The sequence below is a fragment of the Rhodococcus sp. BP-261 genome (assembly GCF_019835205.1).
Classification (GTDB): domain Bacteria; phylum Actinomycetota; class Actinomycetes; order Mycobacteriales; family Mycobacteriaceae; genus Rhodococcoides; species Rhodococcoides kyotonensis_B.
The window spans coordinates 1-57,671 of sequence record NZ_JABUCO010000025.1 but is presented as its reverse complement, the minus strand read 5'-3'; the positions used below and the strand labels follow the sequence as shown (position 1 = coordinate 57,671).

General features: G+C 63.3%; 49 protein-coding genes (1 of these 49 running past the window's edge). 33 read left to right on the top strand and 16 right to left on the bottom strand.

The annotated features are described in order from the left end of the window. Nucleotides 1-2,297, bottom strand: the 5' portion of a protein-coding gene (locus tag HQ354_RS21495; RefSeq protein ID WP_222635540.1) for an ATP-dependent Clp protease ATP-binding subunit. It extends 103 nt beyond the left edge of the window; 2,297 of the gene's 2,400 nt are visible here — the first part of the coding sequence; its start codon is at nucleotides 2,295-2,297; the stop codon falls past the left edge of the window. Nucleotides 2,298-2,445: 148 nt separating this feature from the next. Here HQ354_RS21495 and lhgO point away from each other — a divergent pair, with 148 nt between their 5' ends. Then, nucleotides 2,446-3,645, top strand: a complete 1,200-nt coding sequence (gene lhgO / locus HQ354_RS21490; protein WP_222635539.1) for an L-2-hydroxyglutarate oxidase — start codon at nucleotides 2,446-2,448, stop codon at nucleotides 3,643-3,645. Nucleotides 3,646-3,735: 90 nt separating this feature from the next. Here the strand turns inward: lhgO and HQ354_RS21485 are convergent, their stop codons facing one another. The 5 genes from HQ354_RS21485 to HQ354_RS21465 all read right to left on the bottom strand — a co-directional run bounded on the left by HQ354_RS21485 (nucleotide 3,736) and on the right by HQ354_RS21465 (nucleotide 10,119). After that, nucleotides 3,736-4,599, bottom strand: a complete 864-nt coding sequence (locus HQ354_RS21485) for a hypothetical protein (protein ID WP_222635538.1) — start codon at nucleotides 4,597-4,599, stop codon at nucleotides 3,736-3,738. Nucleotides 4,600-4,625: 26 nt separating this feature from the next. Continuing rightward, on the bottom strand, nucleotides 4,626-6,893 hold the full coding sequence (locus tag HQ354_RS21480; protein ID WP_222635537.1) for an excinuclease ABC subunit UvrA: 2,268 nt from the start codon (nucleotides 6,891-6,893) through the stop codon (nucleotides 4,626-4,628). A gap of 111 nt (nucleotides 6,894-7,004) precedes the next feature. Continuing rightward, nucleotides 7,005-7,841, bottom strand: a complete 837-nt coding sequence (locus HQ354_RS21475; protein WP_222635536.1) for an SDR family oxidoreductase — start codon at nucleotides 7,839-7,841, stop codon at nucleotides 7,005-7,007. 96 nt (nucleotides 7,842-7,937) lie between these two features. Beyond that, a complete protein-coding gene (locus HQ354_RS21470) occupies nucleotides 7,938-8,657 on the bottom strand; it encodes a maleylpyruvate isomerase N-terminal domain-containing protein (RefSeq protein ID WP_261768995.1) in 720 nt (239 codons plus the stop codon). 13 nt (nucleotides 8,658-8,670) lie between these two features. Next, nucleotides 8,671-10,119: an aldehyde dehydrogenase gene (locus tag HQ354_RS21465; RefSeq protein ID WP_222635535.1), complete on the bottom strand. Its 1,449-nt coding sequence runs from the start codon at nucleotides 10,117-10,119 to the stop codon at nucleotides 8,671-8,673. A 109-nt stretch (nucleotides 10,120-10,228) separates the two neighbouring features. Between HQ354_RS21465 and HQ354_RS21460 the strand changes: the two genes are divergently transcribed. Further along, nucleotides 10,229-11,230 (top strand): AraC family transcriptional regulator, encoded by a 1,002-nt coding sequence (locus HQ354_RS21460; RefSeq protein WP_222635534.1) that lies wholly within the window; start codon nucleotides 10,229-10,231, stop codon nucleotides 11,228-11,230. Between the two features lie 85 nt (nucleotides 11,231-11,315). Further along, a complete protein-coding gene (locus HQ354_RS21455) occupies nucleotides 11,316-11,966 on the top strand; it encodes a VWA domain-containing protein (protein ID WP_261768994.1) in 651 nt (216 codons plus the stop codon). A gap of 105 nt (nucleotides 11,967-12,071) precedes the next feature. On the opposite strand, the gene HQ354_RS21450 is transcribed toward HQ354_RS21455, so the two are convergent. Beyond that, nucleotides 12,072-13,661: an HD domain-containing protein gene (locus HQ354_RS21450; RefSeq protein WP_222635533.1), complete on the bottom strand. Its 1,590-nt coding sequence runs from the start codon at nucleotides 13,659-13,661 to the stop codon at nucleotides 12,072-12,074. A 565-nt stretch (nucleotides 13,662-14,226) separates the two neighbouring features. Between HQ354_RS21450 and HQ354_RS21445 the strand changes: the two genes are divergently transcribed. Further along, a complete protein-coding gene (locus HQ354_RS21445; RefSeq protein ID WP_167675326.1) occupies nucleotides 14,227-16,464 on the top strand; it encodes an NADP-dependent isocitrate dehydrogenase in 2,238 nt (745 codons plus the stop codon). Between the two features lie 107 nt (nucleotides 16,465-16,571). On the opposite strand, the gene HQ354_RS21440 is transcribed toward HQ354_RS21445, so the two are convergent. Further along, nucleotides 16,572-17,771, bottom strand: coding sequence for an MFS transporter (locus HQ354_RS21440; protein ID WP_374107352.1), 1,200 nt, complete (start codon nucleotides 17,769-17,771; stop codon nucleotides 16,572-16,574). 102 nt (nucleotides 17,772-17,873) lie between these two features. Between HQ354_RS21440 and HQ354_RS21435 the strand changes: the two genes are divergently transcribed. Continuing rightward, complete coding sequence (locus HQ354_RS21435; RefSeq protein WP_308115263.1) at nucleotides 17,874-19,244, top strand: amidase; 1,371 nt, start codon at nucleotides 17,874-17,876, stop codon at nucleotides 19,242-19,244. Between the two features lie 9 nt (nucleotides 19,245-19,253). Here the strand turns inward: HQ354_RS21435 and HQ354_RS21430 are convergent, their stop codons facing one another. Continuing rightward, nucleotides 19,254-20,441: a CaiB/BaiF CoA-transferase family protein gene (locus HQ354_RS21430; protein WP_222635530.1), complete on the bottom strand. Its 1,188-nt coding sequence runs from the start codon at nucleotides 20,439-20,441 to the stop codon at nucleotides 19,254-19,256. 184 nt (nucleotides 20,442-20,625) lie between these two features. On the opposite strand from HQ354_RS21430, the gene HQ354_RS21425 reads away from it, so the two are divergent. From HQ354_RS21425 to HQ354_RS21375, 11 genes are all read left to right on the top strand, one after another. Next, a complete protein-coding gene (locus tag HQ354_RS21425; protein WP_222635529.1) occupies nucleotides 20,626-21,705 on the top strand; it encodes an XdhC family protein in 1,080 nt (359 codons plus the stop codon). Between the two features lie 95 nt (nucleotides 21,706-21,800). Then, entirely contained in the window at nucleotides 21,801-23,450 is a 1,650-nt protein-coding gene (locus HQ354_RS21420; RefSeq protein ID WP_308115262.1) for a helix-turn-helix domain-containing protein, read from the top strand. Between the two features lie 144 nt (nucleotides 23,451-23,594). Further along, nucleotides 23,595-25,013 (top strand): uracil-xanthine permease family protein, encoded by a 1,419-nt coding sequence (locus tag HQ354_RS21415; protein WP_222635528.1) that lies wholly within the window; start codon nucleotides 23,595-23,597, stop codon nucleotides 25,011-25,013. Nucleotides 25,014-25,093: 80 nt separating this feature from the next. Further along, nucleotides 25,094-25,993, top strand: coding sequence for a xanthine dehydrogenase family protein subunit M (locus tag HQ354_RS21410; RefSeq protein ID WP_222635527.1), 900 nt, complete (start codon nucleotides 25,094-25,096; stop codon nucleotides 25,991-25,993). Next, on the top strand, nucleotides 25,993-26,628 hold the full coding sequence (locus HQ354_RS21405) for a (2Fe-2S)-binding protein (RefSeq protein WP_222635526.1): 636 nt from the start codon (nucleotides 25,993-25,995) through the stop codon (nucleotides 26,626-26,628). The genes HQ354_RS21410 and HQ354_RS21405 overlap by 1 nt, the downstream gene beginning before the upstream one ends. Continuing rightward, complete coding sequence (gene cutA, locus HQ354_RS21400; protein ID WP_222635525.1) at nucleotides 26,625-29,093, top strand: aerobic carbon-monoxide dehydrogenase large subunit; 2,469 nt, start codon at nucleotides 26,625-26,627, stop codon at nucleotides 29,091-29,093. Before HQ354_RS21405 ends, cutA begins: the two co-directional genes overlap by 4 nt. Further along, nucleotides 29,090-29,728, top strand: a complete 639-nt coding sequence (locus HQ354_RS21395) for a carbon monoxide dehydrogenase subunit G (protein ID WP_222635524.1) — start codon at nucleotides 29,090-29,092, stop codon at nucleotides 29,726-29,728. Before cutA ends, HQ354_RS21395 begins: the two co-directional genes overlap by 4 nt. A gap of 198 nt (nucleotides 29,729-29,926) precedes the next feature. Then, nucleotides 29,927-32,026, top strand: coding sequence for a hydantoinase/oxoprolinase family protein (locus HQ354_RS21390; protein ID WP_222635523.1), 2,100 nt, complete (start codon nucleotides 29,927-29,929; stop codon nucleotides 32,024-32,026). Continuing rightward, complete coding sequence (locus tag HQ354_RS21385) at nucleotides 32,026-33,972, top strand: hydantoinase B/oxoprolinase family protein (RefSeq protein WP_068430290.1); 1,947 nt, start codon at nucleotides 32,026-32,028, stop codon at nucleotides 33,970-33,972. The genes HQ354_RS21390 and HQ354_RS21385 overlap by 1 nt, the downstream gene beginning before the upstream one ends. 2 nt (nucleotides 33,973-33,974) lie before the next feature. Further along, nucleotides 33,975-34,784, top strand: coding sequence for an NmrA family NAD(P)-binding protein (locus tag HQ354_RS21380; RefSeq protein ID WP_068430293.1), 810 nt, complete (start codon nucleotides 33,975-33,977; stop codon nucleotides 34,782-34,784). Then, nucleotides 34,781-34,969 (top strand): hypothetical protein, encoded by a 189-nt coding sequence (locus HQ354_RS21375; protein ID WP_068430296.1) that lies wholly within the window; start codon nucleotides 34,781-34,783, stop codon nucleotides 34,967-34,969. The genes HQ354_RS21380 and HQ354_RS21375 overlap by 4 nt, the downstream gene beginning before the upstream one ends. A gap of 81 nt (nucleotides 34,970-35,050) precedes the next feature. Here the strand turns inward: HQ354_RS21375 and HQ354_RS21370 are convergent, their stop codons facing one another. From HQ354_RS21370 to HQ354_RS21360, 3 genes are all read right to left on the bottom strand, one after another. Then, nucleotides 35,051-35,416, bottom strand: coding sequence for a hypothetical protein (locus tag HQ354_RS21370; protein ID WP_254303616.1), 366 nt, complete (start codon nucleotides 35,414-35,416; stop codon nucleotides 35,051-35,053). Between the two features lie 65 nt (nucleotides 35,417-35,481). Then, on the bottom strand, nucleotides 35,482-36,321 hold the full coding sequence (locus HQ354_RS21365; RefSeq protein ID WP_174551488.1) for an adenylate/guanylate cyclase domain-containing protein: 840 nt from the start codon (nucleotides 36,319-36,321) through the stop codon (nucleotides 35,482-35,484). Between the two features lie 90 nt (nucleotides 36,322-36,411). Next, on the bottom strand, nucleotides 36,412-37,449 hold the full coding sequence (locus HQ354_RS21360; RefSeq protein WP_222635522.1) for a hypothetical protein: 1,038 nt from the start codon (nucleotides 37,447-37,449) through the stop codon (nucleotides 36,412-36,414). Nucleotides 37,450-37,801: 352 nt separating this feature from the next. Between HQ354_RS21360 and HQ354_RS21355 the strand changes: the two genes are divergently transcribed. The 12 genes from HQ354_RS21355 (at nucleotide 37,802) to HQ354_RS21300 (ending at nucleotide 49,917) form a co-directional block, all read left to right on the top strand. Next, nucleotides 37,802-38,497, top strand: a complete 696-nt coding sequence (locus HQ354_RS21355; RefSeq protein ID WP_068430303.1) for a GntR family transcriptional regulator — start codon at nucleotides 37,802-37,804, stop codon at nucleotides 38,495-38,497. Further along, nucleotides 38,494-39,276 (top strand): LamB/YcsF family protein, encoded by a 783-nt coding sequence (locus HQ354_RS21350; protein WP_222635521.1) that lies wholly within the window; start codon nucleotides 38,494-38,496, stop codon nucleotides 39,274-39,276. The genes HQ354_RS21355 and HQ354_RS21350 overlap by 4 nt, the downstream gene beginning before the upstream one ends. Beyond that, nucleotides 39,273-39,911: an allophanate hydrolase subunit 1 gene (locus tag HQ354_RS21345; RefSeq protein WP_068430306.1), complete on the top strand. Its 639-nt coding sequence runs from the start codon at nucleotides 39,273-39,275 to the stop codon at nucleotides 39,909-39,911. The genes HQ354_RS21350 and HQ354_RS21345 overlap by 4 nt, the downstream gene beginning before the upstream one ends. Beyond that, the gene (locus HQ354_RS21340) at nucleotides 39,908-40,795 is read left to right on the top strand and encodes a biotin-dependent carboxyltransferase family protein (protein ID WP_222635520.1); all 888 of its coding nucleotides are present in this window, start codon (nucleotides 39,908-39,910) and stop codon (nucleotides 40,793-40,795) included. Before HQ354_RS21345 ends, HQ354_RS21340 begins: the two co-directional genes overlap by 4 nt. 141 nt (nucleotides 40,796-40,936) lie before the next feature. Next, nucleotides 40,937-42,247, top strand: coding sequence for an MFS transporter (locus HQ354_RS21335; RefSeq protein WP_222635519.1), 1,311 nt, complete (start codon nucleotides 40,937-40,939; stop codon nucleotides 42,245-42,247). Next, a complete protein-coding gene (locus tag HQ354_RS21330; RefSeq protein WP_068430311.1) occupies nucleotides 42,244-43,011 on the top strand; it encodes a D-glutamate cyclase family protein in 768 nt (255 codons plus the stop codon). Before HQ354_RS21335 ends, HQ354_RS21330 begins: the two co-directional genes overlap by 4 nt. Further along, nucleotides 43,008-44,405 (top strand): aspartate ammonia-lyase, encoded by a 1,398-nt coding sequence (locus HQ354_RS21325; RefSeq protein ID WP_068430314.1) that lies wholly within the window; start codon nucleotides 43,008-43,010, stop codon nucleotides 44,403-44,405. Before HQ354_RS21330 ends, HQ354_RS21325 begins: the two co-directional genes overlap by 4 nt. A gap of 59 nt (nucleotides 44,406-44,464) precedes the next feature. Continuing rightward, nucleotides 44,465-44,896, top strand: a complete 432-nt coding sequence (locus tag HQ354_RS21320) for a VOC family protein (protein ID WP_222635518.1) — start codon at nucleotides 44,465-44,467, stop codon at nucleotides 44,894-44,896. Between the two features lie 10 nt (nucleotides 44,897-44,906). Further along, complete coding sequence (locus HQ354_RS21315; protein WP_165839573.1) at nucleotides 44,907-45,515, top strand: helix-turn-helix domain-containing protein; 609 nt, start codon at nucleotides 44,907-44,909, stop codon at nucleotides 45,513-45,515. A gap of 429 nt (nucleotides 45,516-45,944) precedes the next feature. Then, a complete protein-coding gene (locus tag HQ354_RS21310) occupies nucleotides 45,945-46,919 on the top strand; it encodes a hypothetical protein (RefSeq protein ID WP_222635517.1) in 975 nt (324 codons plus the stop codon). A 4-nt stretch (nucleotides 46,920-46,923) separates the two neighbouring features. Beyond that, entirely contained in the window at nucleotides 46,924-47,838 is a 915-nt protein-coding gene (locus HQ354_RS21305) for a hypothetical protein (RefSeq protein WP_222635516.1), read from the top strand. Nucleotides 47,839-47,958: 120 nt separating this feature from the next. Next, nucleotides 47,959-49,917, top strand: coding sequence for an acyl-CoA dehydrogenase family protein (locus HQ354_RS21300; RefSeq protein WP_222635515.1), 1,959 nt, complete (start codon nucleotides 47,959-47,961; stop codon nucleotides 49,915-49,917). 9 nt (nucleotides 49,918-49,926) lie between these two features. Here the strand turns inward: HQ354_RS21300 and HQ354_RS21295 are convergent, their stop codons facing one another. Beyond that, nucleotides 49,927-50,700, bottom strand: coding sequence for a hypothetical protein (locus HQ354_RS21295; protein ID WP_222635514.1), 774 nt, complete (start codon nucleotides 50,698-50,700; stop codon nucleotides 49,927-49,929). 152 nt (nucleotides 50,701-50,852) lie between these two features. On the opposite strand from HQ354_RS21295, the gene HQ354_RS21290 reads away from it, so the two are divergent. The 3 genes from HQ354_RS21290 to HQ354_RS25755 all read left to right on the top strand — a co-directional run bounded on the left by HQ354_RS21290 (nucleotide 50,853) and on the right by HQ354_RS25755 (nucleotide 52,590). Next, a complete protein-coding gene (locus HQ354_RS21290; RefSeq protein ID WP_222635513.1) occupies nucleotides 50,853-51,182 on the top strand; it encodes a hypothetical protein in 330 nt (109 codons plus the stop codon). A gap of 308 nt (nucleotides 51,183-51,490) precedes the next feature. After that, entirely contained in the window at nucleotides 51,491-52,144 is a 654-nt protein-coding gene (locus HQ354_RS21285; RefSeq protein ID WP_222635512.1) for a hypothetical protein, read from the top strand. A 227-nt stretch (nucleotides 52,145-52,371) separates the two neighbouring features. Further along, nucleotides 52,372-52,590: a hypothetical protein gene (locus HQ354_RS25755; RefSeq protein ID WP_261768991.1), complete on the top strand. Its 219-nt coding sequence runs from the start codon at nucleotides 52,372-52,374 to the stop codon at nucleotides 52,588-52,590. 300 nt (nucleotides 52,591-52,890) lie between these two features. Here HQ354_RS25755 and HQ354_RS21275 read toward each other — a convergent pair whose 3' ends face one another. Next, a complete protein-coding gene (locus HQ354_RS21275) occupies nucleotides 52,891-53,283 on the bottom strand; it encodes a hypothetical protein (RefSeq protein WP_261768990.1) in 393 nt (130 codons plus the stop codon). Nucleotides 53,284-53,341: 58 nt separating this feature from the next. Then, nucleotides 53,342-53,989, bottom strand: coding sequence for a hypothetical protein (locus HQ354_RS21270; RefSeq protein ID WP_261768989.1), 648 nt, complete (start codon nucleotides 53,987-53,989; stop codon nucleotides 53,342-53,344). Nucleotides 53,990-54,369: 380 nt separating this feature from the next. On the opposite strand from HQ354_RS21270, the gene HQ354_RS21265 reads away from it, so the two are divergent. After that, the gene (locus HQ354_RS21265) at nucleotides 54,370-54,747 is read left to right on the top strand and encodes a PH domain-containing protein (protein WP_114330748.1); all 378 of its coding nucleotides are present in this window, start codon (nucleotides 54,370-54,372) and stop codon (nucleotides 54,745-54,747) included. A gap of 13 nt (nucleotides 54,748-54,760) precedes the next feature. Next, the gene (locus tag HQ354_RS21260; protein ID WP_222635510.1) at nucleotides 54,761-56,902 is read left to right on the top strand and encodes a DEAD/DEAH box helicase; all 2,142 of its coding nucleotides are present in this window, start codon (nucleotides 54,761-54,763) and stop codon (nucleotides 56,900-56,902) included. Nucleotides 56,903-57,267: 365 nt separating this feature from the next. Here the strand turns inward: HQ354_RS21260 and HQ354_RS21255 are convergent, their stop codons facing one another. After that, nucleotides 57,268-57,519 carry a hypothetical protein gene (locus HQ354_RS21255; RefSeq protein ID WP_222635509.1) on the bottom strand — a complete coding sequence of 84 codons (252 nt, stop codon included), beginning with the start codon at nucleotides 57,517-57,519 and terminating at the stop codon, nucleotides 57,268-57,270. Between the last annotated feature and the right edge of the window lie 152 nt (nucleotides 57,520-57,671).

Below are 57,671 nucleotides of genomic sequence, written 5' to 3'. Positions count from 1 at the left end.
AGCGCCCGCTGGATCGAGCGACGCAACGGCCGCGCACCGAACTCGGGCTGGTGCCCGTTCCGTGCCAACCAGTCGACCGCCGAGTCGCTGAACGTGATCTCGAAACCCCTGGCCGACAACCGTTCCCGGCTCTCCTCCAGCATGAGGTCGGTGATCCGGTGCAGTTGCTCGGTGTCGAGCTTGCGGAAGACCACGATCTCGTCGATGCGGTTGAGGAATTCCGGCCGCATCGATTCACGCAGCCGACCCATCACCCGGTCGCGCAGAGGCTTCTCGTCCTGCTCGCCCGTCGTGAACCCCAGACCACCGGACTTGCTGGAGATGATGTCCGAGCCGAGGTTGCTCGTCATGATCACCACGGTGTTGCGGAAGTTGACCGTGCGGCCTTGCCCGTCGGTGAGCCTGCCGTCGTCGAGCACCTGTAGCAGCGTGTCGAAGACGTCGGGGTGTGCCTTCTCGATCTCGTCGAGCAGCACAACCGAGTACGGGTTGCGTCGAACCTGCTCGGTCAGCTGACCCGCCTCGCCGTAACCGACGTATCCGGGAGGCGCACCGACGAGACGGCTCACGGTGTGCCGTTCGCCGAACTCGCTCATGTCGAGGCGCAGCATTTTCTTCTCGTCACCGAACAACGACGCAGCCAGCGCCTTCGCCAGCTCGGTCTTGCCGACACCGGTCGGACCGAGGAACAGGAAGCTGCCGACGGGACGATCCGGATCACTCATACCGGTCCGGCTACGACGCACCGCACGGGCGATGGCCTTCACTGCTTCGTCCTGTCCGACGACGCGTTCGTGCAGTTCCGCTTCCAGGCGGCGCAGACGTTCCTTCTCCTCCTGCGTCATCTGGCTGGCGGGGATGCCGGTTGCGCGTGAAACGACGTCGGCGATGTCCTCGGCGGTCACGTCGGGAGCCTCGGCAACCGTTCCGTTCAGGCGCCCCTGCAGCGTCGATACCTCGTCCCTGATCTGCGACGCACGCTCGTAGTCCTCGCGAGCGATGACCTGTTCCTTCTCGACTTCCAGTGCGGCGAGCTGCTTTTCGATCGCGGCACTGTCGACGACCGGACGGGTCAGCTGCTTACGGGCGCCGGCCTGGTCGATCAGGTCGATCGCCTTGTCGGGCAGGAACCGGTCGCCGATGTAGCGATCGGACAGGTCGACGGCAGCGGCAATCGCGTCGTCGGTGTATCGAACACCGTGGTGCTCCTCGTACCGGCTACGCAGCCCGGTGAGAATGGCCTTGGCGTCGTCGACGCTCGGTTCGGGCACCGTCACGGGCTGGAACCGACGCTCGAGAGCGGGGTCTTTCTCGATGTTGGTGCGGTACTCGTCGAGTGTGGTGGCACCGACGATGTGCAGTTCCCCGCGAGCGAGCTTGGGCTTGAGGATGTTTCCGGCATCCATGGCGCCGTCGGCGCCGCCGCCTGCACCCGCAATGGTGTGCACTTCGTCGATGAAGACGACGAGTTCGTCCTTGTGTGCCGAGATCTCGTCGATCACCTTGGTCAGTCGCTCTTCGAAGTCGCCGCGGTAGCGCGTACCGGCGACCATGGACGACAGGTCGAGCTGAACGATGCGCTTGCCCTGCAGGCGCTCGGGCACGTCGCCGTCGACGATGCGTTGCGCGAGGCCCTCGACGACGGCGGTCTTGCCGACGCCTGCCTCACCGACGAGCACCGGGTTGTTCTTGGTGCGACGCGACAGGATCTCGATGGTCTGTTGGATTTCGTCGGTACGGCCGATGACCGGGTCGACACCGCCCTGTCGGGCACGTTCGGTCAGGTCGACGCCGAACTTGTCGAGCGTGGGCGTCTCGGAATTCGACGCGGGTTCGACCGTTCCGCCCTTGAGCGCGGTCTGCAGCCCCTCGGGGGTGATTCCCTCCGACGCCAGCAGGCGGCCGGCGATGTGATCCTGATCGGCAGCGAACGCCAGGAACAGGTGTTCGGGGTCGATGTACGTCGATCCGAGCGACTGCGCGATGTGGTGCGCCTCGAGGATCGCGGTCTTCAACGTGCTGCTCAGGGCAGTGGCATTCACCGAGCCGCCGCCTTGCGGCAGCCGCAACTCCACCGCGTCCACGACGGCGGGGGATTGGACACCTGCGCGCTGCATGAGGCTGCGGGTGGGATCGTTCTGTGCCATGACGTGCAGCACGTGCAACGCATCGAGTTCGGCGTCGCCGCGTCCGGCAGCGAACGTGGCCGCGTCGCCGATGAGCGACTGGGTGGACCTGCTCATCAGACGGCTGATATCGATGCGACGAGGGCCTTCGGGCCCCAGGTATGCCGGCATTCGTGTTCCTCCTACGGAAGCTTGAGCGTCTTCGACTCAACTAACGTGCTCGACAAGGTATCAATTCCCGCCGACAGAAAAAACTTCTACACGCCGCGGCCCGTGTGAGAATGGCCCGGTCATCGGAGCATCGACGCGAGGTGGGGACGTGGCGCGAAGCAAGGTCGCGGTTGTCGGGGGTGGGATCATCGGGCTCGCGGTTGCTCGGGAGCTGATGAGGTCGAGGGGCGTCGAGGTGACCGTCTTCGAGAAAGAGGCCTCCGTCGGAGCGCACCAGACCGGTCACAACAGCGGTGTCGTGCACGCGGGCCTCTACTACGAGCCGGGCAGCCTCAAGGCAAGGCTGTGCCGCCGCGGCGTTGCACTACTCGAAGAATTCGTCGCGGAGAAAGGCGTGGCGTTCGACAAGTGCGGCAAGATCGTCGTCGCGCACACCGAGGACGAATGCCGGCGCCTCGACGCCATCCACGAGCGAGCGCTGGCCAACGGTGTTCCCGGCGTCAAGCTGATCGAAGCGGAGGACATACGCGCGATCGAACCGCACGCCCGCGGTCGTAAGGCGCTGCATTCCCCGGAAACGGCGATCGTCGACTATCCGGGCATGACGCGTGCGCTCGCCGAGGACATCACGGCGCTCGGCGGGCAGATCCGGTTGCGTACCGCAGTGACGGATCTGGCCGAGCGGCCCGGTGGCGTCGACGTTCAGACCCGCTCTGGTGCAGACCGATTCGACCGGGTCATCGCATGCGCTGGTCTGCAGTCGGACCGCCTCGCCGTGACAGCAGGGGAGTCGTCGTTTCCGAAGATCGTGCCGTTCTACGGCGATTACTTCCTGCTGTCATCGGAGAAGTCGGCGTTGGTGAACGGGTTGATCTATCCGGTGCCGGACCCGAAGTACCCGTTCCTCGGCGTGCATGTCAGCAAGACGATTCAGGGCGATGTGACGTTGGGGCCCAACGCTTTTCTGTCGCTCGGTCGCGAATCCTACGACCGTCGGACGCTGTCGCCGAAGGACGTGGCCGACGCCATCGGCTTCCCCGGGTTCTGGAGATTCGCCGCGCGCAACATCCCAGCCGCAGTACGCGAGACCCGAACCGCGCTCAGCACACGGGTTTTCGTCGAACAAGCGCGTCGATACGTCCCCGCCATCTCCGTCGAGGATGTCCGACGCGGCCCTCGGGGCATTCGTGCGCAGGCGATGAACCGCGACGGCAGCCTCGAGGACGACTTCGTCATCACCGGTAGCGCGCGGATCCTCCACGTACGCAACGCGCCGTCGCCGGGCGCTACCTCGTCGCTCGCAATCGCCGAGCATGTCGTGCACGAGGCTTACCGCCGGGGCGAGTGACCACGGTGGGCATGGTGTACCACTTTTGCCACTCGACGGACGGGATCACCCGCACCCGACCGACCGTAACTGGTACACCATGCCCACCCGTCAGCGCTTCTTCGTTCCCGGCAGGATGCCCGCGTCGATCACGGCCTTGACGTAGGGCCGCACACGGACGATCAGGTCCTCGGCATCGGGCACGTCGCGCCAGATGCTCGACGCCAGTGCATCGGTCCTGGCCTCGATGTGCGCATCGAGTGCGACGCCGTCGTCGGTCAATGCTTCGCCTGCGTCGGTGCGCGTCAGCAGGTTTCGCGTGGCGAGGCGATCGAATGCTGCGTCCCATTCCTCGTCCGACCACTGGCGAGTCAACTGGGTGATTTGCTTTCCGAGGACGCGTCGGGCCTTCGGTTCCGGGTGGAAGGCTTCGTGGAAGACGACGGCCTCCGTCGGGTCCAGCTGCGCATCGACCAATGCTGCGATGTGGCCGTCGCCGCGCCACTCCCGGATGACGGTGATCGCGTGCCACAACGCAAGGTGCGGCGCGTCCGGTGCGGTCGCCGAATGCCAGGCGGCGGCGAGTGGACGGCCGGCGAACACCGCGGTGTCGCCGATGTGCCTCAGCCGCTTCGCAACCTCGACCAGTTCGGCGTCGCCAGTACGAGAACCCAGTGCATCACCGAGGACCGAGTCGAGCATCGCCCACCGTCGATCCGACACCCTGTCCAACCCGGCGCCGACGGCAGCAGGCCAGGCTTTCTCGATCATGGCGGGGTTGAAGTTGTAGAACGCCGCCGCGACGACACTGGCGGCGGTCTCACCCATCGGTGCTGCTCGGGCACCGACGTACCAGGCGTGCCCGTCGAGTCCCAGTTCGTCACCCGCCTCCCTCACCTGGGGGTTGAAGTAAGCCGACACGTGAAAGGGTTCGAGCGTCGTGTAGGCGGCACGTGCGATCTCAGTCAGGCTCATGCTGCTCGAACTTACCTGTAGGTAAGCTAGCGGCCCAGACTCTTCGCCAAATAGACGCCGGTGTGAGTATCGGACTTCACCAGCGCGTCGACCGTACCGGTGAACACGATCTCACCTCCGTTGTGTCCGCCGTCGGGCCCGAGGTCGATCACCCAGTCCGCAGCCGCGACGACGTCGAGGTTGTGTTCGATCACGATGACGGTGCGACCCTCGTCGACCATCCCGGACAGCAATGCGATCAACTTCGACACGTCCGACGGGTGCAGTCCGGTCGTGGGTTCGTCGAGAACGAGGATCGGCGACGACCCCACCAACTCCGTCGCGAGCTTGAGTCGCTGACGCTCGCCACCCGACAGGGACGAAAGGTTCTGTCCGAGAGACAGATACCCGAGTCCGACGTCGGAGCAGCGATGCAGAATGTCGCGTATCTTCTTGACCTCGAAGAAGTCCTGCGCATCCTCGACGGACATCTCGAAGATGTCTGCGATGCTCACGCCGTCGACGGTGTGCTTGATCGCGCCCGATCGAAATCGCCTGCCCTGACACGTTTCACACATGCTCGTCACGGGATCGGTGAACCCGAGATCGGTGAAGATGATGCCGCTGCCCTGGCAATCCGGGCACGCGCCGTCGGAGTTGGGGGAGAACAACGACGCGGGCTGGCCGGTCTTCTTCGCGAAGTACGCGCGGATCGGATCGAGCAGGCCGGTGTAGGTGGCGGGTGAGGATCGACGGGAGCCGCGGATGGGCGCTTGGTCGATGATGACGGCGTCCTCCGCGACCGAACGTAGGTGTCCGTGAATCAGACTCGACTTACCCGATCCGGCCACGCCGGTGACTGCAGTCAGGACCCCGAGTGGAATGTCGACGCTGACGTCGCGAAGGTTGTGTGTCGTCGCGTTCGCGATGGACACGAAACTCGTTGCGGTGCGCGGAGGCTGCGTCGTCGCGCCTTCTCGTCGCAGGGCGATTCCGGTCCGGGTGTCGGCGGACCGCAGCTCGTCGTACGTTCCCTCGAAGACGACGGTTCCGCCTGCTTTGCCTGCGCCCGGGCCGATTTCGACGATTCGGTCGGCGATGGCCATCACCTCGGGATCGTGTTCGACGACCAGGACCGTGTTTCCCTTGTCCCGCAACGCGAGCAGCATGTCGTTCAGGCGGTGGACGTCGCGCGGGTGAAGGCCGGTGGTGGGTTCGTCGAACACGTACAGCATGTCGTTGAGCGTCGAGCCGAGGTGACGCACCATCTTGATGCGCTGCGATTCACCACCGGACAGCGACGACGTCGCGCGGTCGAGGCTGAGGTAGCCGAGACCGAGGTCGACGAGGCGGCGCAGCTGCAGCACGATCTCGCGCCGAGGGCCGTCGAGACTCTTCAAGCTCCAGCCGTCGAGACGTTCGGCGAGGTCGGACACCTGCATGGCGAACGCGTCGGGAAGCGACAGTCCTTCCAGCGTCGCGCTGCGGATGGTGTCGTTGTAGCGGGTGCCGCCACATGCTTCGCAGGTGCCACGCGTGACGATCCGTTCGAAGGCGGCTTTGGCCTTGCCCTTGAGTGCATCGGCATCCTTCGACAGGTAGCTGCGCCGGAAGCGAGAGGTGATGCCTTCGTAACTCTTCATGACGGCGTCGGGATTCGGAACCGTCACCTCGCCTGGCTGGGCGTCGAAGAACAGGTGACGCTCTCGTGCCGAATACTGCTCGATCGGAACGTCGAGGTCGAAGAATCCGGAGTCGGCGAACACGCGGTAAGGCCACTTGCCGGGCTCGAAGTCCGGGTGCTTGAACGGCCCCTCGCGCAACGATTTCGATTCGTCGACCAGCTCGGCGAGATCGATCACCTTGGCCTCGCCGAGTCCTTCGCATTCGGGGCACATGCCCGCCGGGTCGTTGAAGGAGAAGGCGTTGGCGTATCCGATCGACGGTTGCACCCCGCGCGACCACAGCATGCGAAGCCAGTCGCCGATGTCGGTGATGGTGCCGACGGTCGAGCGTGGGCCACCGAACAAACGCTTCTGGTCGACGATGACGACGGCGGACAGATTGGCGATGAGGTCCGCGTCCGGCCTACCGTACGACGGCAGGAATGTCTGCGCGAACGCGGTGAACGTCGAGTTGATCTGACGTTGCGCTTCGGCGGCGATCGTGTCGAACACGAGCGAGGACTTACCGGAGCCGGACACTCCGGCGAAGACGATCAACGAGTGCTTGGGTAGATCGAGGTCGACGTCGTGGAGATTGTTCTCCCGTGCGCCTCGGACAATGATCGTGGACAGGGTGTCGGTCGTGGTCATGGACGATGCTCACCTTTCGCCGGACTGTGCCGACGCATCGTACCGTACGGTGTACGAGTGTGCTCCACACTCGACCTCCGGTCGAGTGTGGAGCTGTCACAGCGAGAACGGTCAGTAGAGGTAGTCCTCGCCGCTGGCGCGGACGGTGATGTCACTGATGCTGATGCCCCAGGGCTGATCGATCACATGTACGACGGCGTCGGCGAGATCGTCCGGCTTGATGAGCCAGTATTCGATGTTGTCGACATCGGTCTGCTCCGGACGCAGGGTGCCGGTGGTCGCTGCGCCCATGTTCTCGGTGAAGGTCGACGCGCGCTGGCCGGTGAGTCCGAGGATCGCGTTCTCGTTGACGATCCAGCTCGCGAGATTGGTTCCAGTGACACCGGTCGGTTTGACCGTCGTGACCTTGATCTTGCCTTTGGCCTCGATGCGCAGCGAATCCGAAATCGTCGTGACGGCAGCCTTCGTGGCGCTGTACACACCGGAACCGTCGATACCTGCATTGCCGAAGATCGAGGAGATGTTGACGACCTGGCCACGCCCCTGGGCGATCATCTGGTCGTAGACGGCGGAGATTCCGTTGACGACACCCTTGATGTTGATGTCGATCGCCTTGTGCCACTTCTGCCATGCGCGTTCGTGATCGGCGAAGTAGGCCAGCGGCATGACACCCGCGTTGTTGACGAATACGTCCAACGCGCCGAAGGTAGTGACTGCATGCTGCGCTGCCGCCACTACCTGTTCCATGTCGGTGACGTCTGCGACCGAGTAGGTTCCCTGGAAACCTCGTGCGGCGATGCCGTCGAAGACAGTTTTCAGGCCCTGTTCGTTGATGTCGACGCCGACGACCTTGGCGCCCTGTGCGGCGGTCTTCTCGGCGATGAGCTGCCCGAAACCTCCGCCCGCACCGGTGATCAGAATGACTTTGTCCTTCAGGTGCTGCGACATGTTCGTTCTCTTTCTTTGTCCGTACTACACGATGTCGATGGCGTCGAGTACCGGCGCCACAATTGTTCGGTCACCGGAGATGTCGACGGCCGAGCGCTACGCGGATCGGGTTGTGCCCCAACGTAGAAAGTCGGTTGCCGACGTGGTGGCGACGTGGTCGGGAAGGTCGTCGGTTTCGGTGACGACGACGGTGGCGTGGTCGACCGTCAGGACGAAACTGCGATTCGTCGCACCGGTAAGTCGAAGTCCGACAGGCGATGTCGACGCAGCCGCCACGCCGTTGCCGCACATCTGAGGCAGTCCTGCGATCATCCAATCGATCGCCGGATCGATTGCTGCCGCGACATCGACGTCGCCTGGGCGGAGGGGCCCGAACGGCGCGAGGAGGTCCGACGTCAGATGAACGAGGTGATCGAACGACACTGCGTCACTGAGCTGGTGAAGCTCGTAGGTGCCGAGGTCCAACATCTCGAGAGCGTTGTTGCGAAGCTCAGGTCCCTGAAGTGCTTCGAGAGTGGCCAGGCCTGCCTCCGACTGCTCGCGGTAGTACTCGAGTATCTGATCGTGAGGAAGGTCGGCACGTTCGCGAACGGCTGCATCGTTGAGCCGCTCGGACTTACTGCTCGGGTTGGGCGGGAACACGAGGTTCGGGTCGGCGATGAAGTTGAAGAAGAATGCCATGTGGCCGATCAGATCGTGGACCCGCCAGCCGTGACAGGCAGTATCCGCCCTCCATTCGGCCTCGCCGAATTGTTCGGCGATTTTCAGTGTGTTCGCGGCCAGTGCGCGGGCACCGGCCAGTCCTGCTTCGGACATAGCCTCTCGTTTCTTACGTGGTTGCGAGAAAGATGGACTTGAGCTGCTGGTACGACGCGAGGCCTTCGGGGCCGAGTTCACGTCCGAGCCCGCTGGCCTTGACGCCGCCGAAAGGCGAGCCCCAGTCGAGGTTGAAGGTGTTGACGCCGAACGAGCCGGTGTCGACGCGCCTCGCGACATCGATGCCGCGTTCCTCGTCGGAGGTCCACACGGTGCCACCGAGGCCGTAGTCGGAATCGTTGGCGAGGGCGATGGCGTCGTCGAGGTCGTCGTACGCGATGACGGAGAGGACTGGTCCGAAAACTTCCTGTCGCGCAATCGTGCTGGTGTTCTCGACGTCGGCGAACACGGTCGGCTCGACGAAATACCCGACACCGTCGGGCCGACCGCCACCGGTGGTGATGGTGCCGCCCTCGGATCGGCCCTGCTCGATCAGCGCGAGGACACGGTCCCGTTGCGTTGCACTGACCAGTGGCCCGATGAAGGTGGCGGGGTCCATGGGATCGCCGACGGTCAGTCCGGACGCCATGGCGGTGATCGCATCGATGTATGTGTGACTCTTCGCGCGCGGAACAAGGATTCGAGTCGACATGTAGCACGTCTGGCCGCTGTTGAGCAGTGAGGCCGTCGCGAGCCCGCTGACCGTGTTGTCGACGTCGGCGTCGTCGAGTACGAGGGCGGCTGATTTACCGCCGAGCTCGAGTGTTGCGGGGCGAAGCAATTCGCCGCACACCCGGCCGATGTGTCGCCCAGCTGCGGTGGATCCGGTGAACGCAACCTTGTCCACGCCGGGATGCGCAACGAGGTACTGTCCGACGTCGGCGCCGCCTGTGACGATGTTGACGACACCCGCGGGAAGGCCTGATCGGATGGCAGCTTCGGCCAGAACATACGAGTCGAGCGTGGTTTCCGGCGACGGCTTCAACACGACGGTGCAGCCTGCAGCGAGGGCGGGCGCGATCTTGAACATCGACAGCACGGCGGGAAAGTTCCATGGGGCGATCGCCGCGACGACCCCGACCGGTTCTCGACGGACGATCGTGGTCCCGGGCATCGGCTGGCTGACACGTCGCTCTTCGACAGCAGTCGATTCGGCCAGATCGGCGTAATAGCGGAGCAACTGAACAGGCGCAGCGCCCTCGGCGAACCGTGCCAAGTCGATCGGCATACCGTTCTGCAGTGTGACCGTCGTAGCGCGGTCCTCGGCTCTGCTCTCCAATTCGTTCGCGAACCGGCGGATTGCGTCTGCCCGCTCCGACGTGGACAGACCGGCCCAGTCGTCACTTCGCAGTGCCCTACGGGCAGCCGTGATCGCCTCATCGACATCGGTTGTCGACGAAGCAGGAAACGAGCCGATCTCCTGTTCGGTGAGCGGGGAAACTGCGGTGATGCGGTTACCGGTGTCCGGTTCACGCCATTGCCCATCGATGAACAATGTGTCGCGGTCGATGCGTGTCGTCATGGTTGACCTCCTGGAGGCGTTCGACGGTGAACAAGCCCCTGTGTCGATCATCACGGCCCCCGCTGCCGAAAAATTGACATCACACGCCATGTTTTTTACATTTCGACACATGGCGGACTTGATCAGCGGGTCTTCCCTCAGCCGGGTGCCCGAGCTGATCGAGGAGTGCGGGGGAGATCCGTTCGAATTCTGCGACCGCGTCGGGATCGATCTCGCTGTGATCGGGACATACGACAACTTTGTGCCGTTCAGTGCGCTCTCGACGCTGCTCGGCCTGTGTGCGAGAGAGCTGGGTGTGTCGGACTTCGCGCTCAGGCTCGCTTCCCGACAGGATCCCGACATACTCGGTCCCGTCGCGATCGCGGCTCGCAGCGCGGACACGATCGGTGACGCGTTGGCGGGCGTCGCGCGTTATGCGCACGTGTACAGCCCTGCAATCGCCGTCGAACTCGCCGTCGGCGAGGTCGATGTGTCTTACGGGGTCGATACCGTCCTGCATCGGTTGCCGTATCGCGCACACGTCGTGGAACTCGCGTTGGGCGTGACGCTACAGACGTTCAGGATGATGGCCGGCAGGGATTTCCATCCGACGCACATTTCTTTCAAGCATCCACGTATTTCGGAAATGCGCACGTACACGGACTATTTCGGGTGTGCGGTTGATTTCGGGTGCGAACGCAATTCATTGACTTTCCCTCGCGGGATCATGCATCGGCACTTACCGCGAGTGGATCCACTTGCATACGACCTGGCTGTCCGGTTCATGGCGGGCAGGGACGCGCACGTCGCATTCCACGACGCGGTGTCTGCGTTGATCGTGCGATCGTTGCCTGCAGCCGCGGCCACGTTGGATCGTGTGGCGGCGCTGATGGTGCTTCACCCGCGGACACTGCAGCGGCGTCTGGGGGCGGAGGGGAAGAGCTTCGAAACGCTGGTCGACGACGCCAGGCGAGAACTCGCACTGAGCTTGCTGTCGAACGTCGATGTTTCGCTCTCGGAGGTGTCACGTCAGTTGGGCTACTCGGAGCCCAGCACTTTGACGCGTAGCTGCAAGCGTTGGTTCGCGATGGCGCCCCTCGCGAAGCGAAGGCAGCTCACGGGCCGAGCGTAGCCGTTTTTGTCGGTACCCCTCGGTATGGTTCGCCCATCATGAGTTATCGCGTCATCTCGGGCGCATTTCCCCTCCGGAGGTTCCGTTGACCAATCCTCAGTTGTCTCTTGTTGCTGCAGTGCTCGATCGCTCGGGTTCGATGCAGTCAATCGCCGACGACACGCGCGGTGGTTTCGACTCGTTCATCGCGAAAGAACGTGCGCAGGAGGGCGATACCGTCGTCACGCTTGCGCAGTTCGACGATCGGTACGAGGTGGTCTACAGCTCGCGGCCTATCGCCGATGTTCCGCCGCTGGTCCTCGAATCCCGTGGCACCACCGCGCTGTACGACGCCATCGGCCGGCTCGTCACCGAGGTCGGCGCCGAGCTGTCGGCCCTGCCCGACGATCAGCGCCCCGGTTCTGTGACCGTCCTGGTGATGACGGACGGGCACGAGAACGCCAGCCGCGAATGGACGAATACGGCTGTGCGTGCGCTCATCGAGCAGCAGGAACGTGACTACCAGTGGGACTTCGTGTTCCTGGGGTCCAACATCGACGCGGTCGACGTCGGTACCGACCTGGGCTTCGCGCCGGACAAGTCGATGACCTACGTGTCGACAACCGTCGGGGTCACTGCGGCGTTCGACTCGGTCGCCAACTACCAGGACCGCAAACGCGCTGCGATGCGAGTGATGGGCGCGCCTCCCGCGGCGGGCTTCTCCGAAGCAGACCGTCGCGCCGCGCGCGGAGAGTGAGCAAGAAGGGCGGCAAGGATGCGGCGGAGGAGATCATCGCGATGATCTTCTTCCTCTGCATCGTTGCCGCAATCGTGGGCTGGGCACTGGCGTGACACGGGCGGGTCACCCCAGCGCTCGCGCCAACCTACCCAGACGGGCGTCGAGACGGCGCGTGCCCTCGGCGGTCAGGTTCAGCGAGTCTCCCAAAGTTTCACGTGCGTCGAGGAATATCTGGGCCATCGGAGAGTACTTGTCGCGCAGTCTGATTCGCTTGCTCTCGTCGGCGAGATACTCCACGCTGCCCGCGTTGTCGATGAAGTCCGACAGCTTGACCAGGAATACCCGCGGATCCGTGATCGCGGCCGCAACATGTTCGGCGTAGGCGCGGTTCTTCTCGTTTATCGAAAGTCCGTGCGGCGTAGGAGGATTGGTAACGGAAGCCACCACGTCTGACACCGAAGGTGAGAAGTGGCGCGCGATGACGGCCAGCGCATTGTCGTGGGTCGCCGGTGTGCCCGCGTCGAGCAACGATACGATTCTGTCGGTCTGATCCTCGACCGTGTCGTGCAGGGCGGCCGCCACCAGAACGACCTCGTCCGTGCACCCGAATCGTACGAGCCGCAACACGTTTCGAAGCGGATGAACGATGTACGGGTCGCTTCCTGCTTCGCTACCGGCACGCCTCTGATGGAGGTGAGCGGCAGCTGCCAGGGCCATCGCGTCGTGCAGCATCGGAGAGCTGAACCCGAGCTCACGAGCCTCGTATCCGACCGTAAACGTCAACGAGGCGGCATCCATGTCTGCCAGCCGAATTCGTCTGAACTGGTCGGACAGCAACGCGTGGGTGGGTACACGCATTCCGGCATCCCTGGACAACCTGACGGTGATCTCGTCGCCCTCCTGCTCGACGAACTTCAAGAACATGCCGAGACGCCGCCCGAGATGTTCCTCCACGACCGGCGCGCAGTCGATTCGTGTCGACGCCACGACGTGAGTGTGGTTGGGCAGGAATTTGATATCCGGCCACGACGTGGACAGGTCCACCACGACGGAGTCCACGGTGGGGGCTCGCGTGTGAATCGCGAACACGGCATACAGCTCCACGACCGGTTCCTTGTCCAGAATCCTCGCGTAGGCGGTGTGCCGTCCTGCCTCGAACATGACGTCGCCATCGTCGTCACGGACCGGCGCGGACCCGGTGATCGATTCGAGAGCGGTATCCACCTCGGCGACCAGACGAGCACGTAAGGGATCGACCGTCCAGTCCTTCAGCTGTGAACCGCTGTCGAAGACCCGCGTGACCGGTGCGCCGACTGCGCTGGCGGCCAGGAACGTCGGATGCGCAATCCCGCGCACGTCTCTGATGAGCACGACGACTGCCTGTGCCAGGGCGTGCGGACGGGCCTCGACACGGAAAGTGCGTTGCGGACCGTCGTCGACGTCGTACTCGGTCCACCCCTGTTCGGCCAGCAGTGTCGTGTGCTCGTACGAAACGGCCGCTGCGAGAGGCCCGTTCATGGCCGCGTCACCGACGAGACGGCCGCCGAGTTCGTTCGCCACCGTCAGGTACAGGTCGTCCCGGCGTTTCCCACCACCCGGACAGATGGTCAGTAGATCGCCGGTCTCCATGTTCTCGAGGTAGGTGCAGAGCCGGGCGCAGAATCGCTCCCACGCGGCATCGATCTCCGTGTCGAAGTCGGCGTCCTCGGACATGCGGGCACTCCTAGATGGGAGGTGAGCCGTTGTCTCGACTCCTTCCACGAACCACTGTAACGCCCTGCGGGGACGCACTTTTCCGTTCTCACCGACTTCGGCGAAACCCGGCGCGCGCGAACTGCGCGAACATGGGGGTCGACACGAGAAGCTGTGTCGTTCGAACGACCGAACAGGTGATTCGTGGCGCGGGCCGCCCCCGGGTTCGCCGGTCGCCCGGCTGTTCGGCCGCCTGGGGTTCGGCCGGTCCGGGTTTCGGACCGGCCTGGAATTCGGACCGAATGTGGCTTTCCGGTCACTCTGAGTGACTGGAGGCCGCCCTCGCTCTGTCCGGCCCGGGTTTCGGACCGAATGTGGCTTTCCGGTCACTCAGAGTGACTCGGGGGCGCCCTCGCTCCGGCCGGTTCGGGTGACCAAGATCGGTACTGGCGAGTAACTTTCCGCAGCAGGCGGGGGGTTCTCCGCGTCTGGCAGTACGCGCGTAATGTTACGTCAAAGTTTAGGGTTGAAGAGGACGCAAGCACACGAAGCGTTGCGTCGACGGACACTGAGGCAAAGGCAGAACATGAGTGCGAAACAGCCGACCATCATCTACACACTGACCGACGAAGCGCCGATGCTCGCCACCCACGCTTTTCTGCCCGTCATCCGGGCATTCGCGGGTGCAGCAGACATCAACGTCGAATCGACCGACATCTCGGTCGCGAGCCGCATCCTTTCCGAATTCCCGGATTACCTCACCGAAGAGCAGCGGGTGCCGGACAACCTCGGCGAGCTGGGTCGGCTGACGCAACTGCCCGAGACCAACATCATCAAGCTGCCGAACATCAGCGCGTCCGTCCCGCAGCTGCTGGCAGCCATCAAGGAACTGCAGGGCAAGGGTTACGCACTTCCCGACTACCCGGGCAACCCGAAGACCGACGAAGAAGCAGAGATCAAGAACCGCTACACCAAGTGCCTCGGTAGCGCCGTCAACCCTGTTCTGCGTGAGGGTAACTCGGACCGCCGCGCGCCGAAGGCCGTCAAGGAATACGCCCGCAAGCACCCGCACAGCATGGGCGAGTGGTCTCCCGCGTCGCGCACGCACGTCGCGCACATGCGCCACGGCGATTTCTACCACGGCGAGAAGTCGATGACCGTCGAAGGCGACCGCGAGGTCAAGATGGAGCTGCTGACGACCAGCGGCAAGACCATCGTGCTCAAGGACAAGGTCTCGCTCACCGACCGTGACGTCATCGACAGCATGTTCATGAGCAAGAAGGCGCTCATCGAGTTCTACGAAGAGCAGATGGAGGACGCCTACAAGACGGGCATGATGTTCTCTCTGCACGTCAAGGCCACGATGATGCGCGTGTCGCACCCGATCGTGTTCGGCCACGCAGTCAAGGTGTTCTACAAGGACGCGTTCGCCAAGCACGGTGAGCTGTTCGACGAGCTGGGCGTCAACGTCAACAACGGTCTGTCCGACCTGTACAGCAAGATCGAATCCCTTCCGAGCGCGCAGCGCGAGGAGATCGTCGACGATCTGCACAAGTGCCACGAGAAGCGTCCCGAGCTCGCCATGGTCGACTCGGCACGCGGCATCTCGAACTTCCACTCACCGAGCGACGTCATCGTCGACGCATCGATGCCCGCGATGATCCGCGCAGGCGGCAAGATGTGGGGCGCCGATGGCCGCCCGAAGGACACCAAGGCGGTCAGCCCGGAGTCGACCTTCTTCCGGATCTACCAGGAGATGATCAACTTCTGCAAGACCAACGGTGCGTTCGATCCCACCACGATGGGCACCGTTCCGAACGTCGGCTTGATGGCGCAGAAGGCGGAAGAGTACGGCTCGCACGACAAGACCTTCGAGGTACCTGAGGGCGGCGTCGCCAACATCACCGACCTGGCGACGGGCGAGGTTCTGCTGACCCAGAACGTCGAAGAAGGCGACATCTGGCGTCTGTGCATCGTCAAGGACGCTCCGATCCAGGACTGGGTCAAGCTTGCCGTGACTCGTGCCCGCAACTCGGGCATGCCGGTCGTCTTCTGGCTCGACCCGTACCGTCCGCACGAGAACGAGCTCATCGGCAAGGTCCGCACGTACCTGAAGGATCACGACACCGAGGGTCTCGACATCCAGATCATGTCGCAGGTCCGCGCGATCCGGTACACGATGGAACGCCTGATCCGTGGGCTCGACACCATCTCGGCGACCGGCAACATCCTGCGCGACTACCTGACCGACCTGTTCCCGATTCTGGAACTCGGCACCAGTGCCAAGATGCTGTCCATCGTGCCGCTGATGGCAGGCGGTGGACTGTACGAGACGGGTGCAGGTGGTTCTGCGCCGAAACACGTCAAGCAGCTCATCGAGGAGAACCACCTTCGTTGGGATTCCCTCGGCGAGTTCCTCGCGCTCGCGGTCAGCCTCGAGGACCTCGGTATCAAGACCGACAACAAGAAGGCGAAGATTCTCGCGAACGCCCTCGACGCAGCCACCGGCAAGCTCCTCGAGAACGACAAGGGACCGTCGCGTTCCACCGGTGAGCTCGACAACCGTGGCAGCCAGTTCTACCTGTCCCTCTACTGGGCGCAGGAACTCGCCGCGCAGACCGAGGATGCGGAGCTCGCGAAGCACTTCACCGGTCTCGCTCAGACGCTGGCCGACAACGAAGAGGCAATCGTCAACGAGCTCAACGAAGTTCAGGGCAAGGAGGTCGAGATCGGCGGATACTACTTCCCGGATCCCGAGGCCACCGCAGCCGTCATGCGCCCGAGCAAGACGTTCAACGATGCATTGGCGTCCGTAAGCGAGTAGGCGCTTCGCGCACGTGCGCGCGAATGTATAGCCCGCTATACATTCGCGCGCACGACGCGTACCGCAAGAACCGCCCATTCTGTTGTCTGTCAACATGAATGAGCCATTCATGCATTTTGGGGCACCTTCCGAGCCTGCAGCGAAGCAATCACGTACCCGGTGACCATGAGTCCCGCGGCGATCGTGAGTCCGACAGTCGGCGATGTCAGCGTTAGAAGTAGCGGCACGGCGAATCCCAGGTATACGAAGCAGTAGTAGACCGCGGTAGCGGTGGACAGGTCGCCACCCGGGGGTGTTCGATTCTCGACGATGACCAACCCCGAAACCAGCAGCATTCCGTAACACGATCCCAGCAGTACCGCCGCGGCCACGATCAGGATGACGGATACTACGCCGCCCGTGCCCAATGCGACCGCAGCAAGCGCGAATCCCAGACATCCGAGCCCGACGCCGACCCCGACGGGGACCTTGTCGCCGCGGCCGGCCAGGCGTCGGGCGGTCGGTTGCACTGCAACACCCGTCCAGAGCGTCAGTGCCGCAGTACTTCCCGTGAATGCCACCGAGAGCGAGCCGGTGACGTCGGCGACGTGAGGCGGCAGCGTTGCGAACGCGACTGTCGCAGTACCGAACACCCACGGCGCCCACGGTGCGACGCCGGCGAGAAACCAACGCTGTCTGATGACCGGCATTGTCTGCGGGGCAAAATCCTCGACGCGCGTGCGGGTCTCAGGAACCGTCCACACGAGGACACCCGTCACAGCCATCATCGCGAGGTGCACGAGATACGGCAGCACGTCCGGGGCCGGTAGCCACTGCGCGATCAGTCCCGCGAACAGAGCGCCGCACCCGAAGCCGGCCGACAGTGCAACGGCAGTGCGACGCGCACCGCTGCCCGGGCTGTCGCTCAGTTCCTTGATCCACGCACCGCCCGCGGTGAAAGCCATTCCCGACGCGACCCCGGCCAGCACTCTGCCGAGATACAGCAGAGCCGGCATGTCGGCGCCGAGGGCGAGCACGATCGTCGACAGGACCGTGACGCCGATCATCGGCCGCACGACGGGCCGTCGCCCACGCCGATCCGAAAGTCGACCGAAGTACAGCAGCGACGGAATCAGCCCGAGCGCGTAGCTGCCCAACATGGCGGTGAACGCGGTGCTGGTCAGGCCCACGGTCTCGCGATAGACGAGCTGCATGGGCGCGAACTGGTTCGCGCCCCAGCTCACGGCGAACACGACGGCGACCACACGAATCCAACTCACGGGCATCCTGGTCATCCTTCCAAGTCGTACACGCTGTGGATGTGGCAGAACCTGCCAGCGTCTCGCACCATTCTGTGTCGATTGTGGTCGTATGTTGCCTACCGCCCTAAACCTAGGTTCGTTTCGGTGAAGTCGAGCGAGAGGGCGCGGGTGGACGTCGACACGTGGGTGGGAAGAACAGCACGCTCGATAGCTTCAGCCGTCCGGGACGGCGACGTCACTGCGCGCGAGGTCGTTCAGGACCATCTGTCCGCGATCGATAGGCACAACCCCGAGCTCAACGCGATCGTCACGGTCTGTGCCGAGGACGCATTGGCCGCTGCAGACGATCTCGATCGCCGACGAGAAGCAGGGGACATCCTCGGTCCCTTGGCCGGCGTTCCGTTCACGGTGAAAGACACCATCACGACGGCGGGGGTTCGTACTACCGCTGGGTCCCGCGCGCTGGCGTCGAACATCCCGATGCGCGACGCCACCGCGGTGGCCGCGTTCAAGGCCGCAGGTGCCGTGCTCGTCGGAAAGACGAATGCGCCGGAGTTCGGAGCGTGCGGACTCACTCGCAACGACCTGTTCGGGGTCACGACGAGTCCGCTGATTGCCGACGGGATCCCGCGTTCGCCCGGCGGCTCGAGCGGTGGTGAATCCGCCTCGGTCGCAGCTGGTCTGAGCGTGCTGGGTCTCGGCACCGATTTCGGTGGTTCGGTCCGCTGGCCTGCACATTGCACCGGGTTGGTGTCGATCAGGCCGACACTGGGCCGAGTCGACACGGACGGGCAGATTCCCGGAGTCGTGTTCGACGGTCACGTCCTGGCAAATCCGGTGACGGTGCACGGGGTCATTCAGACGATCGGGCCGCTGGCGCGGAATCTCCCGGACCTTGAACTCGCCCTGAACGTTCTGTCGAATCCCGCTCTCGCGCCCGTAGAGAAGTCAGTGAATACGAACACGTTGGACATCCGATGGGCACCCGGCGAAGGAACGATGCCCGTCGACGACGAGATCGTCGATGCTGTGTCCGCTGCTGCACGCACGCTACAGGCAAAGGAATACGACGGCACTGCACTCGCCCGGGGCAACGCACTGTTCTCCACGTTGCGGGCAACCGAGTCGCACGCCGATATTCGCGCCCTCGTCGGTACCGAGACCGAACAGTTGACGTCCGAAATACGAGCCGCTCTGGACGCAAGGCCCCAACACCTCGACGAGAACCTCTGGGCCGAAAGAGCAAAGCTCGTTCAACAGTTCCTCGACGAGATGGGCGACGTGCTGATCATGCCCGTCGCGTCGATTCTCGCGCCTCCGCTGGGGCAGGAATCATTCACCGTCCGAGGACGAGAGCTGACCTGGATGGACGCGCTTGCGAGCTGCCGGGCGATCAGTGTTCTCGGTCTGCCGTCGGTCGTCGTTCCGATTGCTCAGGCTCGCAACGGTTTACCGGTCGGGCTACAGATCGTAGCCCGACCATGGCGTGAGGCCGACGCTCTCGCCGTCGCCGACCGGATCGCGAGTTCGCCCCGCTAGCAGAGACGATCAGATGACCGCACTCCTGCGCAGTTCGACGATCTCCTCTGCGCCGAGGCCCAATTCGGTCAGCACCTCGACCGTGTCCGCGCCCAATGTCATCGGCGGTGCCTTGCGTACCGGCAGAACCTTCCCGTCGACCCAGAATGGCCCCCGCACCACGGAAGTCGAGCGTCCGTCGGGCCCTTCCGTTTCCTGAACCATGTCGAGCGCGCGCACCTGCGGATCGTCGAAGACCTGATCGATGGTGTGGATCGGGCCGCAGGGAATTCCCGCCGCGCGCATCTGCTCGATCCATTCGGCAGCCGTCTTGACGGTCAGCAGTTCGAGGATTTCCTTCGTCAGCTGCTCTCGATGTTGTGTCCGTTGCTTGCCGGTGGCGTAATCGGCTCGCTCAGCCAGTTCTGGCGCACCGAGAACCGAACACAATGAGATCCAATGCTTTTCGGTTCCAGTAGCAATGGTGATCGGAAAGTCGGCGGTATCGAACACGCCGTACGGTGTGATCGACGGATGCGTGTTGCCGTTCGGTTCCGCGACGCGGCCCGTGCTGATGTAGTTCTGCGCCTGGAACGTCATGATCGAAATGGCCGATTCCAACAGCGACGTCTCGACGCGTCGGCCGCGTCCGTCGCGCTCACGGGCCGCCAAAGCTGCTGCGATACCGAGGGCCGCGTAGATACCCGACACCGTGTCGACGATCGGGATTCCGACCCGCATCGGCGCACTTCCGGCGTCGCCCGTCACGGACATCAGACCGGACATGCCCTGTGCCACTTGGTCGAGGCCTGCGGCGAGGTGGTCGGGTCCCACCGGACCGAATCCGCTGACACTCATGACGATCAGTCGAGGATTCTCACGTTCGAGCTCCTGGGGATCGAGGCCCATGTCCGCCAGTACCCCCGGTCGGAAGTTCTCGACGAGCACATCGGCATCGAGGGCCAACCTGTGCAACAACTCTCGACCCGAGTCGCTCCGGAAGTCAACGGCCACAGAACGCTTTCCCCGGTTGACCGAGGTGAAGTACAGACTCCGGTCGTCGTCGAACGGAGGCCACTGACGTGAGCTGTCGCCTGTGGCAAGGGGTTCCACCTTGATCACGTCGGCACCGAAGTCCGACAGCAACGACGTGCAGAGCGGACCTGCGAGCGCCCGGGTCAGGTCGAGAACTTTTGTTCCGCTGAGTAGTTCGTCCATTGATGCGTTCCTCGTTCTTCTCGTCCAACCGGGGTCGAGGATTGACGATGGTCGAGGGCGCGGTTCGGCGCGTCGGCGACAGTGCACAACGAGTGAGCCCACTTTTAGGCGACTTCTGTGACCGAACGACCTGGCTGCTACGGCTACCGTGAGGCCGAAGGTCAGCGAGCGGAGGTAAGAGACGGTGCGGGATATATCTGCTGCTGTACACAGCTGGTTCGACAGCGGCGAGTCGTTCGCACTCGCGACGGTGACGCGCACTTGGCGTTCGTCTCCGCGTCGGCCCGGTGCTGCGATGGCCGTGAACCGAAACGGCGAGGTCGTCGGGAGTGTGTCGGGCGGCTGTATCGAAAGCTCGCTGTACGAGACCGCACGTGACGTTCTTGCCGACGGCAACTCGCGCATCGAGACCTTCGACGTCAGCGACGACGACGCATTCGGGGTCGGGCTGACGTGCGGCGGCAGGATCGAAGTCCTCGTCGAACTGGTCGGTTCACAGTGGCCGAGCTTCGGGGGTGTGTGCGAGCGTCTTGCATCGGATCGGCCGGTCGCGGTGTTGACGACTCTCGTCGACGGCGAACCGTCGCGTCACCTCGTCGTCGACACCGAGAACCACCAGGGTGACCTGCCGCTGCCGAGTCGGAAAATCGAGGACATAAAAGCGAGACTGCGCGGCGGCGAGTCGGACGTCGTCGTTGCGCGTCTCGGAACCGACCAGGACATACTGGTCGAAATACACGCACCCCTGCCGCGCATGTATGTGTTCGGTGCAATCGATTTCGCCTCTGCCGTAAGCACTCTCGCAGTCTTCGCCGGCTACCACGTCACTGTCGTCGACGCGCGGCCGGTGTTCGCGACGCCCGCGAGGTTTCCGGCGGCACACGAGGTGGTCGTCATGTGGCCGGACAGGTTTCTGGCGACCGCGCCCGTCGATTCACGCACGGCCATCGTGGTGCTGACCCACGACGAGAAGTTCGACATACCGCTGCTGAACCTCGCCCTGCGCTCCGACGCCGGGTACGTCGGCGCGATGGGTAGCCGATCCACCCATGAGCGACGCGTCGGCCTTCTGAGAGACCACGGCATCACGCCGCAGCAGTGTGCGCGCCTACACTCACCCATCGGCCTCGACCTCGGCTCCCGTACCCCTGCGGAGACCGCATTGGCAGTGCTGGCGGAGGTCACCAAGACGATGAACCGGGCGACCGGTGAGGAACTGCGTCACCGCCGCGGTCCGATTCACGGTCTCAGTTCATCCGCGTAACCCAATGTCCTGCCGCGCCGGCCGGTGAGCGTTAGGATCGTCTCTTCGCGAATCCCCCTTTTCGCGAGTGAAATGAAATCCGAGGTGCCCGCCCAGTGTCTGTCAGGTCCGTCTCCATTCCTGAAGCTCCTGAAGCAGAGGCCCTCACCGAACTTCTCCGGTCTGCGTTGCTGCCCTCGTCGTCGATCGTCGTGGGGGAGGTCGACGGGGTAGACGTGCGACGGGTCGGTTTCATGGCGGTCCCGGACATCGGACCGTGGCTCAGGCGCGGCCAACTTCTGATCACGACGCCCCGCACCCTGGGTCTGGTCACCGAACCTGCGACGGCGTTCATCGGCCGGTTGAGCTCGCGCGGAGTCGCCGCGCTCGCAGTGCAATTCGACGGTGACGGGTGGAACCTCGAACCCGAGATGATCGATGCCGCCGCACAGGTCGGTCTGCCCATCGTCGCGTTCCACGGCGACGGGGATCACCCACTGTCCCGCAACCGCGTCGCAGTGGAGGAAACACAGGTATCGGCCATGTTCGAGGCAGAGCGAGTGCGAAAACTGCTGGTCGACGTCGTCATGGCCGGCGGCGGCCTGGCAGAGTTGGCCGGAGTCGCGGCGCGTGAGCTGAACGGGACAGTACTGCTGACCACATCGGACGGCCGCGAGATCAGCCGCGCGGGTGACGCCGCGGGACGGAGGCGATTGTCGACGAGCCCCGCTCTCGACTCCACCGGTAGGTTGCGGACCGACACCGTCGAAGGTGGACTCGGTCTGCACGTGTTCGACGGTCATTCGGGCGCGATCGCGGCGGTCTCGGCCAACCACATCGATCACGGGCGGCTGGCTCTGTTCACGTGGGATCGCGTGATGACCGAGCATGATCTGTATCTTGTCGAACGCGCTGCAGCGGTGTGTGCCCTTGTTGTCACGCGTCAACAGGCCGTGGCCTCCGTCGAAGAGCGGCATCGAGCCAACTTCATCCACGATCTGATGGTGGGCCGTGCCGGTGATACCGAACATGTTGTCACGCACGCGAAGACGTTCGGGTGGGATTTCGGCCGGCCGCTGGTTGTCGTCAGCATCGAGCCCGATCCAGTACCGGACGAATCGACGAATTCCACGCACCGGCTTCCGGTCGTCGACCGTCAGGCGATGGCGTTCTCGGGTGCGATCGCCCATCGAGATCCCGGTGCGGCGGTGACAGCACTGACAGGCGAAACCGTGATCGTCATGGGCGTCGGCAACGACACGATGGCACTCGTGCGTGACCTCGTCAGTGTGGTCCGGGGTGAAGGAGGCGGTGGCAGAAGGCCGTTCAGTGTCGGGGTCTCCCGGACAGCGGAGACCACCGACGGAGTGCCTGCCCTCTACAGTCAGGCACGAACGGCTTTGACAGTGGGGCGCCGCATTTCGGGCCAGTGGTCGCTGACCAACTTCGACGATCTCGGCGTCTATCGCTTGCTGTCCCTCGTGGAGGACGAGGACGAACTCGAGAACTTCGCTCGAGAGACGCTCCGCGAGCTCACCGACGACACCGCGGAGGCGCAGGACATGCGGAACACTCTTGAGGTGTTGTTGGCGACGAACATCAACATCGCGGAGACTGCTCGCAAGCTCCACTTCCACTACAACACACTGCGTTACAGAGTTGTGAAGCTCGAGAAAATGTTGGGCTCGTTCACTGCGCAGCCGGAATTGCGACTGGACCTGTCCCTAGCACTGAAGATAATCGCGATGCGCGGCATCAATCACTAATCCTGCCAATCCGAGGGTCTTCGATCTGTCAGATTGTCATCACGTCGCCCCCGATCGGCTGTAATAGCGTTCAGATGCATCAGGGGCGGTTTGTGAGCTGGAACACAGAGTGTGAACCGCCTTCCTCTGCACGAAAGGCCGATCATGCCGATTTGGACCCTGCACGGAGATGGAAAAACGGTCGCTCCCGGCGACGTCGTCGCTCCCGGTGAAAGACTCAGCTGGGGACGGACCATCGGACTGGGCGGCCAGCACGTCGTGTCGATGTTCGGCGCGACCTTCGTCTTCCCGATCATCATGGGGCTCAATCCTCAACTGGCCGTGATGATGTCGGGCTTCTGCACCATCTTCTTCCTTCTGGTCGTGAAGGGGCGAATTCCCAGTTTCCTCGGGACGTCGGCAGCCTTCGTCGGTGGTATCGCCGCCATTCGCGCCCAGGGGGGAACGTCGGCGGAAGTGACCGGCGCGATCCTGGTGTCCGGACTCGTCCTCGGCCTGATCGGCGTCGCCGTTCACTTCCTCGGCGGACGGTTGATCTTCAAACTGCTGCCGCCTGCGGTCACGGGAGCGGTGGTGATGCTGATCGGCTTCAATCTCGCGCCCGTCGTGGCGGGGCTGTATTGGCCGCAGGATCAATGGGTTGCGCTGTTGGTGATGGTCGCTCTGATCGTGATGTCGGTGGCGCTGCGCGGCTTCATGGGACGCATCGCGATCTTCCTTGCTCTGATTCTGGGCTACGTCGTCTCATGGGTTCTCGACAAGGTGTCCGGCCCGATTACCTCGTACGACGCCAATGCCGGCGCGATCACCGAGCATTTCCGCGTCAACTGGGACTCGGTGTCGTCGGCGTCGTGGTTCGGTCTACCGCCGTTCTCGGACGAGGCCAACGGTGTCGTCGGCATCCATGCGCCGTCGTTCAGCCTGACGTTCGTCGTGCTCGTTCTTCCCGGCGTCATCGCGCTGATCGCAGAGAACGCCGGCCACGTCAAAGCCGTTGCGGAGATGACCAAGGACGACCTCGATCCGTACATGGGCCGCGCGCTCGCCGGTGACGGATTCGCGACGGCCATCGCCAGTGGCGTCGGTGGGTCTCCCACCACGACGTATGCCGAGAACATCGGGGTCATGGCAGCTACCCGCGTCTACTCCACGGCGGCCTACTTCGTAGCCGGTGTCGTCGCGATGCTGCTCGGTTTCTCGCCCAAGTTCGGTGCCTTCATCTCGGCGACACCGGGTGGCGTTCTCGGCGGAATCACCGTCGTCCTCTACGGGATGATCGGCCTCCTCGGTGCCAAGATCTGGAAGGAGAACGGCGTCGACTTCGGAAACCCGTTAAACATGATGCCGATCGCGGCCGGCCTCATCATCGGTATCGGCGACACCGCCCTGACGTTCAGCGACACGTTCTCGCTCGGCGGCATCTCTCTCGGCACGATCGTCGTCATCGTGATGTACCACTTCTGCCGGTTCATCGGCTCCCGCAACCCCGAGCTCGACGGCTACACCGCGCCTCGAAAGGATGACACGACGCCGGAGGCGCCTCCCGCCAAACAGCTGACATGACGCAGGTTGCCAGCTCGCGGGCGTGACTGTTGTCACATCTCCACACATTGCGAACGCACTATGACAGGCAGGATCGAGACATGAAACCGTCGCCGCTCACGTACCACCGGCCGACCACGGTCGAGGAGGCGTGCCGCATCCTTTCCGAGGTCTCCCACGAGGGCAAGGTGATGGCCGGTGGTCAGTCGCTCGTTCCGCTGCTGTCGATGAGGTTGGCGGCGCCCGCACACATCGTCGACATCGGTGCGGTGCGCGACCTGGACGTCGTCACCGTCTCGCCGGACTCGGGGGTCGAGTTCGGAGCCCTGGTCACGCATTCCGCGCTGTACAACCATGCCGAGGCCCGCGACGTTCAGCCCCTGCTGAGCCGCGGACTGAACCTGGTGGCGCACCCGACCATTCGCAATCGCGGAACGACCGTCGGATCCATCGTGCATGCGGACCCATCAGCAGAGATGCCCGCCGTGCTGACGCTGCTCGGCGGGCAGGTCACCGTCCAATCGATACGTGGGCAACGCGTCATCGACTCGGGCGACCTGTTCGCCGGGCCCCTGGAAAGCACACTCGAGTCCGACGAGATCGCGCTGTCGGTGAGTGTTCCTCCGGCCCGGGCGGGTATGGGCACGGCAATCGACGAGATTGCCCGACGCCACGGCGACTACGCTCTGGTCGGCGTCGTCGCGCAGGTAGAGATCGTCGATGGGCACGTGATCACGGCCCGGATGACCTACATCTCGGCCGGCGAACTCGGCGTCGTCGTCGATTACAGCGACGCGCTTGCCGGGGCGTCGGCGACCGACGAACGAGACCCACAGTGGCGAGCAGTCGGCGAACTAGCCCGCGACACAATCGAAACCGATGCCGACATCCATGCAACGGCCGCATATCGATCTCAGCTCGTATCCGCATTGACCAGCCGTGTCGGATTCGCGGCGGCTCGGGATGCGAGCGCGGATCGCGTACTCGTAGGAAGGTTGTAATGCCGAAGTCCATCGACGATCAATTGTCCGAACTTCAAGCCGACACAGGCGAGCATCATGTTGCCGTCACGTTCACGCTGAACGGCGTCACCGAGACCGTCGTGCTTCCGTCTCGCACACTGGCCTCGGACGCGATTCGACATCACATGCGCCGCACAGGGACTCACGTCGGCTGCGAGCACGGTGTATGTGGTGCGTGCACCGTCCTGCTCGATGGGAACCCGGTCCGCTCGTGCCTCGTTCTCGCAGCCAGTCTCGAAGGACATTCCGTCACGACGGTCGAGGGACTCGTCGAACCCGACGGCACGCTACACCCGGTTCAGCAGGCACTCAAGGACTGTCACGGACTTCAGTGTGGATTCTGTACACCAGGTTTCGTGACGACCATCGCCGCGTTTCTCGAGGACAACCCCGATCCGACGCACGACGAGGCGACCGAAGCCATCGCCGGGAACCTATGTCGCTGCACCGGATACCAGAACATCCGCGCATCGGTTCTTCGAGCCGCGGAGATCACACGCGAGCGCGCGGGGCAATTCCCGCTCGGCGTCGACAACGAAGCCACCCGAGATGCGCTGGACCGCCAGGTGCGGGGGAGCACGCAGCCCGTCGGCGGAAGGGCGGGGCGTTCATGAGCACGCAGGTCGATACCGAACACGTACTGGGCTCGTCGACCAAGTTCTTCGGCAAACCCATTCCGCGTGAGGAGGATACGCGTCTACTCAGCGGCCAGGGTCGGTATCTCGACGACCTCGGTCACGGTGCCCTGATCGCCGCATTCGTTCGGTCGCCGCACGCACACGCGCGGATCGTCGACATCGACATCGATCCGGCACTGGAAGTTCCCGGTGTCCACGCGATCTACGTCTACGACGACCTCCTCGACGACTCGGAGGAGATGGCCGAGAACCTTCCTCTGCTGATTCCGCACCCGGCGATCGTGGCTGCTCGTAACGGATATCCGCTCGCCAAGGACGAGGTCAACCACGTCGGCGAGGCAATCGCGATGGTCGTCGCCGACAACCGGTACATCGCCGAGGACGCGTGCGCCAAGATCGACGTGACCTACGAGATGCTCGATGCCGTCGTCGGAATCGATACCGCCCGTCAGGCGAACACGGCCGTGCACGACGACGTACCGGACAACATCGCCGCGCGCCTGCAACACGGATTCGGCGACGTCGATGCCGAGATCGCTGCGGCCCCGAACCGTCTGACGCTCGATCTCGAGATCGAACGTTCGGCGTCCATGCCGATGGAAGGCAAGGGCGTCTACGCCCGATGGGACGGCGACGAGAATGCTCTGACGTTCTGGACGTCGACTCAGACGTCGACCTCGGCACGGGCCGCGATCGCGGCTCGTCTCGGCATGGCGCTCAACAAGGTTCATTGCATCGCACCCGACGTCGGCGGCGGTTTCGGCGTTAAGATCGTCCATCCGTGGCCCGAGGAGGTCATGGTCACCTGGGCTGCCCGACGCCTCGGCCGCGCCGGCGTGTCGAACGAGGTCAAGTGGGTCGAGGATCGCCGCGAACACTTCATCTCGAGCGCGCACGAGCGCGGTCAGATTCAGAAGGTGGACATCGGGTTCGACGACGACGGCCGCCTGCTGGCGTTCGACTTCACGTTCTGGCACGACAACGGTGCCTATCTGCCGTACGGCATCATCGTCATGATCAATACGGCGACACAGGTTCTGGGGCCGTACAAACCGAATTCGTTCCGTGTCGACGCCTATTCGCTGTACACCAACACCGTCCTCGTCACCCCGTACCGAGGCGCGGGCCGACCGCAGGCTGTCTTCGCGATGGAACGCGCGATGGACGCGATCGCCGATCATCTCGGTAAGGACAAGATCGCCGTTCGCGAGATCAATTTCGTTCGCCCTGAGGATATGCCGTACGACTTCGGTCTGATGTTCCAGGACGGTCGACCTCTGATCTACGACACGGGGGACTACCAGGCGGGCATCGACAAGCTGAAGAAGCTCATCGACTGGGACGGGTTCCCCGAGTACCAGAGGCAGGCCAAGGCCGAGGGCCGCACCGTCGGGATCGGCATCGGCGCGTACGTCGAGGGAACGGGTCCCGGCCCGTACGAAGGCGCGCACGTCGTCGTCGAGACGTCAGGCAAGGTCAAGGCTGCAACGGGATTGACGACGCAGGGACAGGGACACCAGACCGCGTTCGCGCAGATCGTCGCCGACGACCTCGGGGTCGATGTCTCCGACGTCGAGATCGTCACCGGCGATACCCGGCGATTCGGTTATGCCGTCGGAACTTTCGCATCTCGCGGAGCGGTCATGTCCGGATCGGCGTTCCACGTTGCAGCGCAGATGGTTGCGGAGAAAGCCCGCACGATCGCGTCGGGAATTCTGGACATCGATGCACACGACCTCGAGCTCCGAGGTGGCCATGTCTGCCGGGTCGGGACCGAGCCGGGCGTCGAAGGAACGTCGGTTCCGCTGAGTGTCGTTGCAGTGCTGTCCAATCCGCTGCGGTACGCGTTCGACCGCGAGTCCAAGCTGGCGACCGGGTTCGCCAAGGCTGACCCCGATATGACCAAGCCTCCGATTCCCGAGGGTGAACAGCCCGGGCTGGAGGCAACCGGGTACTACTCGCCGCCGCATTCGACGTTCGCGTCGGGAGTGCACGCCGCCATCGTCGAAACCGATCCGATCACCGCGGAGATCACCGTGCTGCGGTACGTGGTCATCCACGATTGCGGCAACGTGATCAACCCGCGCATCGTCGAAGGCCAGGTCATGGGCGCTGTGGCGCAGGGAATCGGCGGGGCGCTGTACGAGCGGATCGTCTACGACGAGCACGGGCAAATGCTCAACGCGTCGTACATGGATTTCTTGATGCCGTTCGTCACCGAGATGCCGAACTCTCTCGAGATGGACCACACGGTGACGCCGTCCGGACTCAATCCGTTGGGCATGAAGGGCGCGGGCGAAGCCGGTGTCATTCCCACCAGCGCAGTCATCGCCGCAGCCATCGAGAGCGCCGAGGGTATTCCGATCACATCAATGCCGATTTCACCGTCGGAGCTGTTCGAACTTCGTCTCGCACAGCAGTCAGCACAGGAGAATTCATGAGAATCGTCGGCACCGCACAGCTCACGGCACCCCGCGAGGAGGTGTACGACAACCTGCAGGACGGTCGCGTACTGGCCGCGACGATTCCCGGAGTGCAGTCGCTCGAACAACTCACCGACAATCATTACAAGCTTTCGATCATGGCGGGCGTCGCCTCCATCAAGGGCGTGTACGACGGTGAAGTGGTTCTCTCGCAACAGGATCGGCCCAATTCGTTCGTGATGACAGCGTCCGGTGCGGGTGCGCCGGGCACCGTCAAGGCCGATGTGACGGTTACGTTGACGGAGAACGAGCAAGGGACCCTGCTGTCCTACGACGCCGATGCAGTCGTCGGAGGGATGGTGGGAGGCGTCGGACAGCGGATGATCACCGGGGTAGCGAAGAAGATGGCCGGAGTGTTCTTCAAGAGCATCGACGGCGTCATCGCCAACGGAATCCCGTCGTCGACGCCTGTTGCAACGCCCGAATCGGCGACGAGTTCGGAAGCCGTTGTGGAGCAGGTGAATCAGGTGCCGCGAGCGACGCCGGTGCCAGGAGGGACCGACGCGCGCACGGTGCTCGTCAGTGCTGCGGCTGGTGCCGTTATTGCCCTGACCGGCGTGGTGATCGGTGGACTCCTAGGACGTTCCAGATAGCACCGTAGACAAAGAATGTCGCCCCGAATCTCCCATGGTTCGGGGCGTTTTTCGTGCGCTCGTGAGCCTGCGCCGAAGAGTGCCCGTCGGGTTCGGCGAAATCTGACAAAGATTCCTCCTCTCACACGCTGTGGAATGGCATCACACGCCAGCGCCGATCGGATCAATCCCATCGGGAACGATTGTACGGAGGAAGAAGTGGAATCCAGGAAGATACGGATCGGCATCGACACCGGTGGCACCTTCACCGACATCGTGGCAGTCGACGACGAGACCGGCGCCATTGTCACCACCAAGACCCCGTCGACGCCGTCCGACCCCGCGGAGGGGTTCCTCACCGGCATCGAAAAGGTGCTCGAAAAACTCGGCGAGCACGGCGACTCTATCGGAGCTGTCAGCCATGGCACGACCGTCGCGACCAACAAGCTGCTCGAGGGCAAGGTCGAGAACCTCGGCTTCATCACCACCGAGGGCTACGAACACGTCCTCGAGATCGCTCGTCAATCCGTGCCCGACGGCTACGGCAACTCCTACTTCTGGGTCAAGCCCGACCGCATCGTGCCTGCCGACCGCGTCAAGACCGTCGGTGGCCGTTTGTCGTTCGACGGCAGCGAGATTCGCCCGCTCGACGAGGGCAGCGTCCGCGCCGCAGCACAGTTCTTCAAAGACCACGGCATCAAGACCATCGGTGTCTGCCTCATGCACTCCTACGCCGACCCGTCGCACGAGGAGCGTGTGCGGGACATCCTCGACGAAATGTTCCCCGAGGCCACCGTCAGCATCTCCAGCCAGGTGCTGCGTGAGTACCGAGAGTACGAGCGGTCCATCACCACGCTCGTCGATGCCGCGGTGAAGCCGAACATCCGCAATTACGTCAACAACATTGCGAACCGTCTGCGTGAGTTCTCCACGGCCGACGGCGAATCACGCGACATTCCGTTCTACGTCATGAAGTCCAACGGTGGGGTGCTGTCGGCCAAAGAGGTTGTTCACCAGCCCATCACGACAGTTCTGTCCGGCCCTGCTGCGGGTGCACTGGGCGCCGCACTGATCGCCGATGCTGCCGGCGTCGACCAGGTGCTGACGTGTGACGGCGGAGGCACCTCGACCGACGTCACCGTCGTCGTCCGCGGTGAGCCCGCGCTGACCACCGAGGGACGCGTCGGAAACTATCCGTCGAAGATTCCGATGATCGACGTCGTGACCGTCGGTGCAGGCGGTGGCTCGATTGCGTGGATGACGCCGGAACGCACGCTCCGCGTCGGACCCCAGTCGGCAGGCGCCGATCCCGGACCGTTGTGCTACGGCAAGGGCGGCAGCGAACCGACCATCACCGACGCACACGTACTGCTCGGACGCATCCCACCCCACCTCTTGGGCGGTGAGATCCCACTCGACACCGAGCTGGCGCGGAAAGGGCTCGAGCAGTTGGCTTCCGAGCTGAACCTCGGGTTCGAAGAGTGCGCTGTCGGCATCCTCGAAGTGTCGGCGTGGAACCAGGCCAACGCGTTGCGTCAGATCACCGTCAAGCGTGGCCTCGACGTCCGTGACTTCACCCTCGTCACGTTCGGCGGCTCGGGCTCGCTACTGGCGTGCAAGTTGATCGACATCCTCGGTTTGAAAGACGTGCTCGTCCCACTGGATCCGGGCAACGTATCGGCCTTCGGATTGCTGACAGTCGACGTGCGCAACGATTACGTGCAGACTCATGTCGGACGGCATGACCGTCTGCAGGCGTCGGAGTTGCAGGACATCTTCGACTCGCTGGCGGGTTCTGCCGAGATCGCCTTGGCCGAAGAGGGATTCGATGAGACGCAGCGCCGCTACGTCCGCACGGCCGACCTGCGCTACATGGGCCAGGCCTTCGAGGTGCGAGTGCCCGTCGGCGAAGGCGCGATCACTACCGATCTGATGGACGTCGCCGCCGAAGCTTTCCACGACGCACACCGCGAACTGTACGGTTACGACTTCCGTGGTGACCCTGCTCAGCACGTCGAGTGGGTCAATCTGCGCGTCAGCGGAATCGGCCCCATCCAGCGTCCGGCCGCTCGAACCGTGGCTGCCGGTTCAGGGGCTTCCTCGGCCCGAACCGGTTCGCGTCAGGCATATTTCGACTCCTGGGTCGACACCACCGTCTACGACCGCGCGCGACTCGGAGCAGGCGACACGATCGACGGGCCTGCCGTCATCGAGGAGTTCAGCTCCACCGTCCCGATCCACCCGGGATTCTCGGCACGAATCGACACCCACGGAAACATCCGAATCTCCAAGACTTCCGACTCGAACGGAGCGAAGTGATGACTGCTGTACTCGATGCTGCCGCCGCGACCGCAGCCAAGCCCTACCGGCTGACCGACACCGACGGCGCAACCCCGGACCCGATTCTCGTCGAGATCGTTGCGGGATACCTGGCCAGTGTGGAGATGGAAGTGGAGACATCGATCTCGCGGACGTCACGTTCGCCGATGATCCGCGACGCGCACGACTTCCGTGCCGGAATCCACGACCGCAATCTACGCAAGCTGACTGGTCGCTCGTACTCGGCGCTGGTGCATCCGGTCGCCCGGGACTTCCCGCTCGACACGATGAAGCCCGGCGACGTCTACTTCCACAACGACGTCTACCTGTCCGAAGGCGGCATCGGCCATCTTCCCGACCTGTGCGTCACGGTGCCGGTGTTCGCTCGCGTGACTCCGGACGTGGAGCCGAAAGTCGTTGCGTTCGTGCAGGCGTTCGGTCATCACGACGACATCGGCGGATGCTGCCCGGGTTCGATGCCGTCCGGTGCGACGACGGTGTACGAGGAAGGCTTGATGGTGCCGCCCATCAAACTGTGGGATCAGGGCGTACCCAACGAGGCAGCACTGCGCATCATGACGCGCAATTCCCGCATGCCCGACGCGCTGGCTGCCGATCTGGACGCCGAATGCTCGGCATGCTTGATGGGAGCGCGGCGGCTCACCGAGCTGTTCGAGCGGTACGGCGTCGACACGGTCGAATCCTGTTTCGACGCGATGATGGATGCGACCACGGAGACGTACCGTCGCGAAATTTTGAGCAAGATCCCGGTGGGCGAGTACACGTGGGAGGACTACGCGGAGCACGACGGCGTCGACGAGCCCATGCTGCACACCCAACGGATCACGTTGACCAAGACCTCTGCCGATGACGAGGGCGGCGAGCGATTGATCCTGGACTTCAACGGAACAGGACCGCAAGCGAAGGGGCCGATCAATCACTGCGGTGACTACGCCGACGGCAACTTCCTGATCAAGTGGCTTGCCCCGATCCTGCGTAACCTTGCCGATACGCCCGAGCGGATGGCCGAGCTCGACGTCAACGAGGGCGTCGTGCCGCTGATCGAGATGAAATTCCCCGAAAAGGGAACGCTTATTACCCCGATCTTCCCGGCGCCGACGAATGCTCGTACGTTCGTCATCCTGCGGCTGCTCGGCGTGCTCGCAGGCGTCGTCGCCAAGGCTGTCGACGGGAACATGCCCGCCGATCAGGAGACCATTCGCTACACCGGCGTCTACGGCGAGGATTTCGACGGCCATTCGTACCTGATGCGTGAGGTGCTCGGGGGCGGATCCGGTGGCCGGTATTATTCGGACGGCGAGGACACAATCCACGTCGTGCCTGATTCGCGGAATCTCCCCACCGAATTCAGCGAAAGTCGCTTTCCGTTCATCGTCGAAAAGCTCGGACTGGCAATCGACTCCGGCGGCGCCGGACGCTACCGAGGTGGGCTGGGCTACGAAAAGCACATCCGAATGCTCAAGGACGCGCACTTCATGTCCATCGCTGATCGCTCGATCCTCGCATGCTGGGGAGTCAAGGGCGGCAAGGCCGGGCGGCCGTTCTCGGTGACTCTCGATCCGAACGGCCCCAACGAGCGGGAGTTCGACGCGCTCACGGACGCGGAGCCGATCAGAGCGGGCGAGGTCGTTCGGATCCGTACCACCGGTGGCGGCGGGTGGGGAGACCCGTTCGACCGACCCGTCGAAGAAGTACTGCGTGACGTCTTGTGGCGCAAAGTGTCTCGCGACGGTGCCCGCGAGGATTATGGCGTCGTCATGACAGGGGACGTAGAGCCGGTCGTCGATATGGATGCCACGGTAGCTCTTCGCGACCGGCTACGGGCCGACCGAGGCGACGAGGAACCGTTCTTCGATCGTGGCCCGGGCTACGCTCGGCTGTCCGGTGGAGATACGTCGGCCGTCTACGACTACCTTCAGAATTGATCATGGACAACGGCATTGCTCGCGGCACCGACATCGCTGTCATCGGTGCCGCGGGCAAGACCGGCAGCGCAGTGGTCGCCGCGCTGCCACCGGGTGCGCGGCGCATCGTGCACACGGCGCGAGCCGAGGGCGACTTCGAGGTGGAGCTCGAAACCGGAGCCGGGCTGCGTAAGGCGTTACTGGGTTGTCGTGCCGTCTACTTCATCGCCCCGAATGTTCATCCGGACGAGCCTGGTCTACTGCGAAATGTGTTGACAGCAGCCGCATCCGCTGGTGTCGAGCACGTGGTGTACCACTCTGTTGCGTGGCCTTTCAGTCCGGCGATGCCTCACCACATGGACAAGGCCGTGTGCGAAGACGAACTGCATCGATCCCCGCTGAAATGGACGGTGCTGCAGCCGTGTGCCTATCTGGAGAACTTCGCGTCGGTGATGGCTGGGGATTCTCGACGAATCACGTTGCCGTACAGCCCGGACACCAGATTCTCGTTCGTCAGTCTGCGCGCCGTGGCCGCCGTCGCTGCGACAGTGTTGGTCGAGGGCTCGCGTCATCACGGTGCGACATACGAACTCGGCGGGTCGGAGGCTATTTCGGTCCGTGAATTGGCCGCGAGGTACGGCGCCGAAGTGGAGCAGATCTCTCTCGACCAGTGGCAGAACACGGTTGGTTACTCTATGCCTGTCGGCGCGGCCTCGAGATTGCGCGCAATGTTCGACTTCTACGACCACCACGACTTCATCGCGGGTGATGCAAGTGTGAGGGCAGTTCTCGGGCAGTCGGCGTTGGTCGGCGAGCAGCTGGCGACGTCGTGAATCTGGATGTCAAGCGACTGCTGCGGTCGGTCGCTACGTTCCTGCATCGAACAGAACTCGACAGGGCGATCGACGAGCTTCGGGATCGCGAACGTGACGCGTGGGTGTCAGGCCGCGTCTTCGACGCCTGGGTGTTGGCCGGCGAGCGCACCGAATGCGAACGAATTCGAAACCTGTGGCCGTGACGCGTGAGGGTGCACGCACGACGCGTACTGCGGGAACTGCCCATTCATGTTGTCAGACAACATGAATGGACCATTCTTGTCTCAGTAGTCGAGGATCGTGAAGGGGTCGAAGATCGAGATTCCCCGGATGTCCCCCTCCGATGATCCGGTCGGGATGGAGATTCCGCGGAGCAGGTGGGCATTGCCTGACGGATCGACCTGCCAGCTTTGGCCCTGACCGTGGAAACTCCAGCTGTAGATCGGCTGGCCAGTGCCGTACGGGCTGATGATGATGGGGTCGTTGCCCCGTGGACCATAGGCCGCGGGATCGAATGCGCTGACGAAGCGTTCGGTGTTCTCGCTGGTGAACGGAGAGTCGTAAATTCCATCGGCTGACGCGGGCGTTGCGGTCAGGGCTGTTGCGCCGACTGCCAGGGCCGTGGCGGCAAATACCTTCTTGATCATCATGCAGTCCAATCGTCGAGGGTCGACTGGTGCATCGGCCATTGCTGAGCACGCGTTACCCGTGATGATCATTCGAGTTCTGGAGCATCGTCTTTCGATTTCGTGAGTGCGGGGAGCCCTACCGGATACAGCTCGTGGCTGCCGCTCATACCCTTCAATTCGACTTTCCGTGGCCTACCCAGCGGGATATCACGACCGAGTTTCACGCTCAGTGGTTCGCTGACGAGAATCTCCCCACCCTCGGCCTGGCTTGCCACGCGCGCGGCCATGGCCACGTTGAGTCCGAAGAGATCGTCGCCGCGTCGCACCGAACTGCCCGTGTGGATACCCATTCGTACTCGAATGTCGTTCCAGCGATCCGGTTTCTCGAGCAGCGCCTCCTGGACGGCCATCCCGCATCGCACAGCCTGCTCGGGGTCGGAGAACGCGATCATGAAGCCGTCGCCCTGGTTCTTGACGACGTGGCCACCATGCGCGTCGACTTGCTTCTGAATCAGCCTGTTGTGTCTTTCCAGTAGCTTCATCCACCCTCGATCGCCCAGCTCTTCGTTGCGCGCCGTCGAGCCCTCGATGTCGGAGAACATGACGACGACGTCTCCGTCCGCGGTCAGCCGGGCCAGGTCGGGGCGTTCGACCTTGGCCCATCCGGCGAGATCCTCGATCGAGTTTCGCACCGTTGCGCCGAACCCCTTGTTGATCAGCGAGTCTGCGGTCTGGAAGGCCGTTCTGATCGCCATCGGTGCGATACCGCGTCGCCGACGCTTGTGCTGCGAATCGCTGCGTGCGCGTTCGAGCGCGTCGCGCGTGCTCTTCAATTGCCGACGGGTGACGATCATCCACACGCCGAGACCGACGATCGCGGCGGCTTCGACGCCGGTTGCAACAATCCACAGGGTCACGGGCAACATCATCGTCGTTCGGTCTGGTGAACCAAGCATTGCCCCCGGCGCGTTGCACTGATGTGCCCGGTCAGGCCAGGGGGGGTCAGACGTGGTTGGTTACCTCTGCCGCGGGAGGTCGAGTACGACGAAGCGCAGAGCCGATCGGAGCAGCTCCTGCGTCCGATCGGCCGTCGACAACTCGCGATGGTGGTCACCGCACACGTCCAGGAGCCCGAGGATGTTGTCGCGGTTCTGTCCGCAGATCAAGGCAACATCCTCTGCGTCAAGGGGCGTGTCTGCGGTATCGAGGTGCAAGATCGTCTGCAGTTCGGGCGGCATGCCCGTGTCCGGTGGCTCCGTGCTCAGTTCGGCGGCGATCTTTCCACCCTCGTCTTCGAAGAATCGCAGGAACGTGCCGAGGGCTCGACCGAGGTGCTCTTCGATCAGCGGAGCACAGTCGACTCGCTGGATCGCGACGACATGGTGCTCACCCACGGTGAACTTGATGTCCGGCCACTGATGGGAGTAGCAGGCGGCTTGCGCTGTTGCCGAACGGTTTTCGGGGTGCACACTGAACACCGTGAACAACTCGATCACTGCTGACGTCGAGACTCTCAGGAACGCGGTTCGCCCGTCGAACGTTAAGGGCACGTCGCCGTCGTCGTCCTTGACCGGCGGATGGCTCATGATCGAGGTGAGCATGACGTCGACCTCTTCGACGAGTTGGGTGTGCGCGCTGATGGGCTCCCAGCTGTCGTCGAACATCGATTTGGGTGCACCGTCGTTGATGCTCGCGGTGAGAAACGCCGGATGGGGCACGCCGCGTAGTTCGCGCAACATGAACTCGACTGCGTCGACGACCTCGTCAGGGTCTCCGATGACGCTCAGCCTCAGTGCGGTCTCGGACGGTCCCTCGCTGGTCCAACCGGCGTTGGTCAGCATGATGCGGTCTTCGTGCGTGACGGCGTTCAGCAGTTCGCCTTCGATGACGGCGTCCGCGCCGTAGGGGTGCACGACCAGTGACAGGCCCTTCTGCACCGTGTGGATGGTAAGCCGGTCGTTCTCGCTCATGTCGATGAAGTACGAGCAGAGCCGGCCCGAGAACTGCCGCCATGCCGCAGTCACTCGCGTGTCGAAATCAGGTTCCTCGCTCATGAGGAGCCTCCTTGTGAACAGTTGGCCGCAGTGCGGCCGAATCCTCCCGATACGAGTGACAGTAGCGAGAGGGTCCGACAAACTCCGTCGTCGAATATGTCAGCGAGACAGACGGAGTCGTCGTTCATTCACACAAATGACCCATTGGTCGACGATCTTCGCCGCCATGCCGGGCGGATCCAATCGAGGAATCGAGTCGGCATGAGCATCACTGAACCCGGGGCGTACCGCCCGGTGTGGTTGGGGCCCCTCTGTATCGCCCGTGTTACGCGACGGGTCGGTTCCGTTACGGATTCGGACAAAATCGGGAAAGTGGTTCCGCAGCCCTCTGGATGCAGTGTATACAACGTATATGGCTTCAACAGTTCGTGGCCCACACCACACCGAGGGCGGTGATCTCACCGCTGACCTGCGCACCGCGATCGTCGAGGGTGTGTACCCGCCCGGCCATCGGCTGGTGCAGGAGGAGTTGGCAGATCGCTTCGGCGTCTCGCGAATTCCGCTGCGCGAGGCGATGCGCACGCTGGTCGGCGAGGGTCTGCTGCGCTCCGAACGTGGCCGCGGAACCTTCGTCACCGCGCTCGACATCGAGGAGATCGACGAGATCTACGACCTCCGACGTCTGATCGAGCCCAGCTTCGCCGAGCACGTCGTCGAGCGGGTTTCTCGTCGCGACATCGCTCGCTTCGAGGCCATGGCCGAGGCGATGGACAACGTCGGCGACACCGGCGCGGACACGTGGTCACGCACCAATCTGTCGTTCCACCTCGACATGTATCGGCTGTCGCGGCTACCGATGCGCTACGAGATCATCGCGCAGATGTACCACCGGCTCGAGCCGTACTCCCGCTTCTACGTGCACGGCACGAACGCTTACGAGCGCGTGCAGTGCGAACACAAAGGCATGGTCGACGCGCTCTCCAGTGGTGACGCGACCGCCTTGGCCGATCTGATCCTGGCCCACATCGAAGGTGGGCAAACCGGCCTGCACCGGGCCTGGGAGAACTCGGCCGACGACATGAACACCTATTGGAGGGCCAAACTGTGACCGCCGTGCACATCGACACCGACATCGGCGAAGGATTCGGTGTCTGGGGAATCATGGACGACGGCCCGTTGCTCGACACCGTCAGCGCAGCCAACGTCGCGTGCGGCTTTCACGCAGGCGACCCCGACATCCTGCGTCGGACGACGAAAGAGGCTGCTGCGCGGGGTGTCTCGATCGGCGCACAGGTCTCCTACCGTGACCTGGCCGGCTTCGGTCGTCGCTTCATCGACGTCGAGGTGTCGACGCTCGTCAACGACCTCGTCTATCAGATCGGCGCCCTTCAGGCCTTCGCCCGTGTCGCCGGCACCGAGGTCACGTACCTCAAGGCGCACGGCGCGCTGTACAACGTGGCAGCGGACAACGCCGGGCATGCCCGCGCCATCGTCGAGGCCGTCACGCTCGTCGACCCGACGCTGCCTATCCTGTGCCAGTACGACACCGAGGTCTGGACCCAGGCCGTCGACGCCGGAATCGAGCCGATCGCAGAGCTTTTCGTCGATCGCAACTACACGTCCAAGGCTCGGCTGGTGAGCCGTCGTCATCCGGCGGCGCTGATCACCGAGCCCGAGGCTGCCGCCGAACGGGCCGTGAAGATGGTGCAGACCGGCGAGACGGTGTCCGTCGACGGCGACACCGTGCGGGTGCTCCCGCCGTCGTACGACGCGGTTGCCCTGTGCGTGCACAGCGACACCGCAGGCGCCGTCGAGATCGCAACGCAGACGCGTAAGGCGCTGGCCGACAGCGGTTTCGGTCTGAGCCCGATCGGACGGCGCCCGTGATCGAGCTCGACACCCTGCATCGCGCAGGCGACCGCGGATGGCTCGTGGACCTCGAGCCGAAGGTGATCCCGGCGTGGATCGCCGCGGTACGTCGTAGCGAATGGGCAGCGTTGCTGCAGGACGTCGTCCCGGCAGCCGCCTCGATTCTGTTCATCGCGCACCGCAGCCACGACATGCCCGTGCTGGAGAACCACATCCGAGGCCTCGTGCAGAATTCCAGTCTGACCCAGGCCACGGAACAGCATCACGGCAACACCGTCACCATCCCGGTCGTCTACGACGGCGAGGACCTCGACGACGTCGCCGCGGCGTTGAACATGACCGTCCAGGACGTAGCGGACATGCACTCTGCTGCAACCCACACCGTCGGATTCTTCGGTTTCGCACCGGGTTTCGCGTACATCGACGGCTGCCCCGACCAGTTGGCGCTGCCGCGTCGTACGTCGCCACGACCGAAGGTCGACGCCGGTGCCATCGCAATCGCCGGCACGCAAACCGTCGTCTACCCGGGTCGTACGCCTGGTGGGTGGCACATCATCGGGCACACCGATGCCGTGTTGTGGAACACCGAGTGGGACAACCCCAGTCGGCTGGCCGTCGGGGACCGCATCGTGTTCGAAAGGGTCATCCGATGACTACACTTCTCGAAAAGCCAACGCAGACAGTCGCTGCCTGCATCCTCGACCCCGGTGCCTCGACGACCATCCAGGACGCGGGCCGCGCGGGATACGCCCACCTCGGTATCACCGCGTCGGGCCCGGTCGACCGTGCTGCGGCAGCGCTGGCCAATCGACTCGTCGGCAACGCCGAGAATGCTGCCGTGTTCGAGAACCTCTTCGGCGGACTGGCGTTCACCGTCACGAGTCCACGCTACGTAGCGCTCACCGGTGCGCCGGTGGAGGTGCGCGTCGACGGCCGTGTCGTACGCGAGCCTCAACGTGTCTATCTCGCGGCGGGTCAGCGTCTTTCGATCGGCCGGCCGGCCGCGGGCCTGAGGATCTACGTCGCGATCTCCGGCGGCATCCGCACCGATACGACGTTCGGCTCCGCGAGCAGCGACGCCCTGTCGGGTCTCGGCCCCGCCGCCATCGCAGCGGGTGACGAATACAAGCTCGGTCCGACGACGACCGCCCCAGAACTTCCACTCGAACTTGCACGCTCCCGGTACCCGGAAGGTACTGTGCAGCTACGCTTTCGGTGGGGACCCAGAGATTCGCTCTTCAGCGTGGAAGACAAACAAGCTCTGGTATCGACCAGCTGGACAGTGGGTGCCAACAGCAACCGCGTCGGCATCCGTTTGACCGGCGAGCCACTGACCATCGGCTCGGTCGACCTTCGCAGTGAAGGAATGGCGTTGGGCGCGATTCAGGTTCCCCCATCCGGGGAGCCCATCGTGTTCCTGGCCGATCATCCCGTGACAGGAGGCTATCCCGTCATCGGGGTGGTCACGGAGGATGACTTGGATCTACTGGGCCAAGCCTCAGTGGGACAGACGGTCACCTTCCAGCAACAACCCTGAACCTATCCCGGAGACCATCAGCAGGACGGCAATCCTGCCGACGGACTCCAGGGAACCGTCGCCCATTCATCGATGCGTTCGCGACTCGACTTGCCCGTCCACCGCGAACGTCACCGACTTTCACCGAACTGGAGACATTCCATGACCACCGTACCTGGGTCTCTCACCCCACCCGAGGACCACGTGAAGCCCAAGAACGCGCGGCGCGCCGCAGTCGCGGCCGCAGCGGGCACAGCCGTCGAATATTACGAATTCGGCGTGTACGGCTACCTCGCCGTCGTCATCGGTCCGCTGTTCTTCCCCAGCAGCAACCCGACGGCATCTCTGCTGTCGACCCTCGCCGTGTTCGGTAGCGCGTTCCTGATGCGTCCGCTCGGTGGCATCGTCCTCGGTCGCCTGGGTGACCGCATCGGCCGCAAGCCAGTTCTGATCACGACGGTTGTCGGCATGGGTACCGCGACTGCCGTCGTCGGCCTGCTGCCCACGGCCGAATCCATCGGCATTCTCGCGCCTCTTGCGTTGCTTCTTGTCCGTCTCGCCCAGGGCTTCTTCGCCGGCGGCGAGGTCACCGGCTCGGCGACGTACCTCGCGGAATCCGCACCGAACGGCCGTCGCGGATTCTTCGGTGCCTTCACCCCCGTCGGCGTGGCCATCGGTGGCGGTACCGCGGCACTGGTCGCAGGCCTGACGAGCACGATCCTGTCCGACGACCAACTGCGCGATTTCGGTTGGCGCATCCCGTTCCTGCTTGCCCTGCCGCTCATCGTCGTCACGCTGATGGCGCGTCGCAAGCTGGAGGATTCGCACGAATTCCTCGCCGTCACCGAGAAGGAGAGGCCGGCCAAGACGCCTCTGCGTGAGGTCTTCACCGAGCACACCGGTGCACTGTTCAAGGTCATCTTCCTGGCAATCGGCTCCAACACCGGCTACTGGGTCGGCCTGATCTTCATGAACATCTACCTGACGACGTACCTCGGCTACTCGAAGTCCAACACCTTCTGGATCATGGGTGCCATCAGCCTGTTCGTCGCGACGCTCATGCCGATCTTCGGTGGCTTGTCGGACAAGCACGGCCGTAAGCGCATCATCACCATCGGCTTCCTCGGCTACGCCATCCTCGTTCTGCCCGCGATGATCGTCATGGATCAGGGAAGTTTCGCTCTCGCCGTCGGCGCTATGGTCGTTCTCGCACTGCCGATGCCGATCGTCCAGTCGGTCACGTACCCGACCTACGCAGAACAATTCCCGACGCGGGTGCGCTACACCGGTCTGTCCTTCGCGTTCAACATCGGCACGATCATCGGCGGCGGTCTGACGCCGTACCTCGCGACGTGGTTGATCTCCAAGACGGACAACCTGCTCATGCCCGGCTTCCTGCTCATCTTCGCCGCGGTGCTCGCGCTCGTGACCCTCACGACGGTGCGTGAGTCCTCGAAGGAGGCTCTGCTGTGACAGCGCCTGCCTCGCCTCTGGACTTGCGGACGCGGATCGCGTCGGGCGAATGGACCACGGCCACAGCGGGTCTGCTCGACGACCATCAGCAGGCCAACCTCGTCGTCGTGCCGGCCAGTGCCGCAGCGGCTTTCGAGGAGTACTGCGCCGCGCATCCGACGGTGTGTCCGGTCCTCGGGCGTACGCAGCCCGGTGACCCGACCATGACGTACCAGGGCTGCACCGTCGACATCTCGACGATGCTCCCGCGTTACCGAGTCTGGGATCACGGCACCGTCGTCGACGAGCCGAACGACCTCAGCGCCTGGTGGAAGGACGACTCCGTCGCCTTCGTGCTCGGGTGCAGCCACACCTTCGACGGGCCGCTGCGTCGCGCAGGCATTCCCGTCGCCACGACCGCGCCGCCGGTCTACATCACCGATCGCATCCTCCGAACTGCCGGAGCTGCAAGCATGTTCGACGGACCCCTCGCCGTCAGCATGCGACCGGTCGATGCAGATCTGGTCGACGAGGCAGTCACCGTGACCGGTCGTTACCCGACCGGTCACGGTGCACCGGTGTACATCGGCGATCCGGCCTCCCTCGGTATCGACGACATCTCCCGTCCCGACTTCGGCATCTTCGCCGGAGTGGGGGAGGGGCAGATCCCCGTCTTCTGGGATTGCGGCGTCACGCCTCAGTTGGCACTCGGCACAGCCGATCTCGCGTATGCGGCGACGCACTACCCCGGTCACATGCTGGTGCTCGACGCGGTCGTGTCATGACGGACTCGTTCCGCAGCGAGCACGACCTGCTGGGCGATCGCGACGTGCCGTCGGACGTCTACTGGGGTGTGCATACCCTGCGGGCGCTGGAGAACTTCGCGATCACCGGGGTTGCGATCGCGAAGTACCCGGCGCTCGTGCGGTCGCTTGCGCTGACGAAAGCAGCTGCGGCGCAATCGAACAAAGAACTCGGGCTGCTCGACGCGGAACGTGCGGACGCGATCATCGCGGCCTGCATGGAGATCGCCGACGGTTCCCTGCACGATCAGTTCGTCGTCGACGTCATCCAAGGTGGCGCAGGCACGTCGACGAACATGAACGCGAACGAGGTCATCGCGAACCTAGCCCTCGAGTTGTTGGGGCGCAGTCGTGGTGACTACGCATTCATCCACCCGCTCGAGCACGTGAACCTGGGGCAGAGCACCAACGACGTCTATCCGACGGCGGTCAAGATCGCCGTGCGGTCGACGCTCGCGGATCTCGAAGCGGCGATGGCTCATCTGGCTGCGGCGTTCGCGGCGAAAGCGTTGGAGTTCGCCGACGTCATCAAAATGGGCCGCACGCAGCTGCAGGACGCGGTGCCGATGACGCTCGGTCAGGAATTCGGCACCTACGCCGTCATGATCGGCGAGGACATCCATCGACTCGGTGAGGCTGCACGTCTGATCGACGAGATCAATCTCGGCGGAACGGCAATCGGCACCGGCCTCAATTCGCATCCACGTTATGCGGAACTGGTGCGGTCCGAGTTGAGTCGACTCACCGGTCTGCAGTTGACGACGGCCACCGACCTGCTCGAAGCAACGCAGGACGTCGGTGCGTTCGTGCAGATTTCGGGCACGCTGAAACGCACGGCGGTGAAGGTGTCGAAGATCTGCAACGATCTGCGACTGCTGTCGTCTGGACCTCGTGCCGGTCTCGGCGAGATCAATCTGCCGGCGGTGCAGGCGGGTTCGTCGATCATGCCCGGCAAGGTCAACCCTGTTGTGCCCGAGGTGGTGACGCAGGTGGCGTACGAGGTGATCGGCAACGATCTCGCGATCACCATGTCCGCCGAAGCGGGCCAGTTGCAGCTGAACGCGTTCGAGCCGTTGATCGCGCACAAGCTGCTCGACTCGATCACGCACTTGTCCCATGCTGCAAGCACTCTCGCGGATCGATGTGTCCCTGGCATCACCGCGAACGTCGACCGCATGCGCGCGACGGTCGAGCGATCTGCCGGCGTCGTCACCGCGTTGAATCCGCACATCGGGTACGACGCGGCCACCGAACTCGCGGCACGCGCACTGTCGTCGGACAGGACTGTCGCCGAGCTGGCCGTGGAATCCGGCTTGTTGACGCCTGACGACGTCGCGAAATTGCTGTCGCCGCAAGCCCTTACGGGTCGACGGTAGTGATACTGCTCATGACATGCGCATTTGCATGCTCATGACATGAGCAGTATTCTTCTCTCATGATAAACAACATCCCCCCGTTTCACCTTGCAATCCCGGTTCACGACATCGAAGCTGCTCGCCACTTCTACGGTGAGGTTCTCGGATTCTCGCGTGGCCGCTCCGACAGCAAGTGGACCGACTGGAACGTCCGTGGACACCAGGTCGTCACGCACGAGGTCGGCGGAAGCCCCGATCAGGGCGTGCGTGGCACCAACCCCGTTGACGGACATGAGGTTCCGGTTCCGCACTTCGGTCTGGTGCTGAGTGTCGACGAGTTCCAGGAGCTCGCGGGACGCCTGCAGGCTGTGGACACGAAGTTCGTCATCGATCCGTACGTGCGCTTCAAGGGCGAGAAGGGCGAGCAGTGGACGATGTTCTTCCTGGATCCGTCGGGAAATGCCCTGGAGTTCAAGGCGTTCGCTGACATCGAGCAGCTCTTCGCGGTGTGAGCGACGCAGCGTGATTGATTCAGGCGGTGGCGAGTCCACCGAAGACGGAGTTCTGACACAGAGCTTCCTGAATCAGGTGGGGTCACGCATCCGCCTTCTGCGCACCGGTCGCGACATGACGGTGCAGCAGTTGGCAGACCAGGCCCAGGTCAGCAGGCGACTGTTGACGCAGATCGAGCACGGGCAGGCGAACCCGAGCCTCGTGGCGGTCACCCGGATCGCCCGCAGTCTCGGAACGGACTTCACCGAGCTGCTGAGCGACACGGTCCCGGGTGAGGCGGCCATCGAGAAGATTCCGGCGGACGAGCACCTTCTGGTGTGGACGTCCCCGGCGGGGAGTACGGCGCATCTGCTCGTGTCGACGCCGGGTGTGCGTGCAGCGGACCTGTGGTCGTGGGTGCTCGTACCGGGCGACAGCTACGGTGGCATGCCCGACGCGCAGGGGTCGTTCGAGTTGTTCCACGTGACGTCGGGTGAGCTGACACTGACAGCGGATGACGAGGTCGCCACCATCGCGGCAGGGGAGTCCGCGCGCCTGCGCAGTGACCGGGCGTACCGGTACGTCAACAACGGTTCGGTGCCGACGGAGTTTCTCAGAACCGTCGCGCTGGCGAGATAGCAAGTTTTCGAAGCGGCGGGGTAGGTGACAATGAAGTCACCTACCCCGCCGTTTTCGTGCGTTCTGCGCTGGGCATGGAACCGTCCCATGTCCCGCCGCGTCCGAAGAAGTAGGCCTTTTCCGGACGATGGGTGTGGTGGTGGACGTAGATCCAGGGATCTTGCGACGGTTTGCCTCGGTGACGCGGGACGCGAGCGAGGCGTTACGCAGTGTCGACGTCGTCGGCGCGTACTGGTCCGCGCAGAGCGCGCTACCTGGCACAGACTTTCCTGGGTTGTGCACTGAGGCATCTGGAGTCTCCGCATCCTCTTTGCGAGGGATGTCGCAGCGGATGGACGCGCTCGCCGGGTCTGCTCGGGGCTCGGCCGAGGAGTACCGGGTAACCGAGGACGAGTTCGCGGCCAGACTTCGTGCGATGAGTAGCGTCGAGTGAGCGGCTCGATTGCTGAGGTCCGTGCCTGGAACCCGACGTTCCTGCTGGACGCGGCAGACGGACTGAAGCGGGTGCAGAGGTCCATTCGGAGTGAGCGCGACAACGTCGTGTCCGAGCAGAATGTGCTGGCGGAATCGTGGCATGGGGATGCTGCAGTCGCCGCTGCCGAGCGAGTCGTGTGGGAGGCGTCGACACTTGCCTCACTCGCTGATGAACTGAGCCGGATCGGTGAGCAGTTCGAGTCTGGCTTCAAGGCGGTCAATGCAGCTCGGTCGAACCTGTTGGATCTTGTCGACGACTTGCTCGACCGCGGATTCGACGTCGACGACACCGGGTCGGTGACGGCTGATCGTGCTACCGCGTCGCTGCGCGCGGTCGCTGGTCCTCTCGCTGAGGACGCGGTACTTACTCTCCAGATCCGTACCCAGGAAGCCACCGTCGCGGTCGCGACGGCGTTGAGGGAGGCCGACGACGCGGCCAGGGGAGTGTGCGACGTCTTAAGATCGCAGATCTCGACTCTGCAGGAGCTTTCGGCCCGGACGGTCGGCGGCACCGTTGTCGAGAACGAAGGTGGCGGGTTCTCGTGGAAGCCCGACGTGCCTGCACTGGTCGCGGGCACGGTGATCAGCGGAATGGCTGAAGCGACAGGCGAGGGTCTGAGGACTGCTGCCGCATCTGCTGCGGATGATCTCGCGTACGGCATCGGTCGGAGGCTTGGACCTGCAGGTGCGGTGCTCGGGACGGTCCCCGCAATCGTGAACGACATCGAAGGCGGAATGGATCCCACGAAGGCGATTGTCACGGAGAGCGCGGGCACGCTTGGGAGTATCGGAGCGTCAGCATTGGCGGGCGCTGCGATGGGAATTTTCTTTCCCGGCGCGGGTACTGCGGTGGGTTTAATCGTGGGATTGTCAGCGGGGGCCATCGCTGCATACGCCGTACCGAAGCTTGGTCAAAGGTGGTGGGAGTAACGCAATGAACGGTCCAATTTCGAACTCCGAATCATCTGCTGTAGCGCCAATTTGGCGTGAAGCATGGCCGCAAAGGCTCGGCCTGATGTGGTTCGCCATGTCGCTGTTCATGGCGTTCTGGGCGGTCGTGGGGTTCGCATTCGCATGGTCAGGTGATGCGGGCAGCGTGGCCGGTTCGATTGGCATAGCCGGCGGGAGTGTATCGATCCTCGTGTTTTCTTGGATCGGAATACAGCTGGCGGGCGTTAGATGGGTTCGGCGATCACGTCGAGCAAGTTACTGCGCCCGTGGCGATTTCGGATCAGGCGTTCGGGTCGGTCCTGGTGTGCTTGGCGTAAATCTGATCACCGTTGCAATGCTCGGCTGCGCTGTGTTTTTTACGTGCGTGCTTCTCGTATGGCGGTGGGGTTTCGAATCGCTACTGCCAGAGGGGCGAGTCGAAGTCCATCACTACGTCATCTCTGCGTTCTTCGCGGTGGTCACTGCTGGTTTGGTGGTGCTTCTCTCGATGCTTCGTTCATCGTGTGGTGTCGAGCTGTATCCGGAGGTTGTGGTCAGGACGGCCAAGCGCTCTCTATTTGCCCGGACCGCCGGCGACGTCGTCTTGCCCTGGGCATCGATACTCGAAGTGGCTGACGAGGTAAAGCTCGTTCACCATCGAATGGGGACTACGAAGACGCCGTTGATCCGCCTGATCACGCCCAGCGCTGTCCCGACGGAAGGGCGCTTTCGTTGGGACACAGATGATTACGTTGAACTGCCTGTGGGTGCTATGGCTGCAGAACCGAATACGCTGCTGTCGGTGCTTCGTGAGATGCATCAGAGCGAGTCGCGTCGTCGAGAGTTGTTGTCTTTGAGCCCGAAAACGTTGTTCTCACCGCCACCGCTGCGCGAACGACTGTGGGGCCCGAAGGACTGAGCGCACGACGGGCGCTCGGTGTATCGCTACCGATCGGTAACACCAGCGCCCGTTTCGGTCCGTAGACGCCAGAGAAGGAGAACACTCGACTTAATAGCCGATCGCTTAGGAGGAGTCGAGATGGTGACCACTCAGAAGTCGAACGTGACCGAGGAACAGTCGCGAGCCCTCGCCGAAGAGTCGCGAACCGAAGGGTGGGACAAACCTTCGTTCTGCAAAGAACTGTTCCTCGGGCGGTTCCAGCTCGATCTGGTTCACCCTTATCCGAAGCCGACGCCCGAGGACGCCGCGAAGGGCGACCGCTTCCTGGATAAGCTGGCCGCGTACTGCGCCACAGTGGACGGCTCGGTGATCGAGCGTGAAGAACGCATTCCCGACGAGTACGTCAAAGGGTTTGCCGAGCTCGGGTGCTTCGGCCTCAAAATCTCCGAGGAGTACGGGGGAGTCGGACTCTCCCAAGTCGCCTACAACAAGGCATTGATGCTGATCAGCTCGGTGCACGCATCCTTCGGCGCGCTCATGTCGGCGCACCAGTCGATCGGCGTGCCCGAGCCGCTCAAGCTTGCGGGCACCCAAGAGCAGAAGGAAGAGTTCCTGCCGCGATGTGCGAAAGGAGCGATCTCGGCCTTCCTGCTGACCGAACCCGACGTCGGATCCGATCCTGCGCGCATGGCAAGCGCCGCCGTTCCGATCGAGGACGGCGACGCCTACCAACTCGACGGCGTGAAGCTGTGGACGACCAACGGCGTCGTCGCGGAATTGCTGGTGGTGATGGCGCGAGTGCCCAAGAGCGAGGGCCATCGCGGTGGAATCTCGGCATTCGTTGTCGAGGCCACCTCGCCTGGCATCACCGTCGAACGGCGCAACAGGTTCATGGGACTACGCGGCATCGAGAACGGCGTCACTCGAATGCACAAGGTCCGCGTGCCGAAGGAGAATCTGATCGGGCGTGAAGGTGACGGTCTGAAGATTGCGCTGACCACGTTGAACGCCGGTCGTCTGGCGATTCCTGCCATGTGCTCGGCAGCAGGGAAGCTCAGTCAGAAGATCGCTCGCGAATGGTCCGCCGAGCGTGTGCAGTGGGGGCGGCCGGTGGGTCGGCATGCGGCCGTCGAGAGCAAGCTGTCGTTCATCGCAGCCACCAACTACGCATTCGAAGCTGTCCTGGACCTATCCGGGCAGATGGCCGACGAAGGTCGCAACGACATCAGAATCGAGGCCGCGCTCGCGAAGCTGTGGTCCAGTGAGATGGCGTGGCTCGTCGCCGACGAGTTGGTTCAGATCCGTGGTGGACGTGGATACGAGACGGCCGATTCACTCAAAGCGCGTGGCGAGCGTGCCGTCCCGACCGAGCAGCTGTTACGCGACATGCGGATCAATCGGATTTTCGAGGGGTCGAGCGAAATCATGCGTTTGCTCGTCGCGCGCGAGGCATCCGATGCACACCTCGTTGCGGCCGGCGATCTGGTGAACCCGAAGGCGGATCTGAATACGAAGGCGAAGGCCGCGGGCAAGGCCGGCAAGTTCTACGCGAAGTGGATGCCGCAACTCGTCGCGGGCAAGGGGCAGTTGCCGACGTCGTACAGCGAATTCGGTTCGCTTGCTCCACATTTGCGCTTCGTCGAGCGCAGTTCCCGCAAACTTGCCCGCTCGATGCTGTACGGGATGGCGCGTTGGCAGGCGAAGCTGGAGTATCGGCAAGGATTCCTCGGTCGCATCGTGGATATCGGGGCCGAGTTGTTCGCCATGTCCGCGGTGATCGTCCGCGCGGAAAGCCAGCGGGCCGACGACGCCGCACAAGGCGAAGCGTCCTACGCGCTGGCTGCGGCGTTCTGTGAGCAGTCGACGCTGCGTGCGGAGAAACTCTTCGATGCACTGTGGAAGAACACCGACGACACCGATCATCACATCGCGTCCGGTCTGCTCGACGGCACGTACACCTGGATGGAGGCAGGCGTACTCGACCAGAGTGAGGGCACGGGGCCATGGATCTCGCATTGGGAACCAGGTGCATCCAAGGTCGACAACGTGTCGAGGCCGTACTCCGTGTCCACCCCCGTCGGGGATGGACACGGCTAGCGCGACGGCTCAGAACAACGTCGGTTCGGCTAGGCGCCCGTCCCGTGCTTCCTGCACCCGGGCGCTCCAGCGCTGCACGAGCCACATTTCGACCAGTTCCGGACTGGTTCCGATATCGGTCGACCACGACGTGAGTAGCTCGACGTACCGGTCGTACCTGCGTCGGGTGAAGCCGGTGACGGCGGGATCCTCGAGCCAGCCTTCGTGGATCAGGGTGGAGACGCCAAACTGATCGATCAGCTGTGCTCGACCTCCAGCGACCGATGCTTTGGATGCCCACAAGAACGTGGCCATGAGCGACATCCCGACGCCGGGGGTGTCGGGCCAGCCGGACCACGACCCGTTCGGGAGCTCGGGCACGACGCGGTCCTTGATGCACCGGTCGAGGACCGCCAGTGTCTTCGCGACCGGGTTCATCTCGGGGCGGGGCAGGTGTGGGTCCTTGACATCGGGGAACCGTCGCATGGCCTTGCGGTTCTTGTGGCTGCCCTGCCACGCCGCACAGAGAAAAAGCAGGCCCAGCGACTTGTGTTCACCCTGGGCGAGTTCGGTGTCGATGCGAAGGTCGTTGCGCTGCACCGTCGCTCCGCCGTGGGACACGATCAAACCGTCGAGGTTGCGTCCGCGCAGCCGGATGTCATGCCCTGCACGCTCCAGGTGGGTGTTCCACCAGTCGAGGTCGACGAGGACGCCGTCGTCGAGCACGTGCAGGTCGTAGCTGCGCAGCTGGCACCACTGCACACAGGCCTCCGGCGGCGTGAAGCCTTCGTCGAGAAATGACATGGGTCCATCCTGGCATCACCCACCGACACGTCTGGACGGCACACTCCAGGCCCAGCTCGAATGTGGCTTCTGTTCACCGAGCGGAACCGATCGCCGCCGACGCGCGTCCAAGGCCAGGGGATCGAATGGGCGTGGTTAGCAAGGGGGAGACGTTGACGGACGAAGTTGTGGCCCCGCTGGAGGCGGATCCGGCGAGTCTCCGAACAGTTGGTCAGGACATGCGGCTCGACGCGGATGCGATGGCAGCTGCAGCCGTGAGCGTGACCGTGGACGGCGAATGTGTGTCGGGTTCCATGACTGCGGCCGTGTTGGCCCAGATCCATCCAGTCGTGTCGGCAAGTATCGAATCGGCGTCGACGCGGCTGCTGCAGTTTGCGGACGACGTCGTGCTGAGCGCAGAGGGCTACGAGCAAGCGGACCGCGAGTTCGCTGAGGCGCTGAAGAGGTTGGTGTCCGGAGCACCTCAGGGGCCGGGGACTTGAGAGTCGCGTTCACGAGAAGCGTCGTCGCCTCCTGGACGCCAGAACAGGTTTCAGCGGACGCCGACAAGCTCAACGAGGTGGCTGACCTCGTGTCCGAACGAGGTTCGCGAGTGTCTCGTACTGTGGCGGGACTTCGCGAAACTCACGCGTGGAGTGGCGACGCCCAGTCCGCCGCATCGGACTGGGCCGCGGCCGAACTGCTTCGTACGGAGGACCTTTCGCGGGCAACGCGGACGTTGGCGTCAGTTGTCCATTCGGAATTGCAGGCTGTCGGTGACTGTCGGATCGCGCTTCTCGGAGCAGTCTCTTTGGCCGAAGCCGACGGTCTGACGGTTGATGAGCATTGGGCGGTGCTCGGCAGTGCCGCCGACGTGGAGTTGCAGCGGCGGCACGAACGTGACATCGGACTATGCCTGTCCGGGTTGATGCGGGCAGATGCCACCGCAGCCCAGGCAATTGCGCGGGCATTGGACGAGTTCCGGGCAGTGGGTGACGACGTGCGGGGATTCGTTCCCGTTGCGATCGGACTCGCGTTTCTGATCGACGCAGCGGTGTCGCTGTTGATCTCGGCAGGTGTGGTGTCAGCAGGAGCGATTCTGTTCGCGTTGGCGGATGAGTTCGGCACCGACAACTGGGACATGATCGAGAGCGCCGTTCCGAGTTCATTTTACGAAGTTGTCGGTCCGGTTGATGAGTCTGGCGTTAGGGAACGAATTCAAGACGCTACTGTTCCTGGGCGGAACCGCCCGGTCCGGCAGGTCGCAACAGAAGAGCAACTTCGCGACTTGTGGGACGAGTTGACCGCTGAAGGGCGGGTCGTGGAAAACAGCGACTATCCGGGCAAGGTAATGGAGCTACCTGATGGGACCAAAGTGATGATGCGTGAGACCAGTAAGTCGGGAGGCGCCACACTTGACATCTACTATCCAGGCAGCGGAACGGCGAAAGTGCACGTCGCATGATCGATAGACGCTTGGAGCATTTTCTTCTCTACGAGATGTCTGACGACTGGATGCCCGTGGGTGCGTTCGCGTCTTTGATCCGTCGAATAACGCCCGACGCCTACTCGCGTCGTCAGATTCTGGACGTTATCTCCGAGATTGCGGCTAGAGGGCACCTCAGGTTCGGTGGGTGGGCGATGGAAACTTCCAAGACGTGGGAGCCCTGGGCGGTGCCTCACGATGTGGCGATGAGCCGAATCGCGAATGGGTTCAAGGGCAGCGTCGGAGTTTTGAACGCAACCGACAAGGAATTGGCCACCACCGAAGTTTTCCGTGCCGATCTGACCGACGCGGGTTTTGTGCGACTATCAGAGTTGGGCGGAGATCCGTACGAGATCTACGGCGACCCGTGGGAAGGTGACCCGCTGATGGCGGCAGAAGGCGAGTTTCCTCGCTGGAAGCCCTGAGTGTCTATGCTGCGTCTTGTTCCAGGAGCAGGTGGACTGAATGATCGACACGAGGCTCGAACACTTCTAGAAGAATCTCATCGAGGGAGCGCTTGACGCATACCGAACGCTTGCAGCGGTTTTCGACACCTACATCCTGTCCACCGCACCATGTAAGAACCCGAGCGCGTGGCATGACAAAGTCCTGTGGGTTCAAGCATCTTGGTCTCGAGGATGGATTCAACGCTGTCCGACGCCCTAGCCGGAAGCCAACGTGCACGGGAGCCAACGCTCCGCTCGGGTCGCTGGGTGGACCGACGGCTACCAGAAGGGATTGAAGATAGCGATCGGGCGACTGTTCGCTTCGGAGGAACCCGTCGGGATTCGTACAAAGTGGAGCGTGTGATTGGCACCTGCGAGGTCCGTCTGCCAGCAACCTCCCTGGCCGTGGAAGCTCCAACACTGGATGGGCTGAGACGTGCCGAACGGGCTGACCAGCAAGGTATTTTGACCCAGGGATCCGTATGCCGCGGGATCGAACACACTGACGTAATGCTCCGTCTCGTCCGTGGGCCCGGGATAGCTGATTCCTTCGGCCGTAGCAGGTGCGGCCACCAGTGCGGTGACACCGATCGCCAGGGCGGAGGTGGCAAGCATTTTCTTCAGCATCAGCGCTCCGATCGTCAGGACCCGGTTGTGGGGTAATGCCTGCATCGGCCGCAATCACTCTCGCGTTACCGCACAGTTCATACTGCTCCTCGGCCCCAACCGGTCAGAAGAGTGTTGGGTCCTCGGGTAGCAGTACGTCGGCGTAGCGGTAGTTGCAGCCGAGTTCGCTTGTCATAGCGGCGCTTTGGTTGTCTCGGAACCACGTGACACAGGTTTCGGCGGCCAGCCGTCGGTCCTTGGTGAACATATATCCGTCGGTACAGTCGTCGAAATGCTCTTGTAGATACCACCTGTCGAGCGTGACGCCCGCAGTGGAGTAGCTAGCGAGCATGAGATGCCCGAGCTCGGTGCGCGAGCGCCGGACCATGAAGACGTCGTCGGCCATGACTTGAAGTTGAGCACACGGAACGTCGTCGGCATCATCTTCGCTCTGAACGTAGTCGTTCGGACCGAGGTCGATAATCAATGCGACGGGTTGATCGGCGAGCGATTCGACGAGCCATTCGACCGTGTATGCCCACGGATCTATTTCGAATCGAGCACCTTCGGGGGTGATGAACGCGTCCACGATCGCACCCGGTTCCACGGGTGCGGCCCAACCGGACGCGGAGTCGCCGAGGCCGAGCAAGTTGAAATCACCGTCGTCGGATCGCCACAGGGTTTTTGACGTCATCTGACCGAGGTGAGTGTCTTCGTCGTGCGAGACTTCCACCGACCAGCCGTCGTAGGTGTGGTCGAGGTCGGTGATCACGGCGTACCGATCGCCGTCGACAGTCGAGGCGAAATGCCAGCCGGGAGAGGTTAATTTGTCAGCTCGAGCGAGCGAGTCAGGCAAAGTGGGCTCCTTCGTTCGGTGGCGTGTCATCGCGGAGTGACGCGGCCAGATCGTCGAGACAGCTGATCAACCGTGCGTAACCATCGGAGTGATCTGATCGCATCTCCGTGGCGCAACGCAGCCTGGTAGAAGATCGGCACAACTGGTGCAGGGTTGATGGCTCGGTCCTACAGCTTCACGGTACGGAAGGGGTCCGACAGGAATGAGTCCGAACGACGGTAACGATCGCGGATCCGCTACCGAATAATCGGCGGGTACCCGCGGACGACGGGCGCAGTAAGAGAAGGCGCAAGCATATGGGCTTCATGGATGGTTTGATCGGCAACGCGGGCAAGATCGATCCCGCGGTAGCGCATCAGGAGTACAGCCGACTCCTCGGCAACGGGGAACAGATTCACGCGGCGTACCAGTTGGTCAGGGATGCGTTTCTGTTCACCAACCGGCGTCTGTTGATGATCGACAAGCAGGGGCTCACTGGTAAGAAGGTCGAGTACCACAGCGTTCTGTACCGTTCGATCACGCACTTCGCTGTCGAGACTGCCGGAACGTTCGACCTCGACGCCGAGTTGAAGATCTGGATATCGGGCAACGCCGTGCCGATTCAGAAGCAGTTCACCAAGCAGGTCGACATCTACGAAGTACAGGCGATCCTGTCGCACTTCGTGGTGTCTTGAGCGTCCCAGCGCCATGAGCGAGACTCCGTCGGACAAGCCCGTCGAGCTGTTCGACGCCCTGTTCGCCGACGCGGATACCGCGTTAGGTTTCCCGGCGGTTCTGCGTTCCAGGATCAAGGGCGAGGTCGACGCGATTCTCGACGCCCAGGCCGATGCAGTCCTGCGTGCGTCGGCAGTGTCAGACCTGAAGCAGGTGCTGCCGAAGGGCACACGCCTGGGCGGCCTCGAGAAGTCGAGGTTACGGACGGTCCTCGATCTCGCCATCTCGTCGCCTGGAGAGATCGCTGCCGTTCCGGGTATCGGCCCGCAGTCCGCTCGGACGATCTACGATGCGGCCACAGCGCACCGAAAGCGCGTGCGGGCTGGTGAGCGGCTGCGCTTGAACCCACAGCAGAAGTCCACGCGCCAAACACAATTGGTCAAGCTACTGACGGCACTCGATCGGGTCCAGAAGGAAGTGGGCACGCTCCAAACGGAAATCGACGCCGTCAAGCAGCTGGTCGAGCCGTGGCGTGAGCCGGCGTCGCGTTCCACCAGCTGGATCAAGCGGGTCTTCACAAGCAAGGCGTCGAAGCTCGAAACTCAGCGGGCGATCTATCAGCTGAACGCGATTGCGAAGACCGAGCCTGTGGAGGCACTGCGCGCGCACGTAAGCGGTGTGTTCACGGCCGGCGCGTCGCAGGGTAATTCGTGGGACGAGTACGAGCGCGACGCGGCAGCACTCAACGCGTTACTGAGCCAATTCACGACGGTTGCTGCCGAGAACGTCGATGCGACTCATGGCTTCATCGGTGAGAAGCTGACGGGTGAGGCTCAACGAGTCGCGTTGGACCGCACCCACATGCGTTCGTATCTGCGTGCCTACCAGGCCTTCGGAGCGCAATACATTCTTCACCGCCGGAAAGTGGTTCTCGGAGACGAGATGGGCTTGGGCAAGACGATTCAAGCGTTGGCTGTTTCAGCGCACCTCGCTGCGCAGGGCGACAAGCACGTCCTGGTGATATGTCCGGCGAGCGTACTGATCAACTGGGGCAACGAAACACGCAAACATACGACGCTTCGTGTGCACGAACTTCACGGTCCATTCCGCGATTCCGCGGCGACGGAGTGGGCGCGTTCCGGCGGCGTCGCTGTGACGACGTTCAACACGCTTTCGCGCCTGAACATCACGGTCAGCCCGCAGTTCGTCATTGTGGACGAAGCGCACTACATCAAAAACCATGCAGCGCAGCGGTCGATCGCGTCGCGACGGTGGATTGACTCCGCATCGCGTGCGGTCCTGCTGACCGGAACTCCGATGGAGAACAGGGTCAACGAGTTCCGTGGCCTTGTCGAGTACGTCCAACCCGATACCGCACGGCGGATCCATGTTCACGACGGGCTGGGTGGCGCAACATCGTTCCGTAAAGCAGTGGCACCGGCATATCTTCGACGCAATCAGGTCGACGTTCTGAAAGAACTCCCCGATCTGATCGAGGTGGAGGATTGGGTGCAACCGCACTCCGACGACACCGCCCGCTACCGGGCGGCCGTGGGTTCGGGAAACTTCATGGCGATGCGTCAGGCGGCCTATCCGACCGCAGGGGGGAAGTCGGCGAAACTCGACCGCCTGCGGGAGATCGTCGAAGAGGCCGAGGAGAATGACGCGAAGGTCATCGTGTTCTCATACTTCCGGTCGGTGCTCGATACCGTGTGCCGCGAAGTTCCCGGCGCGGTTTTCGGTCCACTGACGGGTGGGACGCCGACGATCCAACGACAGAAGATGGTCGACGACTTCACCGCTCATCGCGGTCGAGCGGTGCTTGTGAGTCAAATCGAGGCCGGGGGAGTAGGACTCAACATTCAAGCCGCGTCAGTGGTGATTCTGACTGAGCCGCAATGGAAACCGAGCACCGAGGTCCAGGCCATCGCCCGTACGCATCGTATGGGTCAGGTGCGAACAGTTCAGGTGCATCGGCTGCTCGCCAAAGACACGGTCGACGATCGGATGCGAGAAGTGCTCGCGCAAAAGTCGGCGCTGTTCGACGAATACGCCCGGAAAAGTCAGGCCAAGGAGAAGAACCGAGCATCCGTCGACGACGGGTGGGACCGAGGTGTCGGGCCGGCGGAGAACAGCATCGTGGACATGGAGAAGAGGCGGTTGGGGCTTGCCTGACGGGGCCGAGTTATGCTTGGTGCTGTCAGAGGTAGTGGCCGAACAACCTCTCGCTTTCGCTAATTCCAAGCTCAACGGAAGGCGTCGTTCCTTCTGCAGGGAATCCCCGGGCCTGTTGCAGGATCGGGGCTTGCTGGGATCACTGTAACTCGTGGAGCTTGTTGGCCATGCTGTCAGTGTCTGGGTCGTCGATTCGCCCACCGAGGTCACTCAGCGCCGCCAGCAGTCCAGATCGCCCTCCTCGCGTCACCAGTGACTCGGTGGCTGAAACCTGTAGCGCGATACTCATTTCTCGGAGTGTGACGCCGAAATTACCGCGTTGTTGGCGTCGTTGATGCTCGGGTCGAGTGTCACCGAGTCTCGTGTCAGGCGTAGTGGCCGAAGAGTTGTTCGAGTTCGGCGAGGCCGTCACGCACCGTTTGGTCGGCGCCTTCGGCGACGATCGACCTGGCATCCTGCAGAACCGGCGTGTTTCGCAACCCTTGTAATTCCTGAAGGGTGTAGGCGATGTGGTCGGCGTCGGGGTCATTAAGCCTTTCACCCAGTTCGCGGAGTACAGCTTTGAGTCCGCGGCGGCCTCCTCGTGTTACGAGCGCTTCAGCCGCGTCTGTTTGCACGGCTATATCGCAGTCACGCAGCAACTTGAACTGCCCTGGATCTGATGGAGACCTGGTTCAAGCCACTTCGCGGTCGGAGGTGGCGATCGAGCATTGCTGACGGTACTCGTTTTCATAGTCGACGGGCGAAACGTAGCCGATTGAGGAGTGCA

Bases quoted from the DNA above. Each gene is read 5' to 3' on its own strand.
- HQ354_RS21265 (WP_114330748.1), top strand. From the start codon at position 54,370: ATGGGCTTCATGGATGGTTTGATCGGCAACGCGGGCAAGATCGATCCC.
- HQ354_RS21470 (WP_261768995.1), bottom strand. From the start codon at position 8,657: ATGTCCGAAGCAGGACTGGCCGGTGCCCGCGCACTGGCCGCGAACACA.
- cutA (WP_222635525.1), top strand. From the start codon at position 26,625: ATGAGCACGCAGGTCGATACCGAACACGTACTGGGCTCGTCGACCAAG.
- HQ354_RS21275 (WP_261768990.1), bottom strand. From the start codon at position 53,283: ATGCAGGCATTACCCCACAACCGGGTCCTGACGATCGGAGCGCTGATG.
- HQ354_RS21295 (WP_222635514.1), bottom strand. From the start codon at position 50,700: ATGTCATTTCTCGACGAAGGCTTCACGCCGCCGGAGGCCTGTGTGCAG.
- HQ354_RS21485 (WP_222635538.1), bottom strand. From the start codon at position 4,599: ATGAGCCTGACTGAGATCGCACGTGCCGCCTACACGACGCTCGAACCC.
- HQ354_RS21385 (WP_068430290.1), top strand. From the start codon at position 32,026: ATGACTGCTGTACTCGATGCTGCCGCCGCGACCGCAGCCAAGCCCTAC.
- HQ354_RS21355 (WP_068430303.1), top strand. From the start codon at position 37,802: ATGGCTTCAACAGTTCGTGGCCCACACCACACCGAGGGCGGTGATCTC.
- HQ354_RS21320 (WP_222635518.1), top strand. From the start codon at position 44,465: ATGATAAACAACATCCCCCCGTTTCACCTTGCAATCCCGGTTCACGAC.
- HQ354_RS21365 (WP_174551488.1), bottom strand. From the start codon at position 36,321: ATGTTGCCCGTGACCCTGTGGATTGTTGCAACCGGCGTCGAAGCCGCC.
- HQ354_RS25755 (WP_261768991.1), top strand. From the start codon at position 52,372: ATGAGCCGAATCGCGAATGGGTTCAAGGGCAGCGTCGGAGTTTTGAAC.
- HQ354_RS21380 (WP_068430293.1), top strand. From the start codon at position 33,975: ATGGACAACGGCATTGCTCGCGGCACCGACATCGCTGTCATCGGTGCC.
- HQ354_RS21260 (WP_222635510.1), top strand. From the start codon at position 54,761: ATGAGCGAGACTCCGTCGGACAAGCCCGTCGAGCTGTTCGACGCCCTG.
- HQ354_RS21300 (WP_222635515.1), top strand. From the start codon at position 47,959: ATGGTGACCACTCAGAAGTCGAACGTGACCGAGGAACAGTCGCGAGCC.
- HQ354_RS21335 (WP_222635519.1), top strand. From the start codon at position 40,937: ATGACCACCGTACCTGGGTCTCTCACCCCACCCGAGGACCACGTGAAG.
- HQ354_RS21460 (WP_222635534.1), top strand. From the start codon at position 10,229: ATGGCGGACTTGATCAGCGGGTCTTCCCTCAGCCGGGTGCCCGAGCTG.
- HQ354_RS21465 (WP_222635535.1), bottom strand. From the start codon at position 10,119: ATGACGACACGCATCGACCGCGACACATTGTTCATCGATGGGCAATGG.
- HQ354_RS21410 (WP_222635527.1), top strand. From the start codon at position 25,094: ATGAAACCGTCGCCGCTCACGTACCACCGGCCGACCACGGTCGAGGAG.
- HQ354_RS21480 (WP_222635537.1), bottom strand. From the start codon at position 6,893: ATGACCACGACCGACACCCTGTCCACGATCATTGTCCGAGGCGCACGG.
- HQ354_RS21405 (WP_222635526.1), top strand. From the start codon at position 25,993: ATGCCGAAGTCCATCGACGATCAATTGTCCGAACTTCAAGCCGACACA.
- HQ354_RS21340 (WP_222635520.1), top strand. From the start codon at position 39,908: ATGACTACACTTCTCGAAAAGCCAACGCAGACAGTCGCTGCCTGCATC.
- HQ354_RS21325 (WP_068430314.1), top strand. From the start codon at position 43,008: ATGACGGACTCGTTCCGCAGCGAGCACGACCTGCTGGGCGATCGCGAC.
- HQ354_RS21305 (WP_222635516.1), top strand. From the start codon at position 46,924: ATGAACGGTCCAATTTCGAACTCCGAATCATCTGCTGTAGCGCCAATT.
- HQ354_RS21415 (WP_222635528.1), top strand. From the start codon at position 23,595: ATGCCGATTTGGACCCTGCACGGAGATGGAAAAACGGTCGCTCCCGGC.
- HQ354_RS21475 (WP_222635536.1), bottom strand. From the start codon at position 7,841: ATGTCGCAGCACCTGAAGGACAAAGTCATTCTGATCACCGGTGCGGGC.
- HQ354_RS21370 (WP_254303616.1), bottom strand. From the start codon at position 35,416: ATGATGATCAAGAAGGTATTTGCCGCCACGGCCCTGGCAGTCGGCGCA.
- HQ354_RS21395 (WP_222635524.1), top strand. From the start codon at position 29,090: ATGAGAATCGTCGGCACCGCACAGCTCACGGCACCCCGCGAGGAGGTG.
- HQ354_RS21445 (WP_167675326.1), top strand. From the start codon at position 14,227: ATGAGTGCGAAACAGCCGACCATCATCTACACACTGACCGACGAAGCG.
- HQ354_RS21450 (WP_222635533.1), bottom strand. From the start codon at position 13,661: ATGTCCGAGGACGCCGACTTCGACACGGAGATCGATGCCGCGTGGGAG.
- HQ354_RS21430 (WP_222635530.1), bottom strand. From the start codon at position 20,441: ATGGACGAACTACTCAGCGGAACAAAAGTTCTCGACCTGACCCGGGCG.
- HQ354_RS21360 (WP_222635522.1), bottom strand. From the start codon at position 37,449: ATGAGCGAGGAACCTGATTTCGACACGCGAGTGACTGCGGCATGGCGG.